Source organism: Streptomyces diversicolor (assembly GCF_057537855.1).
The window spans coordinates 115,343-167,040 of the sequence record NZ_BAAJXA010000023.1 but is presented as its reverse complement, the minus strand read 5'-3'; the positions used below and the strand labels follow the sequence as shown (position 1 = coordinate 167,040).

Annotated in this window: 51 protein-coding genes, 5 pseudogenes and 3 riboswitches; of the genes and pseudogenes, 26 read left to right on the top strand and 30 right to left on the bottom strand. The window is 69.4% G+C overall.

Translation table 11 applies throughout. The annotated features are described in order from the left end of the window. The 3 genes from AC27LF_RS26600 to AC27LF_RS26590 all read right to left on the bottom strand — a co-directional run. Positions 1-627, bottom strand: a 627-nt coding sequence (locus AC27LF_RS26600) for a DUF4303 domain-containing protein (RefSeq protein ID WP_479658749.1), incomplete at its 3' end; no start/stop codon positions are given. After that, the gene (locus AC27LF_RS26595; protein WP_479658748.1) at positions 624-1,067 is read right to left on the bottom strand and encodes a tetratricopeptide repeat protein; all 444 of its coding nucleotides are present in this window, start codon (positions 1,065-1,067) and stop codon (positions 624-626) included. The genes AC27LF_RS26595 and AC27LF_RS26600, both read right to left, overlap by 4 nt. Positions 1,068-1,104: 37 nt before the next feature. Next, on the bottom strand, positions 1,105-1,305 hold the full coding sequence (locus AC27LF_RS26590) for a hypothetical protein (protein WP_479658747.1): 201 nt from the start codon (positions 1,303-1,305) through the stop codon (positions 1,105-1,107). A 678-nt stretch (positions 1,306-1,983) separates the two neighbouring features. On the opposite strand from AC27LF_RS26590, the gene AC27LF_RS26585 reads away from it, so the two are divergent. From AC27LF_RS26585 to AC27LF_RS26570, 4 genes are all read left to right on the top strand, one after another. After that, complete coding sequence (locus AC27LF_RS26585; protein WP_479658746.1) at positions 1,984-2,394, top strand: hypothetical protein; 411 nt, start codon at positions 1,984-1,986, stop codon at positions 2,392-2,394. Positions 2,395-2,799: 405 nt separating this feature from the next. Continuing rightward, positions 2,800-2,922 carry a hypothetical protein gene (locus tag AC27LF_RS26580; RefSeq protein WP_479658745.1) on the top strand — a complete coding sequence of 41 codons (123 nt, stop codon included), beginning with the start codon at positions 2,800-2,802 and terminating at the stop codon, positions 2,920-2,922. After that, the gene (locus AC27LF_RS26575) at positions 2,919-3,371 is read left to right on the top strand and encodes a hypothetical protein (RefSeq protein ID WP_479658744.1); all 453 of its coding nucleotides are present in this window, start codon (positions 2,919-2,921) and stop codon (positions 3,369-3,371) included. Before AC27LF_RS26580 ends, AC27LF_RS26575 begins: the two co-directional genes overlap by 4 nt. Beyond that, positions 3,368-4,444 carry a hypothetical protein gene (locus AC27LF_RS26570; protein WP_479658743.1) on the top strand — a complete coding sequence of 359 codons (1,077 nt, stop codon included), beginning with the start codon at positions 3,368-3,370 and terminating at the stop codon, positions 4,442-4,444. Before AC27LF_RS26575 ends, AC27LF_RS26570 begins: the two co-directional genes overlap by 4 nt. A gap of 550 nt (positions 4,445-4,994) precedes the next feature. Here AC27LF_RS26570 and AC27LF_RS26565 read toward each other — a convergent pair. Continuing rightward, positions 4,995-5,615 carry a TetR/AcrR family transcriptional regulator gene (locus tag AC27LF_RS26565; protein ID WP_479658742.1) on the bottom strand — a complete coding sequence of 207 codons (621 nt, stop codon included), beginning with the start codon at positions 5,613-5,615 and terminating at the stop codon, positions 4,995-4,997. Positions 5,616-6,305: 690 nt separating this feature from the next. Between AC27LF_RS26565 and AC27LF_RS26560 the strand changes: the two genes are divergently transcribed. After that, positions 6,306-6,749, top strand: coding sequence for a hypothetical protein (locus tag AC27LF_RS26560; protein ID WP_479658741.1), 444 nt, complete (start codon positions 6,306-6,308; stop codon positions 6,747-6,749). 54 nt (positions 6,750-6,803) lie between these two features. On the opposite strand, the gene AC27LF_RS26555 is transcribed toward AC27LF_RS26560, so the two are convergent. Further along, positions 6,804-7,766: a zinc-binding dehydrogenase gene (locus tag AC27LF_RS26555; RefSeq protein WP_479658740.1), complete on the bottom strand. Its 963-nt coding sequence runs from the start codon at positions 7,764-7,766 to the stop codon at positions 6,804-6,806. A 94-nt stretch (positions 7,767-7,860) separates the two neighbouring features. On the opposite strand from AC27LF_RS26555, the gene AC27LF_RS26550 reads away from it, so the two are divergent. The 8 genes from AC27LF_RS26550 (at position 7,861) to AC27LF_RS26515 (ending at position 14,324) form a co-directional block, all read left to right on the top strand. Next, positions 7,861-8,472: a TetR/AcrR family transcriptional regulator gene (locus tag AC27LF_RS26550; RefSeq protein ID WP_479658739.1), complete on the top strand. Its 612-nt coding sequence runs from the start codon at positions 7,861-7,863 to the stop codon at positions 8,470-8,472. A gap of 303 nt (positions 8,473-8,775) precedes the next feature. Continuing rightward, positions 8,776-9,099 (top strand): FCD domain-containing protein, encoded by a 324-nt coding sequence (locus tag AC27LF_RS26545; protein ID WP_479658757.1) that lies wholly within the window; start codon positions 8,776-8,778, stop codon positions 9,097-9,099. A gap of 547 nt (positions 9,100-9,646) precedes the next feature. Further along, a complete protein-coding gene (locus AC27LF_RS26540) occupies positions 9,647-9,778 on the top strand; it encodes a hypothetical protein (RefSeq protein WP_479658738.1) in 132 nt (43 codons plus the stop codon). A 169-nt stretch (positions 9,779-9,947) separates the two neighbouring features. Then, positions 9,948-10,137, top strand: a riboswitch (cobalamin riboswitch). Positions 10,138-10,175: 38 nt separating this feature from the next. Beyond that, entirely contained in the window at positions 10,176-10,595 is a 420-nt protein-coding gene (locus tag AC27LF_RS26535) for a (2Fe-2S) ferredoxin domain-containing protein (protein ID WP_479658737.1), read from the top strand. Positions 10,596-10,652: 57 nt separating this feature from the next. Then, positions 10,653-11,642, top strand: coding sequence for an ABC transporter substrate-binding protein (locus AC27LF_RS26530; protein WP_479658736.1), 990 nt, complete (start codon positions 10,653-10,655; stop codon positions 11,640-11,642). 119 nt (positions 11,643-11,761) lie between these two features. Next, a complete protein-coding gene (locus AC27LF_RS26525; RefSeq protein WP_479658756.1) occupies positions 11,762-12,793 on the top strand; it encodes a FecCD family ABC transporter permease in 1,032 nt (343 codons plus the stop codon). Continuing rightward, entirely contained in the window at positions 12,790-13,632 is an 843-nt protein-coding gene (locus tag AC27LF_RS26520; protein WP_479658735.1) for an ABC transporter ATP-binding protein, read from the top strand. The genes AC27LF_RS26525 and AC27LF_RS26520 overlap by 4 nt, the downstream gene beginning before the upstream one ends. Further along, a complete protein-coding gene (locus tag AC27LF_RS26515) occupies positions 13,629-14,324 on the top strand; it encodes a (2Fe-2S)-binding protein (protein ID WP_479658734.1) in 696 nt (231 codons plus the stop codon). Before AC27LF_RS26520 ends, AC27LF_RS26515 begins: the two co-directional genes overlap by 4 nt. Position 14,325: 1 nt before the next feature. On the opposite strand, the gene AC27LF_RS26510 is transcribed toward AC27LF_RS26515, so the two are convergent. From AC27LF_RS26510 to AC27LF_RS26490, 5 genes and pseudogenes are all read right to left on the bottom strand, one after another. Further along, positions 14,326-14,646, bottom strand: a complete 321-nt coding sequence (locus AC27LF_RS26510) for an ABC transporter substrate-binding protein (RefSeq protein WP_479658733.1) — start codon at positions 14,644-14,646, stop codon at positions 14,326-14,328. A gap of 37 nt (positions 14,647-14,683) precedes the next feature. Then, a complete protein-coding gene (locus AC27LF_RS26505) occupies positions 14,684-15,274 on the bottom strand; it encodes a TroA family protein (protein WP_479658732.1) in 591 nt (196 codons plus the stop codon). 124 nt (positions 15,275-15,398) lie between these two features. Next, positions 15,399-16,045 (bottom strand): annotated as a pseudogene (locus tag AC27LF_RS26500) (5-methyltetrahydropteroyltriglutamate--homocysteine S-methyltransferase); the annotation flags it as partial. 100 nt (positions 16,046-16,145) lie between these two features. Beyond that, complete coding sequence (gene ltrA, locus AC27LF_RS26495; protein WP_479658755.1) at positions 16,146-17,348, bottom strand: group II intron reverse transcriptase/maturase; 1,203 nt, start codon at positions 17,346-17,348, stop codon at positions 16,146-16,148. Between the two features lie 385 nt (positions 17,349-17,733). Next, the gene (locus tag AC27LF_RS26490; protein ID WP_479658731.1) at positions 17,734-18,657 is read right to left on the bottom strand and encodes an AraC family transcriptional regulator; all 924 of its coding nucleotides are present in this window, start codon (positions 18,655-18,657) and stop codon (positions 17,734-17,736) included. Between AC27LF_RS26490 and AC27LF_RS26485 the strand changes: the two genes are divergently transcribed. Then, entirely contained in the window at positions 18,644-19,636 is a 993-nt protein-coding gene (locus AC27LF_RS26485) for an NmrA family NAD(P)-binding protein (protein ID WP_487227757.1), read from the top strand. The genes AC27LF_RS26490 and AC27LF_RS26485 overlap by 14 nt on opposite strands. 188 nt (positions 19,637-19,824) lie before the next feature. Then, positions 19,825-21,105, top strand: coding sequence for an ISAs1 family transposase (locus AC27LF_RS26480; protein WP_479658729.1), 1,281 nt, complete (start codon positions 19,825-19,827; stop codon positions 21,103-21,105). Positions 21,106-22,206: 1,101 nt separating this feature from the next. Here AC27LF_RS26480 and AC27LF_RS26475 read toward each other — a convergent pair. Continuing rightward, on the bottom strand, positions 22,207-23,052 hold the full coding sequence (locus AC27LF_RS26475; protein ID WP_479658728.1) for a LysR family transcriptional regulator: 846 nt from the start codon (positions 23,050-23,052) through the stop codon (positions 22,207-22,209). 69 nt (positions 23,053-23,121) lie between these two features. Between AC27LF_RS26475 and AC27LF_RS26470 the strand changes: the two genes are divergently transcribed. Together AC27LF_RS26470 and AC27LF_RS26465 are read left to right on the top strand one after the other, a co-directional pair. Beyond that, on the top strand, positions 23,122-23,868 hold the full coding sequence (locus tag AC27LF_RS26470; RefSeq protein WP_479658727.1) for an SDR family oxidoreductase: 747 nt from the start codon (positions 23,122-23,124) through the stop codon (positions 23,866-23,868). Next, positions 23,820-24,236 carry an SDR family NAD(P)-dependent oxidoreductase gene (locus AC27LF_RS26465; RefSeq protein WP_479658726.1) on the top strand — a complete coding sequence of 139 codons (417 nt, stop codon included), beginning with the start codon at positions 23,820-23,822 and terminating at the stop codon, positions 24,234-24,236. Before AC27LF_RS26470 ends, AC27LF_RS26465 begins: the two co-directional genes overlap by 49 nt. Before the next feature lie 14 nt (positions 24,237-24,250). On the opposite strand, the gene AC27LF_RS26460 is transcribed toward AC27LF_RS26465, so the two are convergent. Further along, on the bottom strand, positions 24,251-24,574 hold the full coding sequence (locus AC27LF_RS26460; RefSeq protein WP_479658725.1) for a hypothetical protein: 324 nt from the start codon (positions 24,572-24,574) through the stop codon (positions 24,251-24,253). 48 nt (positions 24,575-24,622) lie between these two features. Beyond that, positions 24,623-24,826, bottom strand: coding sequence for a hypothetical protein (locus AC27LF_RS26455; protein ID WP_479664454.1), 204 nt, complete (start codon positions 24,824-24,826; stop codon positions 24,623-24,625). Here AC27LF_RS26455 and AC27LF_RS26450 point away from each other — a divergent pair. After that, positions 24,759-25,229, top strand: coding sequence for a helix-turn-helix domain-containing protein (locus AC27LF_RS26450; RefSeq protein ID WP_479664453.1), 471 nt, complete (start codon positions 24,759-24,761; stop codon positions 25,227-25,229). The genes AC27LF_RS26455 and AC27LF_RS26450 overlap by 68 nt on opposite strands. Further along, a complete protein-coding gene (locus tag AC27LF_RS26445; protein WP_479664455.1) occupies positions 25,124-25,588 on the top strand; it encodes a hypothetical protein in 465 nt (154 codons plus the stop codon). The genes AC27LF_RS26450 and AC27LF_RS26445 overlap by 106 nt, the downstream gene beginning before the upstream one ends. Positions 25,589-25,838: 250 nt before the next feature. On the opposite strand, the pseudogene AC27LF_RS26440 reads toward AC27LF_RS26445, so the two are convergent. Next, positions 25,839-26,010, bottom strand: a pseudogene (locus AC27LF_RS26440) (IS701 family transposase); the annotation flags it as partial. Positions 26,011-26,193: 183 nt separating this feature from the next. On the opposite strand from AC27LF_RS26440, the gene AC27LF_RS26435 reads away from it, so the two are divergent. Together AC27LF_RS26435 and AC27LF_RS26430 are read left to right on the top strand one after the other, a co-directional pair. Next, positions 26,194-26,601, top strand: a complete 408-nt coding sequence (locus AC27LF_RS26435) for a type II toxin-antitoxin system PemK/MazF family toxin (RefSeq protein WP_479658722.1) — start codon at positions 26,194-26,196, stop codon at positions 26,599-26,601. A 604-nt stretch (positions 26,602-27,205) separates the two neighbouring features. After that, positions 27,206-27,465 (top strand): annotated as a pseudogene (locus AC27LF_RS26430) (LD-carboxypeptidase); the annotation flags it as partial. 114 nt (positions 27,466-27,579) lie between these two features. Here the strand turns inward: AC27LF_RS26430 and AC27LF_RS26425 are convergent. Continuing rightward, the gene (locus AC27LF_RS26425; RefSeq protein ID WP_479658721.1) at positions 27,580-28,032 is read right to left on the bottom strand and encodes a MarR family winged helix-turn-helix transcriptional regulator; all 453 of its coding nucleotides are present in this window, start codon (positions 28,030-28,032) and stop codon (positions 27,580-27,582) included. A gap of 177 nt (positions 28,033-28,209) precedes the next feature. On the opposite strand from AC27LF_RS26425, the gene AC27LF_RS26420 reads away from it, so the two are divergent. Beyond that, complete coding sequence (locus AC27LF_RS26420; protein ID WP_479658720.1) at positions 28,210-29,196, top strand: NAD-dependent epimerase/dehydratase family protein; 987 nt, start codon at positions 28,210-28,212, stop codon at positions 29,194-29,196. 198 nt (positions 29,197-29,394) lie between these two features. After that, positions 29,395-29,574 carry a hypothetical protein gene (locus AC27LF_RS26415; protein WP_479658719.1) on the top strand — a complete coding sequence of 60 codons (180 nt, stop codon included), beginning with the start codon at positions 29,395-29,397 and terminating at the stop codon, positions 29,572-29,574. 165 nt (positions 29,575-29,739) lie between these two features. Here AC27LF_RS26415 and AC27LF_RS26410 read toward each other — a convergent pair whose 3' ends face one another. The 5 genes from AC27LF_RS26410 to AC27LF_RS26390 all read right to left on the bottom strand — a co-directional run bounded on the left by AC27LF_RS26410 (position 29,740) and on the right by AC27LF_RS26390 (position 35,858). Then, complete coding sequence (locus AC27LF_RS26410) at positions 29,740-31,356, bottom strand: purple acid phosphatase family protein (protein WP_479658718.1); 1,617 nt, start codon at positions 31,354-31,356, stop codon at positions 29,740-29,742. A gap of 560 nt (positions 31,357-31,916) precedes the next feature. Next, positions 31,917-32,837 (bottom strand): SDR family NAD(P)-dependent oxidoreductase, encoded by a 921-nt coding sequence (locus tag AC27LF_RS26405; protein ID WP_479658716.1) that lies wholly within the window; start codon positions 32,835-32,837, stop codon positions 31,917-31,919. 67 nt (positions 32,838-32,904) lie between these two features. Then, entirely contained in the window at positions 32,905-33,477 is a 573-nt protein-coding gene (locus AC27LF_RS26400; RefSeq protein ID WP_479658715.1) for a TetR/AcrR family transcriptional regulator, read from the bottom strand. A 480-nt stretch (positions 33,478-33,957) separates the two neighbouring features. Continuing rightward, positions 33,958-34,293: an EthD domain-containing protein gene (locus AC27LF_RS26395; protein ID WP_479658754.1), complete on the bottom strand. Its 336-nt coding sequence runs from the start codon at positions 34,291-34,293 to the stop codon at positions 33,958-33,960. 137 nt (positions 34,294-34,430) lie between these two features. Next, entirely contained in the window at positions 34,431-35,858 is a 1,428-nt protein-coding gene (locus AC27LF_RS26390; RefSeq protein WP_479658714.1) for an MFS transporter, read from the bottom strand. A gap of 101 nt (positions 35,859-35,959) precedes the next feature. Here AC27LF_RS26390 and AC27LF_RS26385 point away from each other — a divergent pair, with 101 nt between their 5' ends. Beyond that, entirely contained in the window at positions 35,960-36,841 is an 882-nt protein-coding gene (locus AC27LF_RS26385) for a helix-turn-helix transcriptional regulator (RefSeq protein WP_479658713.1), read from the top strand. A 223-nt stretch (positions 36,842-37,064) separates the two neighbouring features. On the opposite strand, the pseudogene AC27LF_RS26380 reads toward AC27LF_RS26385, so the two are convergent. The 6 genes and pseudogenes from AC27LF_RS26380 to tsaD form a co-directional block, all read right to left on the bottom strand. After that, a pseudogene (locus tag AC27LF_RS26380) lies at positions 37,065-37,244 on the bottom strand (ATP-binding protein); the annotation flags it as partial. Between the two features lie 1,167 nt (positions 37,245-38,411). Then, positions 38,412-38,651 (bottom strand): hypothetical protein, encoded by a 240-nt coding sequence (locus tag AC27LF_RS26375; protein WP_479658712.1) that lies wholly within the window; start codon positions 38,649-38,651, stop codon positions 38,412-38,414. A 432-nt stretch (positions 38,652-39,083) separates the two neighbouring features. Next, the gene (locus AC27LF_RS26370) at positions 39,084-40,418 is read right to left on the bottom strand and encodes an NADH-quinone oxidoreductase subunit D (protein WP_479658711.1); all 1,335 of its coding nucleotides are present in this window, start codon (positions 40,416-40,418) and stop codon (positions 39,084-39,086) included. A gap of 264 nt (positions 40,419-40,682) precedes the next feature. Continuing rightward, a riboswitch (cobalamin riboswitch) is annotated at positions 40,683-40,887 on the top strand. 67 nt (positions 40,888-40,954) lie between these two features. Beyond that, a riboswitch (cobalamin riboswitch) is annotated at positions 40,955-41,077 on the bottom strand. A gap of 62 nt (positions 41,078-41,139) precedes the next feature. Then, a pseudogene (gene alaS, locus AC27LF_RS26365) lies at positions 41,140-42,605 on the bottom strand (alanine--tRNA ligase); the annotation flags it as partial. 5 nt (positions 42,606-42,610) lie between these two features. Further along, positions 42,611-43,027 (bottom strand): hypothetical protein, encoded by a 417-nt coding sequence (locus AC27LF_RS26360; protein WP_479658710.1) that lies wholly within the window; start codon positions 43,025-43,027, stop codon positions 42,611-42,613. Further along, positions 43,027-44,097, bottom strand: coding sequence for a tRNA (adenosine(37)-N6)-threonylcarbamoyltransferase complex transferase subunit TsaD (gene tsaD, locus AC27LF_RS26355; protein ID WP_479658709.1), 1,071 nt, complete (start codon positions 44,095-44,097; stop codon positions 43,027-43,029). The genes AC27LF_RS26360 and tsaD overlap by 1 nt, the downstream gene beginning before the upstream one ends. A gap of 350 nt (positions 44,098-44,447) precedes the next feature. Between tsaD and AC27LF_RS26350 the strand changes: the two genes are divergently transcribed. Next, the gene (locus AC27LF_RS26350; RefSeq protein WP_479658708.1) at positions 44,448-44,735 is read left to right on the top strand and encodes a hypothetical protein; all 288 of its coding nucleotides are present in this window, start codon (positions 44,448-44,450) and stop codon (positions 44,733-44,735) included. 225 nt (positions 44,736-44,960) lie between these two features. Here AC27LF_RS26350 and AC27LF_RS26345 read toward each other — a convergent pair whose 3' ends face one another. From AC27LF_RS26345 to AC27LF_RS26335, 3 genes are read right to left on the bottom strand one after another with little or no spacing between them, the layout of a single operon-like run. Next, complete coding sequence (locus tag AC27LF_RS26345) at positions 44,961-45,554, bottom strand: hypothetical protein (RefSeq protein ID WP_479658707.1); 594 nt, start codon at positions 45,552-45,554, stop codon at positions 44,961-44,963. Positions 45,555-45,597: 43 nt separating this feature from the next. Next, entirely contained in the window at positions 45,598-46,665 is a 1,068-nt protein-coding gene (locus AC27LF_RS26340) for a sigma-70 family RNA polymerase sigma factor (RefSeq protein WP_479658706.1), read from the bottom strand. Positions 46,666-46,675: 10 nt separating this feature from the next. Beyond that, a complete protein-coding gene (locus AC27LF_RS26335) occupies positions 46,676-47,866 on the bottom strand; it encodes an NAD(P)/FAD-dependent oxidoreductase (RefSeq protein ID WP_479658705.1) in 1,191 nt (396 codons plus the stop codon). Between the two features lie 548 nt (positions 47,867-48,414). On the opposite strand from AC27LF_RS26335, the gene AC27LF_RS26330 reads away from it, so the two are divergent. After that, complete coding sequence (locus AC27LF_RS26330; RefSeq protein ID WP_479658753.1) at positions 48,415-50,235, top strand: acetolactate synthase large subunit; 1,821 nt, start codon at positions 48,415-48,417, stop codon at positions 50,233-50,235. Between the two features lie 46 nt (positions 50,236-50,281). On the opposite strand, the gene AC27LF_RS26325 is transcribed toward AC27LF_RS26330, so the two are convergent. Beyond that, positions 50,282-51,382, bottom strand: a complete 1,101-nt coding sequence (locus AC27LF_RS26325) for an alpha/beta hydrolase family protein (RefSeq protein WP_479658704.1) — start codon at positions 51,380-51,382, stop codon at positions 50,282-50,284. Positions 51,383-51,698: the final 316 nt, after the last annotated feature.

Below are 51,698 nucleotides of genomic sequence, written 5' to 3'. Positions count from 1 at the left end.
AGCAGAAATCAGCGAATCACGTACGGTTGAGATACGGCTTCTTACGCCGGCCGGGCTCCCGACGGCGCGGAGCCAGCGGGTGAAACGCTGGGTCTGGTGTGGCGGGTTGAGACGGCGGAACCAGCCCGCCTCCCGTTCCGCGTCCGTGTGGTCGGAGACGGCGAATACCACGACGGCGTCGCCGTCCCGCTCAAGGATGTTCTCCGCCACCAGTGTCTCCAACGTCACCACGCACGCCTCGTACACACTCTCGCGCCACTGGCACAGCTCCAGGCCGCCGAGGGTCATGGAGTGTGTGAGCAGGTGCCGGTTCACCTCGGTGAAGTACTCATGGCCCGCCCCCTCGTGCGCCCATTCGGCCGGGCTCCACTGGTAGTACTCCGCGTCGTCCGGATCGGCGGCCTGGCTGCGGGCCAGATGATCCCGGGTGTTGACCGCGCAGCAGACCGTCATCGCCGCCGCATCGGAGTACAGCGCGTATCCGCAGCACTCCATGCCGCCCCATCTCTCCGCGAGGCAGGTGAAGGCCACACGTGCGGCAGGCAGCAGCATGGTCAGCAGCGTTTCGCTCCCGGGCGCGGCGGGTGTTTCCCCGGGACGGTACTCCCGGGCTCGCCCGGCGCTCATCGTGAACTCCGGTCATGATCGAGGTCGGCGCGGGTCCGCAGGAAGGCGAGGTACCTGGGGTCGTCCTCGTCGAAGATCTCAGGACCGCCGCCCATGTAGGCCCGCATCAACTCGTCCGCCGCGCGGGTGTGGTCGCCGAGTTCCAAGGCGTTCTGGCCCAGGCGGAGATGGATGAAGGGGTTGCCCAGTCCGCCGGGGCACCGGACGGCGTTGTGGAAGCACCGGTACGCCCTGTCGAAGACACCCTGCCGAAAATGCACCTCACCGATCGCCACGTAGATCCAGGTCGACGCCGCCCAGTCACTCGGATCATCCGGCAGCAGCCGCAGGGCCTCCACGTACAGCGCCTTGGCTTCGTCGAGTCGCCCCGCCTCGGCCAGGGTGTCGCCGCGACGGCACAAGCCATCGATCTCGGCGGAGAGGCGGTCGGGCAGGGGCACGGCTGTTCCTTCGATCTCTAGTGTACGGGCAGCGTTTTCAGGCCGGTTCCACTGAGGACGTTCCAGCCGGGTCCGCGTGTGTCGGTGTCCGTTCGGCCGCTGCCACCACGGCGGCACAGGTCCGCTCGGCCTGGACGACGATGATCGCCACCCTGATCAGAGCGTTCCGCTCCACCTGTGCGCAGCATCCCGCGAGGTTGCGGGCGACGTCCTCCTCCCTCGCCGCCTCGGCGGTCACCGCCCGGCTCTGACGACGGCTGCGCTCTGGTCTGCGGGGCGGCGACACACCAGGTGCGGATGCCTGTCCAATCGAGAGCTCCTTCTGCGCAGTCGACACCGACGTGCAGGGTAATGGATGGCAGACCAACCTTGGAAGGCATTCCATTATTGGGAAGTACTCAAGTAGAATCCTGTCTTCGTGAGAGAGCCGAACCTGTCGCGAGTTGGCCGAGAACGAGAGGCCACCCGCGCAACCAGCATGAAGGTGTGATGGACGCAGCCGCGGCCAGGCGGAACGGCGCCCTCCGGAGAGGCACGCCCGAGAGTGGAGCGAAGTTTGCCTGTCAGCCCTACGGCGACCAGCGTGACCTCGCTCCGCCGGTCACGCTCCTCGTTGGGGTTCCTGGATGCGCATGGCCGCGCGGCGGGAGCAGGTCCTGGAATGGATTCGCCGCGCATCCTCGGATTCCATCACACAATTCCAACGGTTCGGGGCAGTAGCGACGAGCGGTTTCAACGAAGGCACTGCCAGATCCCTCCGTACCCGATCCAGCCGCCTGCGGTCGCGTGGCCGGCCGCCGTTCGTCACTGTCTTCGGCGCACAAGGTCTGGTGGCGCAGTACACCAAGCAGTGCGGTGCCTGATCGAACTCGTGCCGACCCTGATGCCCCCGCTCTCGGATGATTGAACAGCGACAATGACTTTTGCACTCCACGGCTTCCTCGGTCCCGACTCCCCAGAGATGTCGAATGAGTCACTGGCCGCTGACCTGCGCGAGCTCTTCGAAGACGAAGCGGGCTTCACGCTGCAGTGGGAGCGGCTTCCCTTCTCCAAGGGCCCTACGCTCGCCCTCAGATGGGGAGCATGGCTGACGCGCGTCGCTTACGAAGAGAGCGAGACTGTCGCTGAGGATGCGCGCTTCGTGCACACAACGACCGGAGGATCGGTACCGTTTGATCTCTCGGCTGCCACAAGACGGGTCCGGGTCGTTTTCGGGGACGACGATGCCCGCGAGTACACGGACCAGATCATCTCGCTCATGGACTACCTTCGTGAGATAAAGGGTGCGATTGTCTTCGATCCTCAGCAAGCCGATGTCCTGCAGTGATTCCCGCTCGAAGCCCCTCGAAGACGAGGAGAGCCGAGCGACGATCACCGTGGCTCGGCGCACGACCACGCCCGAGGACGTGCTCGCCGCCGTGGTCCGCAAAGCCGGTCCACGAGCTGAACGCGGTGATGGCCAACCGGTACGTCCCGCCCGAGGAGTTGGCCGACGACGCCCCCAGAGTCGACCCGGGACTGGTCCCCAGCCATGTGGAGGAACCTGGCGCCCCCCGTCGCCGCAAGGGATCCAGCTGGCCCGGCCGCTTGCGGAGACCGCGACCACGAGCTCTCGCCAACCCCGGAACTCCCCGACATCGTTCTCGCCGTCATCGCCGCCCGTCCCGGGTCGGGCCGCCGAGGCCCGGCAGATACTAGGGAGACGAGCACACCGCGCCGCAGAGGAGACCCCGTGCTGACCCTGTCCACCTGGCGGGCCCGTTTCGACCCCGACCGGCTGAGGGCGCTGCACACCGGGCAGCCCCTGTTCAGGGACGGCTCTGACGTACCGCCGCGCGGCAATCTCGCCTCATGACGGTGGGCGAGGCATGGCGGAAGATACAGCCGCTGCGCGTCCCCGTTGGCTGGAAGATGGGCTGGAACGGCCTCTACGAAGTGGACCCCGGGCCCGACACCATCGACTGGCTGTACGGGTCCGTGCTGATCAGCGCTGACCACGCGGGTACGGGACTGTCCTTCGACACCCGGTGGGAGCCGGAAGGCGATCCTCAGGGGTGTTACGTCGTGGACTTCCTGCGCCTGGATCGACGTAGGGACGGCGGGGTGGGTGCTGGGGTACTGCTCGGCACCTGGACGACGCGGAGTCGCCCCGCACTCGTGGCGGCCTTGGAGGAGTTCATGTTCACACGCAAGGTACCGGGCGCGACGTACGGGACGTGCGGTGCCAACGGGCCTGGCAGACTTCCGGCGGGGCAGGAGCCTGCGGCAGTGGACGAGTCGTTGCAGCGGAAGACCCACACGTGATCGAACAGTTGGACATAGTGGGCGAGGAGGCTGCGTGCTCACTCGCCGGAATCCATGCGCGTTCATCGATGGCGGGCGGCGCCCGGGTGGTGATCGGCGCCGACGCGTCGGTGATTCTCTCCGACGCCGTGGACGAGCCGGGGCTGAGCGGGGTGTGGAGCGGTGAGCTGTTCCGGCTGATGGGCCCGGCGTTGGCCGTGGTGCGAGCACGGCTGGTGGAGGAGTCGGACGGTCCCCTCCCCGTACATCTTTTCGTGCGTGTCTTCGGGGGCTGCCGCTATCTGGGCGTGGGCCGGCCGGTTTATTCGTCCTGTGCCGACGGTGAACTGCTCCAGTGCGACCTGAGGATCGAGCCCCCGCTTGCGCCCGAGGTCCTGGACGAGGTGCGGCCGACCGGTCCGTCACCGCAAACGCCGAGCCTGGACTGGCTCACGCGGCTGGGGGAGGATCGTGTCAGGGCGTTGGGACACTTCGCCACGGGCTGGTACCCGCGGCCGGGTCTCGCCCCGGCCGCACCCGGTGCGGTACCCGCCGGCCTGCCGCGCGCCCTGCGGGAGTTCTACCAGCTCGCCTACCAGCGGCCCGAGATGCTGGGCAGGCAGAACCGGATCCTGCCGGCCACCGAGCTGCGCTCGGGCGTGGATCCGCGACGGGTCGTCTTCGGCGAGGAGAACCAACTCTGCTTCCACTGGGAGCTGGACCCGGCCGAGACCGACCCGGTCGTCTGGCTGACAGCGGCGGAGGACTGCGCCGAACGCGAGCCGCTCAGCGGCTTCCTGATGCAGTTCTCGTTGTTCGAGGCGATGACCGGAGCACCGTACCAAGCCCAAGCCTGGTACACCCCGGTGCCGGAGCCGCTCGTGCAGGACCTCACCGACCGGTTGCGCCCCGTGCCGCTCCGGCCGTGGCAGTGGCCGGCCGACCCTACGACGTTCCACGTCGCTCCCGGCCTCATCGCATGCGTCAGTGACCTGGGCGACGGCATGTTCGAGATCACGATCGGCGCGCGGCACCGCGGTGCACTGCGGCCGTTCGGTGAGTTGGGCATCGACTGGTCGTCCTTCGACGGATGAACCCACATCCTGGGCTCCCTCACCCGGCTGCGCCGCGCCCTCGACGGCGAATGGCACGTGCACCTGGACGACGTGGACCTCCCGTGGGACGAATCCGAGGGCTATGTGTTGCGCGACACGGACGACACAGGCCGTGCGGCTGCCGAGCCGACCAGGACTGACGCGGTTCAAGGCGAGGAGAGCGCGTAGTGCGGAACACTGCCAGAACTCTCCAGCACGGTTGGGGCAGTCGAGGCAGCCGCACGAGACGACGGGGCCACCAAGCGGTAGACCCGAGGGACGCCGTACTCCGCCTGCAGCTTCTCCCCCGACAACCTGCCGACCTGTCCCGTCCACGAAAGTCTGCACAGCAGCGCGAGGGCGAGCGCACCACAACCAGGACCTTTACGGCGGTCGACGACTGAACCGTCATCGGATGCCGTCCGATGCCCTCCAAAGGCAGTCCTCGGCCGACGAGGCGCTGGTGGAGTCGTCCCCGTACCTCGCATTCAACGCCGGAGTCTTCGCGAAGGTACGCACCCCGGAACACCTGACTGGTGCATGGGCAGGGTCAGGGCCTGGTGTCAAGACCACGGGTGAACACAGCGATGACGGTGTCGAGCACGGGGCCCATGTCCTGCGGGTCGACATGGAGGCGGTCCGCGCGCCAGCTCAGGGCGAGGATGCCGTTCATGGCGGCCCACAGGGCGTAGGCCGTGGTTCTGGGGTCCAGGTCGGCGTTGAAGGAGCCGTCAGCGATACCGTCGCGCAGTGCGGCGGTGAGTTTGGCGTTCTGTTCGTCGACGAGGTCGGCGATGCCCTTCAGTGACCCGGCGTCGGCGGGGGGTTCGGCCAACAGCCGGAAGTGGTGCGGGCGTTCCAGGGCGAATCGCGCGTAGGCGTCGGCGGCCAGCAGGATGCGCTCGCGCGGGGTACCGGGGGTGGCATACGCGGCGTCCATGTACTCCCGGTTCTCCCGGAAGGCCCGCTCGGCCACCGCGACGAGGACCGCGGATCTCCCGCCCACCCGGTTGTAGACCGTCTGCACGGCCACGTCGGCGCGTTCGGCGACGGCCTCCAGGGTCAGGGCCGTGGGCCCGCCCGCGACGAGGATCTCCTCCGCCGCTTCGATGATCGACTGCCGCGTCGCGGCGGCCCGGCGGGCCGTTCGGGAGGTCTCGTTCGCTGCCACAGGGCGACTTTACAGAACCTCAAGATTTTATACCCTTCCACAGTTGGAATCTACTCCAATACTGTGTCTGTCGGTGTGGCCGGAACGGATGGGTTGTGGTGGCGGTGGCGGACCGCGGATTTTGAACGGCGTGGAGTCGGGTTCCCGCCTGGTGGCGTCCCGAGCGGCCGGTCGTCCGGGCCGACCGGACGGCGGATGATTCCGATGGGGTGTCCCGGAGGATCCCTGTTGCGGCGGCCGATTCTCTCCGCCTCGCTGCTGCGGCGCCTGCGGGGCCCATGGAGGCCATCGGAGGGGTTCTCGACCGTGATCTCAGTCGAGCAAGTGGTCAACCGCGCTGGTGACGATGGCGTGATGCCGTTGCTCACGTGCTGGACGACTCCGGCGCCTGCATCGCGACGGTCTGCGCCACCTGGACGAGTTCTTCGACGGCAACGACAACGAGGGATGCATCGCGCCGAACCAGTGGGGCTATGGGAGGCCTGTTCTTGCGGCACTGGCCGAACGCCTTCGCGCTGTCGAGAGACACGAGGGCGGTCGCACAGGCCATCACCCGCGCAGCCGGGCACTGAGCAACAGACCGCCCCAGAGCATGAAGCACATAGCACGTTCAAAGAAGCCCCAGACACACCCCGACCGTTCACGAGATAGTGGTGACCGCATGCGGAAACGACGCGCCAGGGGGAAGACGTGATCACAGGTGCCGAAGCCGCGACGGTCGCGAAAGCCGGAGCAAGCATCGCCCAGGGCATCAAGACCACGCTCGCTCAGCCCGATACCAAGTGGCCCAACGCGCGCGAGGCCCTGATGGAGCTCTTCATCATCCTCGACGATTGGTGCGAGAGCGCTGAGGAGAGCAACAGGTTCGCGCGGGAAGAGCTCGGTGCGCGGCTGCGGGCTCTTGAACACCCCATCCCTGTCACACCCACTCCAGCTCCACACACGGCGCCCAGGCCGAACCCCCGCACACCGCCGGTGCCCTCGCAGATGGCGACCAGCAACATCTTCCCCGGATACATCGAACGCACCACCCGGGACATTGACGGCGTGCTCAGCCCTTCAGGTCCTTGGTTCAAACAAGTGAACCTGCGCCCGTGCAGCACCGCGAGAGGGCCGCGCCGGCGTCTCTCATGACGGGACCCGACCCGTGGATGCCCCAGGCGCCCCACGGAGGAGAGAGCGCGGGGACTATGGTGTCAGCACGATCCTGCCGACGACTTCACCCGCGTCCATCTTCTGGTGCGCCAGCACAGCTTCATCCAGCGGCAGCAGTTCGTGCACCACCGCTTCGATCTCGCCACGGCTGGCTGCGGCAAACTGCTCGCTGCGTACGGCACTCAGGTCGGCTGGGGTGACGGTAGCTGCGCTGAAAGCGGCGAAGGACATCGACTTCTGGAACGCCGCCATGATCCTCGTGCCGAAGTCTGCGGGCGGCTGACCTGCGACAGCGCCCACGGCCACCATGCGGCCGTTCGGGTTGAGCCTGTCGAAGAACGACGGCATGTCCTCACCGGCCACAACATCGATGATGACGTCATAGCCCGCGGGAGCCTCTTCCCCTCCGTCGCCGGAGCGGTCCAGCACATGGGTCGCGCCGAGGCGGCGCAGCCGCTCGCCGCGCTCGGATGACGATGTCGTAACCGCCACCGCGGCGGCACCACCGCGAGCCGCGAGCTGCACTGTCATGATCCCGATACTGCCGGCTGCGCCGCGCACCAAGACCGTCTCCCCGGGAGTGAAACGGGCGTGGCGAAGCCCGAAGTGGGCCACCGCACCGGAACTGCCGAGCGTCACCGCGGCAGCGGCGGACAGGCTGCTGGGCAGGGGGAGGATCTGCTCGACTGGCGCGACGGCCTGTTCGACGTAGCCTCCGCCGGTGCCGGTGAAGCCCCACACCCGCTGGCCGAGCCACGACGCGTCGACGCCGTCACCGACCGCGGTCACAGTGCCCGCCACTTCGCCACCCGGGATGTGGCCCTCCTTGAAGCCGTAGGCGGCCAGAGCCCCGCTTCGGATCACGGTGTCGACACCACCGACGCCCACCGCCTCGGTGGCTATCAGTACCTGTCCGGCAGCAGGTGCGGGTACCGGCAGGTCGACAGCGGCCAGGCCGTCAGGACTTCCGAACGTCTGGATCGAGATTGCCTTCAATGTGGTCTCCAGGTTCTCGGACCGCTCAAGCGCGAGGGCTTCTACGTCTCGGACGGTAACGGACGCCCTCGTCCGCTTGGGTAATGTGAGAGTGGTGACGGACCGTTTGCCTCATATGTTGCGCTCCGACGCGCTGGACAACCGCGAACGCATCCTCGATGCGGCCCGAGCGCTGTTCTCCGCCGACGGCCTGGACGTGCCGATGCGGGAGGTCGCGCGGCGCGCCGGGGTGGGACCTGCCACCTTGTACCGTCGCTTCCCGACCAAGCAGATGCTGGTCGCCGAGGCCTTCGCGGACCAGTTCCATGCATGTCGCGCCATTGTCGACGAGGGGTGCGCCGATCCTGATCCGTGGCGTGGCCTGTGCCTGGTGATCGAGAGGATCTGTGAGCTGCACGCACGCGATCGGGGCTTCACCGAAGCCTTCCTGTCCGCCTACCCGGGGGTGAGGGATGTCGCCGCAGGCCGTGAGTGCACGGTGAAAGCAGTCGCCGGACTGGCACAGCGAGCCAAGGAAGCGGGGCACCTGCGGTCCGACTTCGTCCTGGACGACCTGATTCTCGTACTCATGGCCAACAAGGGGATCCACGTCGCCTCGGCTGGCAGCCAGGTCAGGGCCTCCCGACGCTTCGCAGGGCTGGTGATCCAGGCGTTCGAAGCCTGCCCTCGGCATGCACCACTACCACCAGCGGCACGACTGACATGACATCCGCACCAGCCCACGACCTGTCGCGGTCAATGCCGGATTTACTGTGGCAGAGCCGGAAGGGCGGGACTGACATGACGATCGAAACGGTGACCGAGTCCGTGAGTGAGGGCGCGCTCTGGCTGCCGCGCGCCCGGGTCGTACCCCTGTCCGCCCCGCCCTCGTCGTACACCGCGGCGGTCGAGCGGTACCTCATCGGCGCGGGCATCGCGAAGTCCTCCGCGCGCATCTACCGGATCTCGCTGACGACGTGGGGATGGATACTCGCCGGCGAACCCGCGCCGACAGCACGCGGCCGAAACCCTGCGCAAGGCCCTGACAAAGCTCCACGACGCGTTCGGGTCAGGAGCGGGTCTGGCGGCGAAGGTCGAGGCCGATCTCGGTTTCCACCTGATGTTGTGCCAGCTCTCCGGCAACTCGGTTCTCGTCAAGACCTGGCGGCAGCTTGAGGGACCGATGGGCGTGGTGATCATGAGCGCGGCCGGCGAACGCCGCGACGTGGCCACGTCGGTGGCCTCGCACACGCCCATCGTCGACGCGATCGCACGTGGAGACGCAGCAGCGGCCCAGGAGATCCTGCGCGCACACATGACCACGGCGATCGAGCGACTGGGCATCGAACACTGACGCACAACGCCCCGGCGGATGAGCGCACGGGTACTCACCGCGGCCGGGGGCGACGATCCTTCCGATTCCCCAGACCTCTGCCGTCGGGGCTACAGCCAGTATCGGCCGTGGTTCCCGCGACGCCGGAGCACCTACCGGAGTGATGATCCGATGCCAGTAGCTGACACCGTGCCTCTATAGGCACCGTTTCCTTTGGCGCTGATGGGTCGTTGATGGAGCATGGCGGACTTGGTTGGGCGATTGGTGCCGGACGAACCATGGATGCTGTTCCGGCGGGTGGTCCCGGTCAAGCACCCTCACGTGTGAACGATCACGTAATTCGGCTCAGTCGCTGATCTTGTGATCGAGCGGTGCTGTCAGTGGTCCCTGCCCTCGTGTCCCGGGTGTACTTAGCGGAGTTTCGAGGCGCTTCTTCCTCATCCGCCGCCTCGTCCTCGTCGAGGCCGTCTCCGACCTCGACGCCGAGAGCGAGGCCGAAGCCGACCGCGCCCTGCGCGCCACCCCCATCGGACATACCACCCTGATCGTCGCCCACCGCCCCTCCAACTTGAGCACCGCCGACACCGTCGTCCTCCTCGAAGGCGGCCGGATCGTCGACATGGGACCGCACCAGGCCCTGCTCGACCGCTGCCCGGCCTACGGCGGGTTGCTCAACCGGAAACCGCAGGAAGCCGAGTAGCCGACAGCCCTCCCAGCCAGAATGAGCGGTATCCCGTCCTCAGCCGCCTCGACGCCGAACCAGCAGCGGCGCGGCGGTGCCCGGAAACGGCTGCGGAAGGCGCGTCGGCTTCGTTTGCCGGGCAGGAGGCGGCGTCACCACCCTCGGGTTGGGGCCCTGATGACGCGCCGTGTCCCAGATGCGATGATGCTCGGCGACAAGGCGACGGCGGAACGAGGAAGCCGGTGTGAATCCGGCGCGGTCCCGCCACTGTGATCGGCGAGCGGATCCCGAACAGGCCACCTCCCGAAGGCGGGTGGGAAGGCCGGGACGAGCTTCGACCCGAGAGCCAGGAGACTCACGCGGTCGCCTCCTCGACGAACCCGGGGCGGATTTCCCCGGAGGAGGGTGGTTCGGCATGCCCGTGAGGCCGGCCGAGGGAGCGCACGAGAGCCCGGTGGGCACAGGACCGGTCGGCACAGGAGCGGTCGATCCGGTGCCGTGCCGGGTCGTCGTGTGCCAGGACTGCTGCTGCGGCAGTCCCAAAGTGACCGGGGTCGATCACACGGCGCAGACCGCGCGCCTGCGCGAGGCCGCTCCCGTACGCGTCTCCGCCTGCCTGGACGTGTGCGATCAGGCCAACGTGATCGTCGTGCAGCCCTCCGTCGCCGGACGGGCCGCCGGGGCACGGCCGGTCTGGCTGGGCCTGGTCAACGACCCGGCCGCGACCGAGGACATCGCCGCCTGGGTGCGGGCGGGCGGCCCCGGGATCGCTGCCCGGCCCGAGATCCTCGACCTCTACGCCTTCACCCCGCCTCGGCGCCGCGCGGCCACCTGAGCCCGCGCGGCCTGCGCACCGACCCCTCCATACCACCCTTGCGAGAGGAACCTTTCCATGACGGGCAGACGTCCGCTGTCCCCCCTGCTGGCCATGACCACAGCTCTGCTGATCTCCGGTTGCGGCACAAACGCCCAGGACAACGCCGGTGGCGCCGAAAGGCCCGCCGCGAAGGGCTTCCCGGTCACCGTGTCCAACTGCGGAGTGAAGACGACGTTTCAGCACCCGCCGCGGCGCGCGGTGTCACTGAACCAGCACGCTACCGAGGTGATGCTGGCGCTCGGGCTGGAGAAGTCGATGGTCGGCACGGGCTACCTCGATGACGAGATCCTCCCCGAGTACCGGGCCGCCTACGACAAGGTGAAGGTGCTGTCGAAGGAGTATCCGTCGTACGAGACGCTGCTGGCCGCCGAGCCCGACTTCGTCTACGGCGGCTGGGCCTCCACCTTCGACGAGAAGGAGGGCCGCTCCCGTGACGCCTTCACCAAGGCCGGCATCAACACCCGCCTCAACATCGAGGAGTGCCCGTCCGGGCCGGTGACGATGACCCTGATGGACCGGGAGATCCGCGAGGTCGCCAAGGTCTTCGGCGTCCCCGAGCGGGCCGAGCGGCAGATCGAGCGGCTGCACACCACCCTGGAGGAGGTGGACGAGCAACTCGACGGCGTCGAGCCGGTGAAGCTGTTCGTCTACGACAGCGGCGACAAGACCGCCTTCACCGCGGGCGGCGCGGGCATCGGCAACGACATGATCGAGCGGGCCGGAGGGGTCAACCTCTTCGCCGACCTCGACAAACCGTTCGGTGACGTGTCGTTCGAGCAGGTGGCCGAGCGGGCGCCCGAGGCCATCGTCATCTACGACTACGGCGACCAGACTGTGGCGCAGAAGAAGGAGTTCCTGCTCGCGAACCCGGCGCTGAAGGACGTGCCCGCCATCAGGAACCAGCGGTTCGCGGTGCTGCCGCTGTCCTCCACCGTCGTGGGCGTACGGGTACCCGCGGCCGTCTCGTCGCTGGCCCGTCAGCTCCACCCGGACCGCTTCCGGTGACCGGCGTGACAGAGCCGGCCGCCGCCGGCCGAGACGCTGTCACGGGGAAGGCGGGCGGGGTGCCGGCTCCTGTAGAGGCGGTCGGCAAGAGCTCCCCCGGGGCCGGGGCCGCGCAGGCCGTGACCGGAGGCCGCAGGCTTCCCTACGCCCTGGTGCTGGCCGGGCTCGCCGCCCTGGTGGCGGTGGCGGCGACGTTCGGGATCGCGGCCGGTTCGGTCACGATCCCGGCCACAGAGGTGTGGGGCATTCTGCTCCACCACCTGCACCCCGCCCTGGCCGATGCGACGTGGCCCCCCGTGCGGGAGACGATCGTCGCCGATGTCCGGCTGCCCCGGGTACTGCTGTGCGCGGTGGTGGGAGCCGGACTGTCGGTGGCGGGGATGGCGTTGCAGGCCCTGGTCCGCAATCCGCTCGCCGATCCGATGCTGCTGGGGGTGTCGTCGGGCGCGAGCGTCGGCGCGGTGCTGGTCCTCGTCTTCAACGTGACGCTGTTCGGAGCCTTCTCGCTGCCGCTGGCGGCGTTCTGCGGTGCTCTGGCGGCCCTGGTCGCGGTGTACTTCCTGGCCCGCTCCGGCGGACGGATGACCACCGTGCGGCTGGTCCTGGCGGGCGTGGCGATGGCCGAGGTGCTGTCGGCGGTGGCGAGTTTCCTCGTGGTCACCTCCAACGACCCCCACAAGACTCAGTCGGCGATGCGCTGGATGCTGGGCGGGCTGGCGGGCACCACCTGGACGATGGTGTGGATCCCGGCTGCGGCTGTCCTGCTCGGCACGGCCGTCCTGCTCGGCGTGACCCGTCCGCTGAACCTGCTGCTCGCAGGGGAAGAGGCCGCAGCCGCCCTCGGCCTGGACGTCCACCGCTTCCGTGCTGCGCTGTTCATACTGGTCGCGCTGATGATCGGCACGATCGTCGCGGTCAGCGGACAGATCGGCTTCGTCGGCCTGATCCTGCCGCACGTCGTACGGCTCCTGGTCGGGGCCGACCACCGCCGTGCACTGCCTGCCGCAGCCCTGCTCGGCGCGGCCTTCCTGATCGCCGCCGATCTGGCCGCGCGCACCCTCATGAGCCCCGAGGAGATCCCCGTCGGCATCCTCACCGCCCTGGTCGGCGGCCCGTTCTTCCTCTGGCTGATGCGCAGGAGGGCACGATGACCGGACGGCCGCAAACGGCACCCGGGGCCCTGGACATCGACGACGTGTCGGTGCTCGTCGACGGCAGGCCGCTGGTGGACCAGGTCTCCTTGACGGTGTCCGCGGGAGAGGTGGTCGGGCTCGTCGGCCCGAACGGCGCCGGCAAGTCCACCCTGCTGCGTACCGTCTACCGGGCACTGCGCCCCACGTCGGGCCGCGTGCTGCTGGACGGGACGGACGTCTGGCGGATGCCCGGCAAGCGCCTGGCACGGCACCTGGCGGCCGTCCTGCAGGAGCACGCCGGGGACTTCGAGCTCACCGTGTACGAGGTGGTGGCCATGGGCCGTACCCCGCACAAGCGCCCCTTCGCGGGCGACGACGCCGACGACCGCGCCATCGTCACGGCGGCCCTGACGGAACTGGATGCCGCCGACCTGGCCGACGCACCCTTCGACCGGCTGTCGGGCGGGGAGAAGCAGCGCGTCCTGATCGCCCGCGCACTCGCCCAGCGGGCCGGGACGATGGTGCTGGACGAGCCCACCAACCACCTCGATCTGCGCCACCAGCTCGACGCGCTGCGGCTCGTCCGCCGCCTCGGAGTCACCGCCGTGGTCGCGTTGCACGACCTCAACCTCGCCGCTTCGTTCTGCGACCGCCTCTGCGTGATGCAGGCCGGACGTGTGGTCGCCCACGGCGCACCACGGGACGTCCTCACCCCCGCCCTGCTCGCTGACGTCTACCGCGTCGAGGCGGACGTCACCGAGCATCCCCGCACCGGCCTGCCCCAGGTGACACTGCTCACCGGCGAGGACCTGACCAGTGACCGGCCCGGACAGCGTCAGGGGGTCACGCCGGCATGACCGCATCCGCACCCGCTCGTGCGCCTGCCGGGGCTGTCGCCGCCGCGCTGGACGATGTGGCGGGGCTCGGAGGATTCTTCACCCTGGCCGTAGGCGGACCGGACCAGGGCTGGCATCCGGTCACCGACGCCTACGCCCGGGGCTTCGCCGACCTCGCGGAGGCGATCGCCGACCGGTACGACACCCGCGAGAGGCGCATCGGCGTCTCCATAGCCCAGCTCGGACACGCCGCACGCCTGTGGTCCCCGGTCCTGGCCTGCACACTCCTGCACGGCATCGTCCCCGACCTGGCGGGGCTGCACCGCGCTGACGATGGTCCCGTCCTGCGGCTGCCCACCCCCACCGGCTGGTACGCCGATCGGATCCCGCATCTCACCGAGGCGCTGTACGAGTTGGTGGTCGAGCAGCACCTGGGACCGCTGGCCGCCGGGCTCCGCGTCAAGATCTCCCCCCGTCTCCTGGACGGAAACGCTGCCTCCGCACTGGCCGGGACGGCCCAGGTGCTCCTGACGGCACGGCCGGACCTGCGCGGCCCCCTCACCGAGCTCACCGCCGACCTGCTCACCACCGGACGCCTGGCCGGCACCGGCCGCTTCACCGGGCCCGGCCTGACCTTCCGCCGCCGCAGCTGCTGCCTCTTCTACCGCACTCCGGCGGGCACGAAGTGCGGGGACTGCTGCCTGGCTCGATGAATCAGCCGACGGACGGAGTACCAGGGGGACGCGGCCGGCCAAGGCGCCGCGCCTTGCTCTCGCCCACCGGACCCTCGGCCGCCACGCCGTGCAGCACGTGGGCGAGGACCTCGGCACCGCGCACGACACGCGGCCCGGGACGGTTGAAATGGGCAGGACCGTCCAGGTTCCAGACCTGCCCAGCCCGCACGGCGGGCAGTTCGTCCCAGCCCGGCAGCGAGGTGAGCAACTCGTGCTCGCTCAGGGTGCGCACGGGGCTGAAGCCGCACGGCAGCACGAGGACGACGTCCGGCCGGGCGGCGCGTACGGCCGCCCGTTCCATGGGCCTGGTGTGCTCGCCGGGTGCCGCGAGCAGCGGCTCACCGCCCGTGCAGGCGATCTGTTCGGGCGCCCGGTGTCCGGCCGGCCACAGCGGATCGAGCCATTCGATGGCCACCACACGGGGGCGTGGACGCCCCGACGTCAGCCGGCGTACGGCCGCGAGCCGGGCCGCAGCAGGGCCCTGCGCTGCTCGGCGACGTCCCGAACACCCAGCAGTCCTCCACCCGCACGGGGCAGTCCAGCACGTCATCCAGGGCGCGGGGCTCCAGGCTCAGCACCTTCGGCCCGCCGCCGTCCAGGACACGTACCGCCGCCGACACCCCGCTGTAGGTGACCGCGCACACCTCGCACAGGTCCTGGGTGAGCACCACGTCCGGGGCGAGCGCGGCCGGTGCCGCGGAGTCGAGGGTGTAGAGGGAGGATCCGCTGTGCGCGGCGTCGCCGACCGCGGCCGAGATCTCCCGGCTGCTGAGCGCGTCCGCGTGGAACTCGGCGCCGGTGACCACCGGCACGTCCTCGATGCGTCCGAGCGGCCAGTCGCACTCGTGGGTACGGCCCACCAGGTCGTCGACCAGTCCGAGTTCGGCCACGATGTCGGTGGCCGCCGGGAGCAGGGAGACGATGCGCATGACTCGACCGCACGGGTCCCGATCCGCCCTTCGGCCGCCCGGCATCTCCCCGTGACTGCCGGCGGCCCGGGCCGCGGACGGCCGAGAGGGTGCAGGGCCGTGCCCTCTCGGCCGGCCGCCCGGGTCAGGACGTGGACAACTCGGTGCGGACCGTGCGGGCCGCGGCGACCAGGTTCTCCAAAGACGCGCGGGTCTCGGACCAGGTGCGGGTCTTCAGGCCGCAGTCGGGGTTGACCCACAGCCGCTCGGCGGGGATGGCCGCAAGTCCCTTGCGTAGCAGGGCCGCGGCCTCGTCCGCGCTGGGCACGCGTGGGGAGTGGATGTCGTACACGCCCGGTCCGGCCTCGCGGGGGTAGCCGTGCGCGGCCAGTTCGCGTGCGACCTGCATGTGGGAGCGGGCGGCCTCCAGAGTGATGACGTCGGCGTCGAGGTCGTCGATGGCCTGGATGATGTCGCCGAATTCGGCGTAGCACAGGTGGGTGTGGATCTGCGTGTCCGGCCGTGCCTCGCCTGGGTGATCCGGAACGCCTCGGTCGCCCAGGCGAGGTACGCGGCGCGGTCGGCCGCGCGCAGCGGCAGGGTCTCGCGCAGGGCGGGCTCGTCCACCTTGATGACCGAGGTCCCGGCCGCCTCAAGGTCGTTCACTTCGTCGCGCAGGGCGAGGGCGACCTGGCGGGCGGTGTCGGCGAGGGGCTGGTCGTCGCGGACGAAGGACCAGGCAAGCATGGTGACGGGGCCGGTGAGCATGCCCTTGACCGGACGGTCGGTGAGTAGGGTCGGGGACTGGCGCGGTGGCGTGATGCTCCGTTTCCAGTCCCCGCCGCTTCAAACCGTGCATGCAGTTCTCCCGCACACGGCTTTCCGACATCGTTCACCGACTGGCATGCGCCGTCGCCCTGTGCACGTTTCCGGTGAGACGGTAGACACCGAGCCGGGTGATCCACCCGTAGGTAAACCGGGTGGCCCAGTTCCTGCCCGCGAGTCTGTGTTTCCCGCTGGCGAGAATCGCCAGCCGTTCGTGGACGTAGCCGTCAATCACGTTAAACTTCCGTCCGGAGTTCCCGTTGCGGAAGTATGCAGCCCAGCCCCGCAGCACGGGGTTGAGATCGGCTACCACGGCGGATACCGACCGCTCCGTCTTCGAGCGAGCGGTTGCCGCGCGGACTTTATCCCGCAGTACCCGCATCGCTCTGGCCGAGGGCCAGCGTTGCAAGTAGTACTTGCCCCGCCATTTCCACGATTCCATCTTCCGGTGGTGGAAGCCGAGGAAATCGAAGCCCTGCCCGCCTCGGATGAGGCAGACAATGCCGGTCTTCTCGGGGTGCAATTGCATCCCGAGCTGTTCCAGCACTCGTGCCGCTAACTCCCGGGCCTGTTCAGCCCGTTGTTCGGTCGGCGACATGACTACGAAATCATCACAGTACCTCACCAGCGTCCCCAGTCGGCGTCCCTCGTTCTGCCACGCCTCATCGAGAACGTGCAGCGCGATATTCGCCAGCAACGGGGAAATCGGTGAGCCCTGAGGAGTTCCCGCCCCGGTCGGGGACGTCACCCCGCCCTCCAAGACGCCCATCCGAAGCCAGGCCCGGATCAGCTTCAGCATCGACCGGTCCACCACACGCCGTGCCACCTGAGCCATCAGCGCCTCGTGATCGATCGTGCCGAAGCAGTCCCGGATATCGGCCTCGAACACCCACTCCCGCCCCTGGTTGGCGGCCACGCGCACGGCTTCGCACGCGTCGATCGCGGACCGTTTCGGCCGGAAACCGTAGCTCGCCTCGGTGAACTGGGCCTCGAAGACCGGTTCAAGGACCAGTTTCGCAGCCGTCATCACCACCCGGTCCGCCACGGTGGGGATCGACAGCGGCCGGAACTCTCCCGGCCGCCCCGGTTTGGGAATCTGGACCTGCCGCAGCGCTGACGGACGATACGTATGCGCCCGTATTTTCTGCGAAAGGTCCTGGAGGAATGCATCCACCCCCGAGGATTCCACCGCGTCGACGGTCATGCCGTCCACGCCGGGGGCACCCCGGTTTGCACACACAACGGCCCACGCCCGCCTGAGAACGTCCATGCGGTGGACATGGCTGTACACGGCGTGAAACCGTCGTTCGGGTTCTTGCTTGGCACAGCGGTAAAGCGTCCGCTGCAGGGCTCGGACCTTGTCCAAAGGACGGCGGCCCGGTCCTGCGGCGCCTTCCTCCCGGCGGATGGAACTAGCCGAATCGGCACTCACCCGGGTCCCTCCCTGTTCGCAATTCGCATCGATGAAGCAGGGGCCCTTCCAGGGCCCCGGGGAGAGTCCCGATCGCCCGTTTTGATCATGGGATGCCGTGGAGACGGTAGGTCGGGACTCTCCCTTCCTGCCGCGACGAGTGTCCGACCGTCACTGACGAACGCTGCTCCTGCGTTGACTCCCGTCACGGTGGCTGGGCGAGGAGTCATCGGGCCGCGGGGCGTCAGTGCTCCGGTCGATGGGTGGAGCGGTAGCGGCCGGGGGCCTGGCCGACGACGCGTTTGAACGCGCGGGCGAAGGCGAACTCCGAGTCGTAGCCCACCTCGCGTGCGATGCGGCGCAGAGGCGCCCGCCCTTCGCGTAGCAGCCGGGCGGCGAGTGTCATCCGCCACGCGGTGACGTAGGCCATGGGGGTCTGGCCGGTCAGTGTCGTGAAGCGGCGGCTCAACCCTGTTCGCGGGACGCCGGCAGCGCGTGCGAGCGCTTCCACGGTCCAGGGTCGCCCGGGGTCGCCATGTACAAGGGCGAGAGCGGTGCCGACTGCCGGGTCGCGCAGCGCCTGTGCCCAGCCGTCGGTCTCGGCGGCCGGGGCGAGGAGCCAGGACCGCAGGGCGTAGACCAGCAGCAGGTCCAGGATGGATGCCACGACCGCGGGCGCGCCTGGTTGGGCGCTGTCGACCTCGGCCGCGAGCAGGTCGACGGCTGCGGCCAGGCTGGTGCCGCGCGCCTGGCTGGCGGGGATGTGCACCACGGTGGGCAGCGACGCGGTGAACGGGTGGCGCGGCGCGGGCTCCAGCAGGTAGGCCCCGCAGAGCAGGGCTGTTATCGGGCCGTCCCCCTCGATGACCAGATCGGCGGCGGACATCCGTTCGAGCGTTGCGCCGAACATCTCTTCGAAGCGCCGTGCCGGGCGCCCGACGATGTCGGAGACAACGTGCCCGACGCCAGAGGGTAGGAGGGCGACGTCGCCCTGGGCAATGAGGATCGGTTCGCCGCTGTCGGGAGTGAGGTAGTAGGCGCCGGTGGTGACCACGTGGACGGTGACGATCGAACGCGGGGGGAACGCAATGCTCCAGGGTGCGCTCAGGCGTGTGCGGCCGTAGGAGACGCTGCCGGTGCGGGTGGTGGCGACGATGTCGGCCACCACGTCGGCAATGAAGTCGCGAGGTGGAGTTTCGGATATGAATCTGTCGAGAACTGTCATGGATCGTGCTTCGGGATCTCTCTTACGGTGTGAGTCGTTCACAGTCAACTTACTCGCTGGGAGGCGAAGCGTGGGCACCACTGTTCTCGTTCTGGGGGCGACCGGCCGGACTGGCCGACGCGTTGTTGCGGACCTGCTGCGGCGGGGGGCGGCTGTCCGTGCGGCCAGCCGCAACCCTGGTCGGCCGGCGCCGGGCGTTGAGCCGGTCCACTTCGACTGGTCCGACCCGCGCACCTACGGACCGGCTCTGGACGGGGCCGATGGGGTCTACCAGGTGCTGCAGCCGGCGGCCGTTGACCCGTCCGCGGATGTCGCGGTTCTGCTGGACGCAGCCGCCGAGGCGGGGGTGCGCCGCCTGGTCCATCTCTCCAACGCGACCGCGCACCTGCTCGGCGAGGACTTCCCGATGCGACGGGTGGAGCAGCTCGTCGAGGCGTCGCCGGTGCCCAGTACGATCCTGCGGCCGAACGTGTTCGCCGAGATCTTCACCGAGCATCCGGCGATCGCGCGGGGCGTGCGCGACGGCGTCGTGGCACTCCCGGCGGGCGACGGGCGTGTGGCGCCGGTCTCCGTGGCGGATGTGGCCACGGTCGCCGCAGTGGCGCTGACCGAGGACGGGCACGAGGGCAAGGCGTATGTGCCGACTGGCCCCGACGCGCACTCGTTTGCCGAGCTGACCAGCATCGTGTCCAATGTGGTTGGAAAGTCGGTGCGCTACCGCCCCCTAGAGCCGGACGAGTTCCGCTCCGCCGTGCTCGGCACCGGTGCCCCGGCCCACGTCGTCGACTTCTACATTGCGATGTACGACGGCATCCGCCGAGGCTGGGCGGCAGAGCCGACCGGCGACGTGCTCCAGGTCACCGGACGGGCGCCGATCAGCTTCGCATACTACGCCCGCGGCGCGGCGGAGGCGTGGCGTTGAGGGCCAGGACGGACATCTCCGTTCTGGGCGAGGAGCGAGGCGGAGGGTTGGGGCGAGCGGCAGGTTCCGGGGGCATGCGGCGGTCTCCGATGCCGGCCCTGATACGCCATCCCAATTCGCGGTCGCATCGTCGTGGGGCTTGTTGACGACGAGCATGTTTTCTAGTTTTTGAGATTTGCAAGGTTGCCGTGCTCGTTGCGTCATCATCTCCTACGTTTGTCGGGCCCGGTGCAGCGCCCTCGCTCGCGCCTGTCGAGAAGGTGGTAGTGCCGCCCGGGCTGCTCGACTCGCTTACGCGGGTTCCCGATCCGCGTGATCGGCGTGGAGTGCGCTTCCAGCTGTCGACGCTGCTTGCGGTAGGCGTGTGCGCAATGACCAGCGCGGGCCACAACTCTCTGACGGCGATCGCCGAGTGGGTACGCCGCTGCGATCAGACCGTGCTGGCCCGTCTGGGCTGTCCCTTCGATCCCTTCTCCGGCCGCTTCAGGGCCCCTGGCGAGCGGACCTTGCGCGACGTCTTCGCACGGGTAGACGCTGCCGCGCTAACCGCAGCCGGCTTCGCCCGGCTCGCCGCGCTGGCGCCGCCGGTCCCCGGGGCGCTGTGTCCCGATGGCGGGTCCGAGCGCGAACAGCGCCGTTCCAATCGGGCAGCCGCCGTCCGTCAGGAAGGGCGACCACGCCGTCGTGCGCTCGCCGTGGACGGCAAGTGCCTGCGCGGAGCGGTCCGGCCAGACGGCAGTCGCGTCTTCGTCATCACCGCCGTCCGCCACGACGACGCCCTAACCCTCGCTCTGAGCGAGATCGGCGCCAAGACCAACGAAATCCCCGAGTTCGCCCCGCTCCTGGACACCGTCGACGACGCGGACCTGACCGATGCCGTCGTCACGGCGGACGCCCTGCATGCCCAGACTGACCACGCCCGCTACCTCGTCGAAGACCGCCGAGCGCACTACCTGCTGTCCGTGAAGGACAACCAGCCCACCCTGGCACGACAGTTGAGGAAGCTCCCCTGGACGCGGGTGCCCGTCCTGGACCGCTCGCACGATCGCGGTCACGGCCGGGAGGAGATCCGCGAGGTCAAGGTCGTCACCGTGAACGGACTGCTGTTCCCGCACGCCCGTCAGGTGGTGCGCATCCACCGCAAGCGCCGCCGCCTCGGCGCGACGAAGTGGCAGGCCGAGACGGTCTACGCCGTCACCGACCTGACCGCCGAGCAGGCCACTGCACAGGAAATCGCGGCTTGGGCCCGCGGACACTGGATCATCGAAAACACCGTGCACTGGACCAAGGACGTCACCTTCGCCGAAGATGCCAGCCACGTCCGTCGCCATCACACCCCTGCTGCCATGAGTGCGCTGCGCGACCTCGCCAGAGCCTCCCTCCACCGAGCAGGCTGGGCCAACATCGCCAGCGGCCGACGCGCCCACACTCACCCCGCAGCCGTCCTCGACCTCCACGGCATCCCGTGATTAACAAACGGACGAATCCGACTCTCCCCGGGGCCCTGGGGGCCCTTCGCTCCCAGCGGGTTGTGTTGTCCCGCCGATCGGCACTACTACGGCCCCCTCCGACTGCCTCTCGACAGCCTGCCATTTCCCGGTTCTGCCGGTTATAGGCAGGCCACGCTTCCCGGGCCGCATACCCGGGGCCGAGGAGGCTCTCTCCAGTTCCCAGGACAACCTTCCGACCATTCCACGCCCCTTACGCCGGGAGGTTCTTCGGCAACCGCTCCAGGTCCGAGATCGCCTTCCGTGGCCTTCGCCAAACAAGCACAGGCTCGGCTCCTCCTTGGCCCGCCCGCGGGCGGGGGTTAAATGACGACGCTGCAGGCTTCACTTCATGTTGCGGACTGGTCGGTTGCACGCCCCCGAAGGGTGCTTGTCACTCCACTTCGACGCCACCATTTCGAGCGACGCCGGGAGTCAGCTACCGGGGACCCTGGCGTCTCCCCGGACCGGACTCGCACCGGCTGGCCGCCCTGAGCTTGTCGCCCGGTTACATCCCCTCCACCTCCTCTGAACTGGGACGATGCCCGAACTGCTGGACGTACGCTTGATCTTTAACCTCGGACTGAAGGGCCACGAAGTTTCCGGACAGGTTCCTCCCATCTCTGGTTGATCGCCGATCGACACCCAACAACACGTGCCCTTCGCTCCGCCTCCATTACGGAGGTTTCATCACTACTACGGGACATTCCGCCCTCCCGACGCGCGACCGGTACTCCGGCTCTCACGACTCCTCGCCACTTGCCTCTTCCTCCCGCAATCCACGTCAAACCCGTGAATCGCCGCTTCGCGTCAAGGAGTTCTCCTGCTCCGCTGTGAAGCCCGGACTGAGCTCGCGCCACCTTCATGCCGAACACCGCCAGACCAATAGACAGGCACCCGTCTGGCTAATCCCAGGACAGCATTGAGGCCCTGGTTTCGATGTCATCTAAGTGGTCCGATTCGGAAGTTCTTCGGGGGGCGTAATGACTTGAAGCGGAGGAGGCAATTGGGAAACTCTACGAGTGGCCCGTTTCCGGACCCCGCCCGTGAACCCGGCCTGTGTGTACTTCCGGCCGTACCCTGTCAGACCTGTTCCAGCTCGGTCTTGACGGAGGTCGCGGCGCGGACGAAGGCGGCGACCTGGCGAGAGGTGGACTCCCGGTGCCAGGCGATCACGAGGGTGGCCGGCTCGGCGTCGAGGACAGGACGGCTGACCGTACCGGGTGGCAGACGATCACGGATCGATTCCGGGAGCACCGCAACCATCCGCCCGAGCCGGACAAGTTGCAGCAGTTGCCCGGTGTCGGTGACGAGGTGGCCGGTCACCTCGGGGCGAGACTCTGGCCAGCGGGGCTGGGTTCCGCCGCGCAGGTCGGCCATGTACACCGTGGTGCGGGCGGTCAGGGGGTGGTCGTCCGGGAGCACCACGACCTGGCCTTCGACGTGGAGGTCGTCGCTGTCCAGGCCGCTCAGGTCGTTCTGCGGCCGGTGCAGCAGTGCGAGGTCGGCGCGGCCGTCGCGGACCATCGCGGCGCGTTCGCCGACGCTGAAGGCGAGGTCGACCGGAACGGCGTCGGGGGTGGCAGCGTAGCGGTCCAGGATCGGCTGCAACAGGTCGGCGTCGCTGCCGGGTTTGAGCGCCAGGACCAGCCGCGGGGTGGTTGCCGCCGCCCTTCGCGCACGGCGCACCGCAGCGGCCACCGCATCCAGTGCGACGCGTCCCTCGGCCAGGAACACCTCCCCGGCCGCCGTGAGGCGGATCCCGCGACTGGTGCGGTCCAGCAGGGTGAGGCCCATCCGCTGTTCGAGCAGGCGGATCGCCCGGGACAGGGGTGGCTGGGCGATGCCCAGCCGCTGCGCGGCCCGCCCGAAGTGCAGTTCCTCGGCGACCGCGACGAAGTAGCGCAGTTCCCGGGTCTGGACGTCCATACCCCGAGGGTATCGAGCGAGACCAGTCCGGTCCTGGCCTGGGGGAACGACAGGTGGTTCGCTGACCACATGAGTGATGACGCAACGATCGCCCTGGTGACGGGGGCGAACAAGGGCATCGGACGAGCCGTCGCGGGCCAGCTCGCGAGGCTCGGCATGACGGTGGTGGTCGGCGCCCGAGATCCGGAGAAGGGCGCCGGGGCAGTGGCCGAGATCAACGCGGCGGGTGGTACCGCGCACCCGATCGGCCTCGACGTGACCGACCAACGCGGGGTGAGCGCGGCGGCCGAGCAGATCGCCGAGCGGTTCGGCCGCCTTGACGTCCTGGTCAACAACGCCGGCATCTCCGGCGACCTCGGGGCGCAGGCGCCGGGCTCCGCGCACCTCGACGAGCTGCGGGCGGTGTTCGAGACGAACCTGTTCGGTGTCGTCACCGTGACCGAGGCGATGCTCCCGCTGCTGCGCCGTTCGCCGACGGCGCGGATCGTGAACGTCTCCAGCGGAACCTCCTCGATGACCTGGACGACCGATGCCACCCACTACCTGAGCCGGCTGCCGGGGGCGCTGGCCTACCCGGTGTCGAAAGCCGCGCTGAACATGCTCACCGTGCAGTACGCCAAGGCCCTGTCGGGCGATGGGATCCTGGTGAACGCGATCGCACCCGGCGCCTGTGACACCGACTTCACCAAGAGTGTGCCTGGCCAGCTGTCCCGGACAGCGGAGGACGGCGCCACGATCGTGGTGCGGCTGGCCACCCTCGGCCGCGAGTGCCCGACTGGTGGCTTCTTCGACGACAACGGCAGGCTGCCCTGGTGAGCGGGTCGGAAGGCAGGACGACGGGTGCCCTGAGGGGCAGGGCAGCGCTGGTCACCGGTGGCTCACGCGGAATCGGCGCGGCGGTCGTGCGGCGTCTCGCCGCCGACGGGGCAGCGGTGGCCATCAACTACCGGATCCAGGCCGACGCGGCCGAACGGCTCGCCGCCGAGATCAATACCGCTGGCGGCCACGCCATCACCGTGCAGGGTGATGTGGCCGTGGCTGCCAGGCCGCCGAAGTGCTCGATCCCGGCGTTGCTGACGAGGATGTCGAGCCCGCCGAGTCCCCCAGCGGCCGTCTCGACGACCTGGTGGATCTCCTCGGCCACGGCCACATCATGCCTGCCCATACATCCGGACCCAGGATGAAAATGACTCACTGGTCAGAAAGGGTTGTCCAAGTAGAGGCGACAAGCGCAGTCCAGTGCTTCCTCGGGACTGCCATGGGGGAACCCTGAGGGCAGGATCTGGTTCTCGTAGCGGTCGCTGCTGGCCAGATACAGCCCGAAGCCCCAGTGCCGGGCCGAGCCGTTATACCGCAGCCGGATCAATGGTTGGACCGTCCCGTCGGGCAGGTGTGCCTCGACGTAGACAAACGCGCCCCGGTAGCGGAACTCCAGCTCACCGGCCTGCGGCCAGTGTGCGGCGGCGTGGGCACGCAGCCGCTGCCCGACAGAGATCTTGGTGGACTCCGGTGGGGTAGCCATGACGGCCATCGTGCCCCACCGGCATGATCACCGTCGCCTCGTGGTTGATCATGACATGAGGTCGATGACGATGCCCGTGGTGGCGGCCTGCCCGGTGCGGGTGACCGGTGCGATCCGGCGGGTGCTGACCCGACGTGCCCGAGGCCACACGACCCCGTATCGGGACAAGGTCCACGCCCGGATCGTGCTGCTGGCCGCTGATCGGCGCTCGAACGCGGCGATCGCCAGGGCGGTCGGTGTCAGCTTGGACACGGTGCGCACCTGGCGGGGCCGCTTCGCCTCGCAGGGGTTGGCGGGGTTGCAGGGGTTGGCGGGGTTGCGCGACCGTGCCCGCTCAGGTCGGCCGCCGCGGTTTAGCTCGGTGCAGGTCGCGCAGGTCAAGTCGCTGGCCTGTCAGTTACCCGCCACCGCCGGGGCGCCGTTGCCGCGGTGGTCGTGCCCGGAACTGGCCCGCGAGGTGGTGACCCAGGGCGTGGCCGAGGCGATCTCGGCGGCGACGGTGCGCCGATGGCTGGCGCGGGAGGCGATCAAGCCCTGGCAGTACCGGTCGTGGTTGTTTCCCGGGACCCGGAGTTCGCGGCCAAGGCCGGGCGGGTGCTGGATCTGTACGAGGGTCGCTGGGAGGGTCGGAGGCTGGGGCCGCGGGAGTTCGTGATTTCCAGTGACGAGAAGACCTCGATTCAGGCTCGGCGTCGCTGTCATCCCAGCTTGGCACCGGGGCAGGCGCGGATGATGCGGGTCAACCACGAGTACGAGCGGGGTGGCGCGCCGGCGTATCTGGCCGCCTACGACGTGGGGCGGGCGCGAGTGTTCGGCCGCTGTGCGCCCTCGACGGGGATCGTGCCGTTCATGGCGTTGGTCGAGCAACGCCTTGCCGACTTCGAGTCGCGCTACAACACGACCGCGCGACCGTTCCCGTGGAAGTTCACCCGCGATGACCTGCGTGACCTGCTCGCGCGCGTCGATCAACACGAACAACGGGAGGCTGCCATCGACCTTCCGTCTGCCGCGTGATCAACCCCCGAAGAACTTGCAGTGGTTCACTCGCGTTCGCCTTCTCAGCCCCCGCCTGCCGCATCCAGTGCGGCTTTTCCATGACGCTCACCACCACGGCCCATTCACCGCAGCAGCTCATGGCGGTTTGGCACCTGCACCTGCATACCGATGCCGAAGGACCTGGGTGCGTAGGCGGGCAGCTGGAAAACGGACTGAAGCGGCGGCCGCCGCCGGCGCCGCCGATCCGCAGGCTTTGACGTCTCCAGATCTCGTCGACCACCAGCACCACATCTTCGCCGTGCAGATGTTCCAGCACGTACTCCCGCACGTCATCGCCCACCATGTCGGCACCCCACTTGGCTCGACCGCAACGCCAGCACCAGTTCCCGTACCCGACGCCGGGGTTCAACCCGCGCGAACCGGCCCGCTATCCGAGACATCAGGCCCTCGAACACCTCCTGCCAGCGAGCAGGGTCTACGCTGTGCCCCGCGGCTACCCTGTGATCGTTTGTCTTCAGATACCGATGATCACCGGTGGTCGCGCCCGTCTTCACGACTGCTCGGTCACCGCGTCTCGCTCGGGGCGCGCAGCGGTCGCCCGCCAGCTGATGCCAGGAGGACACATGCAACGCGGTGAAGTCTGGTGGGTCGACTTCGACGAGCGACGTCCGGTCGTGCTGCTATCGGACGAGGAGTCATCCGGGTTCCAGGCGATGCAGGTCGTCGCGCCGGCGGGCGTCGACATCAGCGGTCTGGCCGTCGAGGTGCGAGTTGGCGCCATGGAAGGGCTGCCCTTTGAGGGCGTGCTGCGGTTCGCGTTACCGCGTCCAGGCTTTACTCCTTGCACATGGCTGACCACCGTGGCCCGGGACGACCTGATCGAGCGGGCAGGCGTGTTGTCCTCCGCGAAGCTCAGCGAGGTTGGAGAGGCCCTCCGTACCGCTGGACAGAGGAGGGAGTGGACCCCGGTGACGGCTGCCGGACTCCACGAGATCAAAGATGCCCGCCGTTTCGGAGGACTCGACGAGTAGTGGACGCCTCTACAGCCCAACCGAGCTCGACGATGACCGGCGGCGGCCCCTCCCCGCCCCGCTCCAACAACAAGATCACGATCTACGGCTGGAGTACTGGTGCTCCAGCAAGATTTCGGTGCCTGACCTGCGGAGTTCGCTGGGCGGCTGGAGTGTAGCGGGCCGCAAGGTGGTCAGGTGTGGCCTTCGGTAGGCCGTCCCTCGATCGTGCGACTGCGCCGCAGGTAGCGACAGTGGCGGGCGACCGCTTGGCGTCGCCGGCGCCAGTTCGACCAGCTCAGCGCGTGGTGCCGTCCTCGGCAGCCATGAAGGTGCGGGGGCCGGGGACGACAAGCTGCCAGGAGTCGCCGAACCTCCGCCACTGTGAACTCGATTGCCCCGGCCGTCTCACCGGTGCCGCCCTTTTTCCCGGACCCGGTGGGCCGTTGCGGCCAGGAAGGCGTGCCTGCGCGTGCACTGCCGATCCTTCACCATCACGGCCGAGCTGGGATATCAGGCCCATACCGGCTCTGTCGGGCCGACTGCGAGGACGACGGAGCCCTGGGCCAGGGTATGCCGGTGGGCTTGCCGCGTTCGGAGCCGAAGGGGCTTGTGTAGCGCCGACGATGCCTTCACCGTCTGCCGGAACCTGCACGGCATTCGGCTGGCCGGCTTCTTCGACGCTGCGAACGCCGTGCTGGTCGGACGGCCCTCCGCGCCGGGCGCCCCCTCCCAGCGCAAGGCCGTACTGGACGCGCGCTCGACTCGCTGAACGTGCCGTTCATCGCCGATGTGGAGTGCGGTCACATCCCGCCGCACATGCCGATCGTCAACGGGGTGCGCGGCCCTGTGGTGTACCCCTCGACGCGCAACGAACTCACCCAGCCTGAACCGACCCCGGCCCCGGGTGCCCTCAGCGAGGAACAGGCGGGACCGTCAGGCCACGAAACGATGGCAGGGGAACTGCACGGCAGCCGCCGTGCGGCCCCGCCCGGTGCGTCAGCCGCCGTCGGTGGGCGGCGGGTCGGCGGCGCTGAGGATGCGCAGGATCTCGACCAGTGTCGAAAGTTGCTGACCGGTGAGCGGTTCGAACAGTTCCTCCGCCGCCGCTTCGTAACCGGCCGTCCACTCCTCGGCCAGTGCCGCCCCCTCCGCTGTCACCCGGAGAAGGACGGAACGGCGGTCGTCCGCGCTGGCATGCCGCTCAAGCAGGCCGTCGCGGACGAGCGCCTCGACCAGGCTGGACGCGGTCCCCTGGGCGATGCCGACCGCGAGCGCCAGCTCGGTGAGACGGATGGGCTGCGACCGTGCCACCTCCACCACCAGGCGGGACCTCGGTGTGGACACCCCGTGCTCGCCGAGACGCTCGTTGAAGTGACGCACGAGAACCTTCGCCGTGCGGCTGAACTCGTCGGCGACCTGTGCTGCCGTGAGCTTCCCGCCCTGGGGCACCGCGCACCTCCTCCTTGACGCGTCCATCATACGGAAGGTTTCATAGACGTAGATACATCGGTGCCGAACTATTCGATGCCTATGTATTAGGAGAGGTGGTCATGCTCGCGCGCACCCGGCGTGGCGACCGACATCGCGCGTACGGAGAGTGCGCGCTCAACCGTGCGGAGTGGAACCATGAAGATCTTCGTGACCGGCGGCAGCGGTTTCGTCGGCAACGCTCTCGTCCATCGCCTTGTCGCCGAAGGGCACGACGTCACGGCACTCGCCAGGTCGGGAGCCAGCGTTCAGCGCGTACGTGCGGCAGGCGCCCAGCCCATTCCCGGGGATCTCGCCGGCCTCCGCCAGGACGCCTCTCCGGCACCGAGCTGGCTCGCCGAGCTACAGGGGGCCGACGCGGTCGTGCACGTCGCGGCTCACATGGAGTTCTGGGGGCCCGACACGCTCTTCGAACAGGCCAACCAGATCCCGACCGTCGCCCTGCACGCCGCGAGCGTCGCGGCCGGGGTGCGACGCTTCGTACTCGTCAGTGCCGCATCCGTCTCCACAGGCAGCCAGCGCCGTCCCGTCGTCGACGAGTCGACACCGGAGGGCCGCCCGAACATCGCCTACAGCCGCGTCAAGCTGGCCACCGAGCGCGCCCTTCGGGACGCGCACAGCGGGAGCACCGAACTGGTGATACTCCGCCCGCCGTTCATCTGGGGCCGCGGGATGACGACGATCGACGAGATGGCCGAGGTCGCCAGGGCCGGACGGTTCGCCTGGATCGACCACGGCAAGCACATCGTCGACTTCGTGCACGTCGAGAACCTGGTCGGCGCCGTGCTCCTCGGGCTCACACACGGCCGCCACGGAGCCGCCTACTACGTGACCGACGGCACCCCGATGCCCATCCGCGACTTCCTGACCCCCTTGCTGGCCACCCGCGGCGTGGACCTGTCCAACAGCCGCAGCGTCCCCCTGGCGATAGCGGCGCCCACGGCGGCAATGATGGACCGCACGGCGCGCCTGCTTCGCCGGAAGTCCGCTCCCCCGCTGACGAACTGGCTCGTGAGCTTCACCGGCCGGGACCGTTCCTACGACATCACCGCCGCGCGGACCGAACTGGGCTACTCACCCGATGTGACACTGGAGAAGGGCTTGGTGGAGATGAGCCTCTCCTGAGACGTCCTGAGACGCCCGGGGCGGTCACCCAGAGTGTGGAAGCCTCGCCAGTGGCCAGGGCTCCGTCGTTCTCGCGGTCGGCCCGACAGAGCCGGTATGGGCCCGAGCCTGATGGCTCACCAGACGACAGCCGCTGACCTGGCGGAACGCGTACGCGGACACTGGGCAATCGAGAATCGTGAGAACCACGTCAGGGACGTGACGTTCGGGGAGGACGCCTCCCGGGTGCGGACCGGCAGCGCGCCGCGGGCGATGGCCTCCCTGCGGAATCCGGCCATCGGCACGCTCCGCTTGGCCGGACGGGACAACATCGCCGAGAGCCTGCGCCATCACGGGCGCGACATGGCTCGGCCGCCGACGACCCTCGGACTGACGTGATCATTTCCGGCCGATCGCGAGAACGACGGAGCCCTGGGTGAGCATGTCGCGTCTCGGTTTGGTGTTCGAGACCCACACGCCAAGGGCTCCTGGCCGTCAACGCCTGGGGCCGGGACGACGTCCCGGCCCCAGGCGTTGACGACTACTGCTGCTAGTCGCGGTGGGTCAGTGCTGGCCGTGGCCGCCGTCACTACGACGGCGTTGGAGCGTGAACTTCTCGAAGACCGACAGCTCACCTGTGGGCGTGATGATGTTGTAGTAGGTGACGTGGATGCGGGTCATGTCACCGGGGTGACGGCCCGGGTCGACGGCGAACTCGGCGAAGCCGTACGGATGCTCCGCGTCGCGGACGCCGATCCAGACCGCCGTCTCCTTCTCCTTGACCGAGTTGAACTTGCCGACGTGCTCCATCTGCACGTATGCCGAGTGATGCCCGTGACCGTCGGCGTCGTCGGTGGTGAAGCTGTTGTTGGTGATGCCGGACACGCCGCCACCGCCGAGGACCATGTGCGTCGTGCCGTGCGCACTGTCGATCACGTCGAGTGCGGTCTGACTCGGGTTGGGTGTGAGAGTGACGCTGCCGGAGACGACGCCACGCACCGCCAACGAGCGCTCGTAGTCGTGCTCGTGGCCGCAGACCACCAGGTCGACGCCGTACTTGTCGAACAGGGGACCGTACGCCGCGCGCAGCGCGACATCGGGTCCGTTCGCGGCGGTCGCCGAGCTGATCATCACCTGGTGCATGCAGACCACGATCCAGTCGATGGCCTTCGAAGCCCGTGCCGACTTGAGCTCCTGCTCCAGCCAGGCGAGCTGCCGACCACCGGAGTAGCCGTTGATGTAGAGGTCGCCGCCCTCCTGCAGGGCGATGTCGTCGTTCTGCAGGGAGATCACCTTCACCGAGCCGACCGTGAAGGAGTACCAGAGGTTGTCGAGCTCGGGCTGGGTCTCGGTCGAGGGCAGCTCGAAGTAGGTCTGGTACGCGTCGAGACCGAGCTTTCCGTTGCCCAGCTCGATCTCATGGTTGCCCGCGCACGGCATCCACGGACGGAATCGCGCTGAGCGGCTGTTGTTGGTAAGGAAGTCGTGCCAGACGCGAATGCGGTCGGGCCCGGTGTTGGCGTAGCAGAGGTCGCCGTTGAGGAGGTGGAACAGCGGGCCGACCTTCTCAACGCCGGTGACGATGTCGGCAGCGGCGGGCGTGGCGTTGGGCTCGAAGTCCCGGCCCGAGGCGTCGGCCGGGTTCGCTCCGGTCTTCCACGTCACACTGGGCGCACCCTGGTCGCCGAAGCTGGTGAAGGTGAACGGAGCTCGGCCGGACGGCGCCGTGTGGAAGGTGCCGGCGTCGGGGGTGGCGCCGTCGTGCTGGGCCGCGTACAGGTAGTCGGTGTCGGCCTTGAGCTTGCTGATCAGCGCGTGATGGACCCAGACGGTCCGCCCGGAGGTGCCGTCCACGTAGGTCTTCGTCGTCGCGTGCACTGTGGAGCCGAAGCCGCCGCTCAGCGTGCCGTAGACGACCCGGGGGTTCTTGACGGCCGCGTCGGTGACCCACGAGACGACCATCTGGCTGCGTGGGTCGGCGCCGAAGGTCAGGTGCAGGCCCTGGACGGGGGTGGTGGCCGAGCCGGTGGTGAGACCGGTGACCTCCGACTTCGCCGGGACCGCCTCGGCGGTTCCGGCGCCGAGGACCAGTGGGCCGGCGGCGGCGCCGGACACTGTCGCGCCGAACAGGCCGAGCGTGTTGCGACGAGAGATTCTGGTCTGCTTGGGTTCTTCGGACATTCCAGGGGCCTTTCGCGTCGTCGGGTGCAGTCGCACACCGACCGGACAGCAGCGCTCGTAACTTGACAGTGGGCTGCGGCAGGTCAGCGGTGCGCGCACCCACGGACGCTAGGAAGCACGGTCGACCGGAGCGGTGAGACAGGTATGGACGCCAGATGGCGGTCACCGCAACGGACGGCAATTCCCGGGGGCCTGGCCCTGTCCGGGCTGATGCCTTGGAGCGGTTGGGGCGTTGGGGCGCGCTCCCGTCAATCGTGATGAAGTCGACGCCGCGAGGCCCGCGCGCCATCTCGTCGGCACAGGGACTCCGCGACTTGCTGGTGTGGCTGAACCAGATCGAGATCTGGTTCGGGATCATCACCGGCAGTCGATCCGCTGTGGCACGTTCTCCGGCGTCAACGTCCTGGTCAAACAGATCCGCGACTACGTCAACTCCTGGAACGAGAACGCGAAGCGAACGGGGCTCGGCGCCGAGTACGCGGGCGGCCAAGTGGGGTTTGAGGCACCGGCCGCGCTCCTGCGTGTGCAGGGAGTTGGGGCACGGGCTTCGTGTGGTCCAGTCAGCTTGTGATGCTGGGAACTTGGGCCAGGAGAGCACGGGTTTCCGCGACAACGCGGTCGCTGAAGGCGGCGTCGCGTACCTGGGCGGAGCCGAGCATGGGCTTGCCGTTCTCGTCCAGGTACACACCAGATTGATATGACTGACCTGTCAGCGCGTCGACGAGCAGCCGGGCGGCGCGCTTCGGGGTGCTCCAGTACTTCACGAGCGGCGCCAGCGGCGCAAGCACGTACGTCGCCAGGAAGCGCAGGGTGGCGTTCGCGTCACGGCCGAGTCCGGTGCCGGGGTTGAAGCCGGGTTCGACCGCGATGAAGCGGAGCCTTGGAGTCTCGCGTGCGAGGGACAGGACGGTGGCGAGGTTGCCCTGTTTGGAGGTGGCGTAGGCGTCGAAGCCGGGCTTGGAGGATCCGCCGGGCTGCCATTCGCCGCGTGCGCCGGCTTCGGCGGAGATGTAGCGCGCGCCGCGGAATCCGGCGGTGACTGCGGGCTTGCGCTCCGGGTCCTCGACGCCCGAGCAGGTGAAGACGACGTTCGCATGATCGGGCAGGTGAGGGACGAGTGCCTCGGTCAGGGTGAACGGTCCGAGGTGGTTGGTCGTGAACACCAGGTCCCAGCCCTGGGGGGTTCGGTCGGTGCGGGACGTCATGATGCCGGCGTTGTTCAGCAGGCCGGCGAGGGGGAGGCCGAGCGCGACGATCTGTGCGGCGGCTCGGCGCACGCTCGGGATGTCGGAGAAGTCGCAGACGACCGATGTCGCGTGGCCCCCGGCCTTCGCGTTGATCTCGGTCTCCACCTCGTTGAGCTTGTCGGGGTCTCGGCCCACCAGCACGACGGTGCCGTGCCCGGCGAGTTCCAGCGCGGTGCGTCGGCCGATGCCGGACGTGGGCCCCGTGATGATCCAGGCTTGTCTCAGAGCTGGCATGGCGAATTCCTCAGTTCTTTCACGGTGGCGGTCTTGCCGGCGGCCGGCCCCCGGATGTGGGGAGAGGTCAGGCGCCTGACACAACCCGCCAGATGGCGTCGAAGGCCATGTCGATGAGAGGTTCGGCATCGGCGGGTTCGCGGATCACCGCGTCGATGGTGGTTTCGGCGATGGCGTTGGTGAGCATCAGGACGAAGCTGAGGGGAGCGTCCTGCATCGGGCCGCCTGCCCTGCACGTCTCCAGCAGGTCCGCGATGGCGCCGGAGGCGGCATGCACGGCTTGGTGGCTGGCGGCGGTGATGTCGTCGGACACCTGAAGCTGGGCAAGCGCGCGCCGCTTCTCCGGACTGTTCGTTGCCCAGCGCAGCCATTGAGTCCACATCCGGAGCATCCGCTCGCGCGGTTCGCCCTCGGTGGGGACGCCGGCGAGTGCCGTCGCTGCCATCTCGCTCTTCAGAGCGACGTAGAGCTCGTTGACGAGCGCCGCCTTCGTGTCGAAGTAGACGAAGAGCGATCCGTTGGAGACACCGGCCTCCTTGGCGATCGCCGCTGTCGGCGCCCCGAGCCCCTGGGAGGCGACGATGCGGGTCGCCGCCGACAGAATGGCGTTACGCCGGTCTTCGTTCCGTGGTCTGGCCATGACGTGAGACTATAAGAGAGTGACTGGTCAGTCAACTATTCTGACCATCCTGGCCGACAAGAAGATACGACGCGGAGTCCACAAGAACCTCCAGGCCCTCGATGGCACACCTGGTGCCGCGGTCCGGGCGGTGATCGCGATGGCCAGGGAGTTCGTCTGCCGTTCACGGCAGGCCGTCGCTGATCGCGCATGTCCGTGTCTTCGCGCTACAGCTCTGAGACACGTTCGAGGAGCACATACCAGGCCCCTTTGCAGCATCCGTAACCGCTGCCGCCTCCTGAAGAGAAGGGACGAAAGGGCGCGGCCTCGTCGCCGGCCGTGATGACGACCGGACGTCGCAGCGCACTGACCGGACCTGCCCGCCGCGCGGCCAACGGCTCGCGCGGCGGCCGACCTCCACCTCCGGCTCTGCGATCTGCACATGGCGCCGGCCGCGTATCGGTGGTCAACCGGCTCGCACACCGATGCGCCGGTGCGCCCCTATCGGCCGTCGATGACTACGTCCTCCTCGGTGATGACGCGCCCGAACGTCGACAGATCGATGAAGTTCTCGTGATCCGGGTCGACGGTCTTCAGGAAGTTGTCGCTGAAGAACAAGGCTTCGAGGTCGGCCATGGTGTCGAACCACGCTTCGACCACCGAGTCGTACTCCGGTTCCGGGTAGCGCGGTGCCGGAATGGGATACGACACGACGAACCGGCGGATGTACCGGTCTGCTTCCGGAATCGACATGAGCAGCGGGCGATGGATGTTCTGCTGGTAGTGCTTGAACTCGTCGTGGGTCATGCCTTCACGACGCTTGAGCGTAATGATCATCTTGATCACGGCGGGATGTCTCCTTCTGCTGGCTGAAGTTCTGCTGGCCCGGACAGTGCGCAGGCACTTCGTGGACAGGTGAGCGGGACGTGACAGGTCCGGCTCTGATCGACCTGCGCCCGCGGGCGGGGACGTGGTCAATCGAGTGCCTCCGTCCTGTGCTGTACGCCCGGAGCAAGGACGGTGCCGGAGGCACGTGGTCGGCTGCGGAGGCGTCGTGCGAGGACCCAGAAGAGCACGGTGGTGATCAGCTGGACGCCGAGCGCCACCGCGAAGGCGTGCTCCCAGCCGAGCCTGGGGGCCAGAGCGCCGAAGACTCCACCGATGGTGGCGATGCCGAGTCCCAGCGATGCCTGTTGCGCCGTCGTGAACAGACCGCCGGCCAGGCCCGCGACACGATGGGGCACCGCTGCCATGACCGTCCCGACGAGGGGGCCGTACTGGCTCGCCTGCGCCGCGCCGAGGAGCACGCCGAGCACTTCGAAGCAGCCGACCCAGATCTCGGCGCCCTTGCCCTGAGCGAACCACGAGGCCACGCCGAGCAGTATCAGGCCGGCACTCAGCAGGCCCGCGGCCAGCTCCATTGTGCGCTCGCCGAACCGCGCCATGATGCCCGGCATGCGAAGCCCGGCGAGTACGAAGGTCCCCGCGAACGCGGTCAGCGCGAGACCGGACTGGACCGGCGTCAACCCGAGGCCGACCTGGGTGAGCATCGAGTACTCGTAGCTGAACGCGCCGTAGCCGGCGAAAAGCAGCACAGCCATCAGTAGGCCGAGCCGAACCGAGGGCAGCCGCAGGCTGGAGGGCGCGACGAGAACCGGACGTCCCACACGCTCGCGCCGCCCCTGGTCGAGCCAGAAGCCGTACAACCCAAGGAACCCCAGTGCCACCAGCGCCGGCGCCCACCAGGCCCAGCCCGTTGCCGGGCCGAGCGACAGCCCGGCAACCAGAGCCAGGAGCGAAGTGCCCAGCCGAAGCGCGCCGCCGAGGTCGGGCCGTTCGGTGCTGTTCGGCGGATGAACCAGGAGCCGGCGCACACCGAGCAGCGCCAGGACACTGGGGATCGCGGAGGTCAGGACCGCCCCTCGCCATCCCGCGAAGGGCAGGCCGAGCCCCATGACGAGGCCGCCGACGACTTGACCCGCCACTGTTCCTACGCCGGAACTCGCGGTGAACGCCGCGAGCCCACGTGCCCGGGCGGGCTCGCTGCCCAAGGTCTGGACGATCGCCAGGGTCTGGGGCATCACGATCGCGGAGGACGCGCCTTGCAGGACGCGGGCGGCGACCAGCAGCCACAGACCGGGTGCCGCCGCGGCCAGCGCCGACGTCAGTGCGAGCGCAAGGAGCCCGATGCCCAGCAGCCGCCTGCGGCCATACCGGTCGCCGAGGCGGCCGGCGAGGATCAGCCCAGCCGCGAACGACACCGCGAACGCGGCGAGCACGAGGGCGACTTCGCCACGACTGGCGCCCAGTTCCGGTCCGAGGCGCGGGGCGGTGACATTGCCGATACTGAACGTGTACGTCGCGCCGAATGCCGCGACGTAAACCGACCAGGTCCGTTGCATGCACTCACCCTGCGCGTCCAGCGGGCCACGACCCAGAGTGCGGTGATGCTGGTGCTCGGACCACCAGTCTGGCCTGGTCTCACCGTGCGATGATCGAAGCCATGGCGGATGTACGATCTCGCGAACTCGGCGCGTACCTGCGGGCACGGCGTGACCGGCTCTCGCCCGCGGACGTGGGTCTGCCCGGCGGTGGCGGCCGACGCCGGGTGAAGGGACTGCGCCGGGAGGAGGTCGCGGTTCTCGCGAACGTCGGGTCGAGCTGGTACACCTGGCTCGAACAGGGACGTGACGTACGGCCCAGCGTCGAGGTGCTGGCCGCGATCGCGGACGCGTTGCGCCTGTCGAGCAGCGAGCGCCGGCACCTGTTCCTCCTCGGCGGACACCCGGACGCAGAACCACCCTCGAACTGCGAAGGGACAAGTGGCCGGGTGCAGACACTGCTGGACAGCCTCTCTCCGCACCCGGCGGTGGTGATGAACCCCTGGTTCGAGCCGCTGGCCTACAACGCGCCGTTCCGTTTCATGATCGACGACCTGGAGGCACTGCCGCCGGCCGATCGCAACTGCGCCTACCTGCATTTCACGCACCCCGACTGGATCGCCGGACACTCCGGCCACGAACGGGAATGCGCGGCCGTCGTGGCCAAACTGCGCGCGTACCACGGCGAGTCGGTCACCGATCCGGCGTGGGCGCCGTTGCTGGCACGACTCCGCGAGGAGTCACCGCTGTTCGTGCGCCTGTGGGAGCAGGCGGACGTGTCCACCGATCCCGGACGTGTGAAGCGCGTCCGGTCACGGCACGTCGGCAGCCTGTCCGTGCGCGCCATCACCCTGCTGCTTGAGGAGAACCCCCGCACCCGCGTCGTCGTGTACCAACCGGCGGATCGCACGACCCAGGAACGGCTCGAAGAGCTGGCCCACCGCATCGCCCGCGGCACCATCGACGGCCCGGCGCGTGTGCGGCACCTGCGTGCGGCAACCTGAGGGGACCGGTCGGGGCCCGGGGGACGCGCGGGCATGGCGAATGGTGGCTGCCCGGGGGCCGTACCGTTTCAGCTCGGCGTAGTCCGAGACGACGGCCCACAGTTCGCGGACCCCGGCACGGCCGACGCCCGCCCGGCCTCCACGGCCACCGTCCTCGCCCGCTCTGCAAGTACTCCAGGCACGGCGCAGGCAGGCGCTGCGCCTCATCGACTACCAGCACCCGCGCCTCGCTCAGTGCCCCCGCGACCGCGGCGTCGGCCGGCGCAGAGGTGTGTGGGAAGCGGCCCGGCAGCGCCAGAACATCGAACACCGCCCGCCTCATGCCGGCCACCGACGGGCGAACCGGTACCGGCACCGGCATCCACGTCACCTTCCAGCCTGGAGGCACTTCGTGAAGCGCCATCCGCCCGGCGACGGTCTTGCCCCGGCCCGGGTCGCCAAACACACACCGCGCCCTGCACCGCCATCGCCTGCCTCGTCTGCTGCTCTTCCCGCTCCGGCCGGACCACCGCACGGTCCGGCAAAACCCTGACAGCCTCCGAGTCCCGGCGCACCACGCGGTACAACGACGCCGGCGAACGCACCTGACCTCCGGCCTGCTTCAGATACCGGTGCAGCACCGCCACGTTCCCACCCTCCTGTGCCAGCACCTCCCACGCCTGGTCGGACAACTCCAGCCGGGCCCGGCGCCTGCGCTCCACACGGCCCTCAGTCCGCGCCGCCTCTCACCACCGCCACACCGTCCGCGCAGTCACCCCACCAACCTGGGCGCCCGCACGCACATGCGCCGTGGTCAACACCCCGGCCGCATCGAACTCCAGCAGCCGCGCCACCAGCACCGGCCGGGACACCCTCAGCCCTGTCGTGACCTCACCTCACACGCCCGGCTCGCCCACCGAAAAACCCTCCGCCGTGGACACCGACCCCACCACGGTGCGGCCGCGCAGACCTCCAAAGGATCAGAAGTGCCGTTCTCAAGACAGTGGAGCGGAGCGGGGTGTACCGCCCTATGACAGCCGCGTCGACTGCGGATACCACCCCACGACAGTGACCCTGCCCGTCCTCAGCACCCCACCAGCGGAAACACCCTGGCCTGACATGCCGTCACCGACACCCACCTACCGACACCGAACCGGCACATCGCACTCAGCGTGCTGCACTGCGAGAACTGGGAGTTGAGTGGGTGGAAAGGCAGCGTATTGGTAGCAGGCGGTACGCCGCCCTCGTCAACGCCGACACCGACGAGGCCCTTGTACGCCGGCGCGCTGCCACGCGTGAGGACTTCAGCGCCACAATCGAGGCGCAGGCCACCGACGGGGCCGCCCACTTGTCTGATCAGCGGTGCCTTGGGATCCCTTCGGGCGGATCCGCTCCACCGCCTGCGTGCCTGACCCGTGGGGTGCTCGGTGTTCCCGGCAGGATGTCAGGCATGGGCCACTGGGTGTACGAGTTCTCGGGCCCCGACTCGGGGGGCTAGCAGCCGGCGAGTGCGTTTGAGGGGTGTCCCGAGCCTGCTTTTCGCTACTGCCGTCGTGGCTGTGCGCGATGGTCGTCGCGCACAGCCGTTTTCCTACTCCTCCGTGACGGGTTCTTCAGCCCCGGTCTCCCCGGCCGCGGTGGGGGCCGGTTCCTCGGTCCCGGTCTCCTCGGCCGCGGGGGTCGCGGGTTCTTCTGCTTCCGTCTCCGCCGCCTCGGGGGTCGGCTCTTCGCCCTCCGCAGGGCCGGCCTCAGTCGTGGCCGGTGACTCCTCGGGGGTGGTCTCCGCCTCTGTTCCTTCGGCCGCAGTGGGCTCCTGCTCGGCGTCGCTCACGTGCTCACCGCCTTCCCGTGCTGACAGGCAGGAAGAGGCTCAGGGGTCGCCCGGTCGGACGACCGTCATGTTGCGGAATCCATTACTCATGATGTCACCGAACGGCATGACGTGCGGCTTGTCGCGAGGCCGCCTGGAACTCAGGAATCGTGCCGTAGGCCGCTGTGATCAGCCCCGACGGCGGGCGGCAGGGCCAGACGCGACGACGTGCGTGGCGACCGCGTCGACGCCGGGGCGGGCGTAGCGTTCCACGTCGTGCGGCTCGGGGGGCGCCGCGGCTGAAACTGCCGAAGACCCAAACCGCGTAGGGGCGTAGGAAGGGGCCCGGGGGCCACAGGGGCGGTGATGCTGGTCGGGCGCCGAAGGGTCGCCGCAGCCGTCGCCGGAGTCGGGGAGCGGGCGGACGAGTCAACCACGGTCACGCGATGCCTATCACCGGTCCACGCCTCCCATCACCGGGTCGATGCCGGCCACCGCGACGATCACGTCCGCGACCTGCCCGCCCTCGCACATCGCGGCCACCGTCTGAAGGTTGGTGAAGCTCGGGTCGCGGAAGTGCACCCGGTACGGACGCGTGCCGCCGTCGGAGACGACGTGCACGCCCAGCTCGCCCCTGGGGGACTCGACCGCTGTGTATGCCTGCCCCGGCGGGACGCGGAAGCCCTCCGTCACCAGCTTGAAGTGGTAGATCAGCGCCTCCATGGACTCGCCCATGATCTTGCGGATGTGGTCGAGCGAGTTGCCGAGCCCGTCCGCGCCGAGCGCCAGCCGGGCCGGCCACGCGATCTTCTTGTCCGCGACCATCACCTCGCCGCCGCCCATGAGCCGTTCCAGGCACTGCTCGACGATCCGCAGCGACTGCTCCATCTCGTGCAGCCGGATCAGGAACCGCCCGTAGGAGTCGCAGGTGTCCGCGGTCTCGACCTCGAAGTCATAGCCCTCGTACCCACAGTACGGCTGCGACTTGCGCAGGTCGTGCGGCAGGCCGGTGGCCCGCAGGATCGGGCCGGTCGCGCCCAGCGCCATGCAGCCCGCCAAGTTCAGATAGCCGACGTCCATCAGCCGGGCCTTGAAGACCGGGTTGTTGGTGGCGAGCTTGTCGTACTCGGGCAGCCGCGAGCGCAGCAGCCTCACGCCCTCACGGATCTTGTCCAGCGCGCCGGGCGGCAGGTCCTGCGCCAGCCCGCCGGGCCGCACGTAGCCGTGGTTCATGCGCAGGCCGGTGACCAGCTCGAAGATGTCGAGGATGACCTCACGGTCACGGAAGCCGTAGACCATCAGCGTGGTGGAGCCGATCTCCATCCCGCCCGCGGCCACCGCGACCAGGTGTGAGGAGATCCGGTTGAGCTCCATCATCAGCACCCTGATGACGCTCGCCCGCTCCGGGATGTCGTCCGTGATGCCCAGCAGCTTCTCCACCGCCAGGCAGTAGGCCGTCTCGTTGAACAGCGGCATCAGGTAGTCCATGCGGGTCACGAACGTCGTGCCCTGGACCCAGTTCCTGAACTCCATGTTCTTCTCGATGCCGGTGTGCAGATAGCCGACGCCGCAGCGGGCCTCCTTCACCGTCTCGCCGTCGATCTCCAGGATCAGCCGCAGCACACCGTGCGTGGACGGGTGCTGCGGACCCATGTTGACGATGATCCGCTCGTCGTCCGCCTTCGCGACCGCGGAGACGATCTCGTCCCAGCCGCCTCCGGTGATCGTGTAGACGTGACCCTCGGTGGTGTCGCGGGCGCCTGTCGGTCCATGCTCGGGGCTGCTCATCGGCTGTAGGACCTCCGGTGTGGTCGCCGATCGCGTCCGCGGGTATACGGGCTGCGCGCGACCAGGACACATCATCCAGAATTGCGCATTGTCGGCAGGAATGCCCACCCGTCCCGGCTCGGTGACGCACTGGGCGGTGGCTCGGGCGCCGGGTGGGGAGCCGGGCGGGGAAGCGCCGAGCTGGAACGTGGTCGGCCTTTGTGGTGCCGGCCGTGGCCGCGCAATCGGCGCGATAGGCGGCGCCGGCCGGGTTCGGGCCCGGCGGTGCTGGTGGTTCGCCGGGCACTGCTGTATTCGGCGACGCAAGAGGGAGCCCGGCGCAAGACCGGGACTGCCCCGCAGCGGAGAGCGGGAACGACCGCCGTCACACGCGCTGGATCCGACATACCGGGCCTGGGAAGCGACGGCCAGCAGGGGGTCTCGTACGACACGGGACACGCCCGCGAGTCCGAAGATCTGCCACCGGTGCGTACGCCGGACAGCGGTGTGCGTCGGGGCCCGGGTCCTGGCCCGGGTCCCGGGGCTGCGCGTGGACCTCGCACGGCCGGACGTCACCCTGGCCGTCCGCCTTCCCGACATCCAGCTCGTCAGTGGCGTCCTGCTCGACGGCGTACTCCCCAGTCACAGTGGCGGGACCGGGCCGGATTCACATCGGCTTCCCTGCACCGCGGGCCTTGTACTCGCGACTACATAGTTGGGCGCCCTAGTAAATCCAGCGCTGCGGGACGGTCCCGTGCGCGCCGAGGACGGCGAGGACGGTCGACTCGGTGGTGAGGGTGTCCCAGGCACGCCAGTCCGTCGGTCCGTGGGCGTCCAGGACACCGCGCAATGCCACAGTGTCGGCCGCTCCGCCGGACTTGCGGGCACGGGCGTCGGCGCGAGCGCGCTCGCGCTGCTCGTTCATCAGGGCGGTGAAACCCTCGCGGTCGACCTCGACGCCCTGTTCGGCGGCCATCTCCAGGGTGAGGTCGATGGGAAAGCCGTAGGTGTCATGGAGCAGGAACGCCTGGGCGCCGGGCAGCGAACGGCCGCCTGCTTCCTTGACCTTGGTGACGGCCGTGTCCAGCACGGTGGTGCCCTGCTTGAGGGTCGTACGGAAGGCATCCTCCTCCCCGTACGCCTGGTCGGCGATGCGGGCGAAGCCTTCGGTGACCTCCGGGTAGGAGGGGGCCATGCAGTCGCGAGCGACCGGCAGCAGCTCGGGCAGGGCGGGATCGTGGAAGCCGAGCCGGCGCATGGAGCGGACCGACCGGCGCAGGATGCGGCGCAGGACGTAGCCCCGGCCCTCGTTGCCGGGGGTGGTGCCGTCGGCGAGGAGCATGAGGACGGTACGCACGTGGTCCGCGACCACGCGGAGACGGACATCTGCCCGCGCGTCGGCACCGTAGCGGACGCCGGCCAGTTCGGCGGCCCGGTCGAGGACGGGTCGGGTCTCGTCGATCTCGTACAGGTTGTCCCTGCCCTGGAGGAGAGTGGCCATCCGTTCCAGACCCATGCCGGTGTCGATGCTGCGGCGGGGCAGTTCGCCGAGGATCGGAAGCCGGACTTGCCAGTGCCCTCACCGCGCTCGTACTGCATGAAGACGAGGTTCCAGAACTCCATGTACCGGTCCTCGTCGACCGCCGGTCCGCCCTCGCGGCCGAGGGCCGGACCCCGGTCGTAGTACAGCTCCGAGCACGGGCCGCAGGGCCCGGGCACGCCCATGGACCAGAAGTTGTCCTCGTCCCCGCGGGCGACGATCCGCTCGTCCGTGAGGCCGGCGACCTCGCGCCAGATGCCACGGGCGTCGGTGTCGGAGTGGTGGACGGTCACCCAGATCCTCCCCGGGTCGAGCCCGTAACCGCCCTCGGCCTGCGGCTTCGTCGACAGCTCCCAGGCGAACGCGATGGCCTCTTCCTTGAAGTAGTCACCGAAGGAGAAGGTGCCGTTCATCTGGAAGAACGAACCGTGCCGGGCGGTCCTGCCCACCTCTTCGATGTCCAGCGTGCGCAGGCACTTCTGGACACTTGTGGCCCGGGCGTACGGGGCGGCCTGCTCGCCGGTCAGGTACGGCTTGAACGGCACCATGCCCGCGTTGACGAACAGCAGCGTCGGATCGGGAGTGGGCAGCGGCGCGCTGGGCACCACGGTGTGGCCACGTGCGTCGAAGAAGTCGAGGAAGCGCTGGCGGATGTCGGCGGTACGCAAGGGTCTCACTGCTCCGGTCGATAGGTCATGAGGGGCGGGGGCGGCTGCGCGGGCCGGGTGGCGGGGGCCGAGGACAGCGGCATGGCCCATACCCCTGGGTACGGGATGCGTGACCTGGGTCCAGCCGACCCGCTCGTAGAAGCGGGGAAGGGCGCCGGGGTGGTCCAGGTCGTCGCCCAGCCCGGCACCGTGGGCCCGTCGAGCGCGAGGGCGGCGGTGAAGCCGGAGCGCCGCACGTCCTGGGCGGGTCGCTCCATGCAGGCATCGGCGCGTTCCGGCGCCCCCCACCACGGTGAGGCATCGGCGCGTTCGGGCGCCCCCCACCACGGTGAGGCACCGAGCGCGTCCGCGTATACGGCGCGCACCCCGTCCGCGTACGGCGGCAGACCCCGCCCGGAGACCTGCCGGACAACCGCAGACATCAGGCGGCCTGCGGTGAGGGGGCCGGACGCGGGGCCAGGGCGGCGTACTCCAGCGGCGCCGACGGATCGATGGACACCTCCAGTGGCGCGGGCTCGGCCCCGGAGCGGGCGAGGAGGTCGCCGACGGCCGCGATCATGGCGCCGTTGTCCGTGCACAGCGTCATCGGCGGCACCCGCAGCTCCACCCCGGCGGCGGCGCACCACTGCTCGGCCAGGCCGCGGACCCGGGAGTTCGCCGCGACGCCACCGACCACGATCAGCGTCTTCACGTCGTAGGCGCGGCAGGCTGCGAGCGCCTTACGGGTCAGCACGTCAGCGACGGCCTCCTGCAGGGCGGCGGCACCGTCGGCCACCGGCACCTCCGCACCGCGCAGCCGGTACCTCTCCACCCACCGGGCCGCGGCCGTCTTGAGGCCCGAGAAGGAGAATGCGTACGGGTCGTCGCCTGGGCGCGTGAGGGGCCGGGGGAAGTCGACCGCGCGCGGGTCGCCCGTCCGTGCCGCACGGTCGATCGCCGGCCCGCCCGGGTAGGGCAGGCCGAGGATGCGGGCGACCTTGTCGAAGCACTCGCCGGCCGCGTCGTCGCGGGTGTCCCCGAGGTGCAGGATCGGCTCGCGCACCAGATCCCGCACGAGCAGCAGCGAAGTGTGTCCGCCGGAAACGATCAGCACGACGCACGGAGCGGGCAGCGGCCCGTGCTCCAGCGTGTCCGCGGCCACGTGACCGGCCAGGTGATGCACCCCGTACAGCGGCACCCCCGCCGCGTAGGCGAGCGACTTGGCTCCGGCGAGGCCGACTTGCAGGGCGCCGGAGAGACCTGGGCCGGTGGTGACGGCGACGGCGTCGATCTGGCCCAGCCGCAGCCCTGCCTGGTCAAGTGCCTCACGCACGACCGGGTTGAACGCCTGGAGGTGCGCGCGGGCGGCGATCTCGGGCACGACCCCGCCGAAGCGGGCGTGTTCGTCCATGCTCGACGCCACGACATGGGCGAGGAACTTCCCGTCCCGCACGATCCCGGCGCCGGTCTCGTCACACGAGGACTCGATCCCGAGAACCACTGGTCCACCCATCGACCCAGCTCCTTCTGCGCGAAATCCGCACCTGCAATATATGTGCAATAAAGGCTAGGGGCACCTCCGGCCTCACACACAGGACGACGACGCCAGGGAGACGCCCGGCTTCCTCTGCGCGAACTTTCACGCCGGCCAGGACGGGCAGCACCCCAAGGCCGACCGCGAAAGGGGTATTTCCAGAACCGGGACGGAGTCTCGGGTCGCAGGCAGGGCCGGGGACGGTGCGGACGTGGACGCAGGCGGGTGCCGAGCCCAGTTCGTCGGGTTTGTCTGTGAGGTCCAGGACAACGAGGACGCATAAGCCCGGTGGCGGCCGCCTGCGGCGACTCACGTGAGATCATCCGTCCATGAGCAGCGATCTGGAAGTCAGTGCTCTGGCGATCAATGTCGCGATCCCGCAGGCGCTCCGCTGGACGGACACTCGACGCGGTCAAGCGTTCACGCTGACCACACTCAACGTCCGGCTTCTCCCGGACGGTCACCTCGCCGTGAAGGCCTATGGCCGACCAGTCGGTGGTGGCCGGGGCGCATACGTCTCGTTCCCCGTCCCCGATGACCCCGAACTGGCGGCCCTGGTCTCCGACGCCGCCAGCCGTGCCGGGGCGTTGTGGGCCGCCCACCGTGGTCTCGGCTGAGCTCAGGGCGCATATCGGACCGTGATCAATCTGCGGGAATCGCCCTCGCGGCGGGGCCCGGACCGGTAGGTCTTCTTGCGCGACGCGCGTGCAACTGACTGACGATGAACGGGCGTTCGTCGGACCATACCTGCCGATGCAGATCCCGAGGCTGCAGACCCTCCTCGCCCCCTGGACCGGCACCTATGGTTTGCCACCGACGTTTGACCGGTGGGACGGCTGTGGTCAGTGGCCGCCGCTCGGGGGCTCGCAGCCAGTGCCGTCGGGATAGCCGCCGAAGGCATCCGCCTTGGTGGCGTCATCGCTCATCGTGCCCTCCACACACCAGGGAGAGGCGCCGACGTCGATGAGGAAGCCCACCCCGGCGGACCCGTCCTGGTACGTCTGCATCTTTCCGGCGGAGTAGCCGAGGCGGGTGAGCGCGTCGCGGACGCTGTCCGGGGCGAAGTCGCCGCGCCGGCGCAGCGGTTCGAGCGCACTCTTGACACGTCCGACGGCGGTGAGCCCGTCGCAGCGGCTCTGGCCGTGGAGCGGGATGGGAACTCTGAAGCCGTGGTTCTCGGCGTAGTGGTCGGTCGGCGGCACGGCTGAGCCGGGGGTGGTGGCGGCCGTGGGAGCAGTCGGCTCGGGGTTCTCGCCGGGGCAGGGGAAGTCCGCCGGTGTACTCGGCGTCGATATGCCGGTCGGTGTGGGATGCGAACGTCGGTACGCGTCGGCGGTATCCCCTGCTCGCTGCGTTCCGCACCCCGCGGCCAGCAGGGCCATCGCCGTCAACGGGATCATCCCGAGCCGGGCTCTCGTCTTCCTCGACGTCGTCATCCCCCGATCCTCTCCCGAATTTCGGGGGGCGTCATGAGTCCCTTCAACTCGGTCGTTTCGGCTTCCCTGCCAGTGGACCTGGTCGTACGGGGCGAGGAAACGGGGATGCCGAGTGGCCGTACCGGCTGGGGTGCCGTCCTTGCTCTGACTCAGGTCGCTGGTTTCCCATGGCTCTGGTCACCATGCGGTGATGACAGGCGGGTTCGTGCTGCCGCCATGCCTCGTTGAGGCGCACGAGCCGGTCCGCGGCGGCGATGCCGCGCAGGGACGCGACCTTGCCGTCGCTGACTTCGAACGCCACGGCGCCCACGACCCGATCGGCGACCACGGCGAGGACGGCCGGGGAGCCGTTGACCAGCGCGATATGCATCGCGATCGAGCCGCCGGCCAGCCGCCGTTTCGCCGACGTGGGCTTGAAGCCGGCCCGCACGTAGGAGGCGACCCGCTCGCGCGTCTCGTACCGCAGCAGCCGCTTGCTCAGTCCGGCGCCGTCCGAGACCGCCGTCACGTCGTCGGTGAGCAGCGCCACCAGTCGTTCGGTGCGCCCCGACATCGCGGCGGCGAGAAACTCCTCGACGACCCGGCGCGCGGACGCCGGGTCGGTCTCGCCGCCGCGGCGGCGCCCGGCGGTGACCCGGATGCGGGCCCGGTGGACATGCTGCTGGCTCGCGGACTCGGTGATGTCGAGGATCCCCGCGATCTCGGCGTGGCTGTACGAGAATGCCTCACGCAGGACGTAAACGGCCCGTTCGACCGGCGAGAGGCGCTCCATCAGGGTCAGTACGGCCAAGGACACCGATTCGCGCTGCTCGAAGGTGTCGGCCGGGCCGAGCATCGGGTCGCCCTCCAGGAGCGGCTCGGGCAGCCAGGCACCGGCCGCTCGCTCGTGGCGCGCCTGCGCCGAGCGGAGCCGGTCGAGGCAGAGATGGGTGACGACCTTGGCCAGCCACGCTTCCGGCACCCCGACCCGTTCGCGGTCCGCGGCCTGCCAGCGCAGGAACGTGTCCTGTACGGCGTCCTCGGCGTCGGCGGCCGAGCCAAGCAGACGGTACGCGAGCGAGGCCAGCCGTCCCCGGCTGGCCTCGAAGCGATCGATGGCGGCGCTGTCCATGTGCAGCAGCCTATGCGGCGACCCTCACACCGGCCCGGTCGGGCGCGCTGGCCAGGCGGCGCCTGCGCTTCGGCATGCCGAAGGTCGGGTGGACGATGCCCCATCCCGCCCCTTTGAGCACGCCCGACTTGAGCCGCGCGGCGGTCCGGCCGCCCAGGTACCAGGACTTCGACCGGGCGTCCCCGTCCACCATCTGGAAGATCGCATCCCGCCGCCCGAGGCTGATGTGGTTGCCGTGGTACTTCAGCCCGGTGGTCGGGACCTCACTGCTTGTCAGGCGCGCGATGATCGCGGCGGTCGCCTGCATGGTGGTGAAGCCTGCCGAGGCGCAGGACATCGGCAGCGGCCGGCCGTTCTCGCCGATCGCGTAGGCACAGTCACCGGCGGCGTAGACGTCGGGGTGCGAGACCGAGCGCATGGTGCGGTCGACGACGATCTGGCCGGTCCCGGCGACCTCAAGGCCGCTGGCGGCCGCGATGGGGTGCACGGTGAACCCGGCCGACCACACGGTCACGTCGGCCGGGATGGACGTACCGTCAGCGGCGATCGCCCGTGTCGGCTCGACGACTTCGATGCCTCTGTGCTCGTGGACGGTGATGCCGAGTCGGTCGAACGCCTGGCGCAGGTGACGGCGGGCCTTCGGGGAGAGCCAGGCGCCCAGCTCGCCGCGAGCGGCGAGCGTGACGGAGAGGTCGGGCCGGGACTCGGCGAACTCGGTGGCGGTCTCGATGCCGGTCAGCCCCTCACCGACGACGAGCACGGTGCCGCCCTCGCTCAGGCCGGCCAGGCGCTCGCGCAGACGCAGCGCCGAGGACAGGCCGGTGACGTCGAAGGCGTACTCGGCCGCGCCGGGGACGCCATGGTGGGCGACGGAGCTGCCGAGCGTGTAGTGAAGCGTGTCGTACGCGAGCTCGGCGTCGCCGTCCTCGTCGGTCACGGCGACGCTCCTGCGCTCGGGGTCGACGCCGGTGACGCGCGCCAGGCGCAGCCGTACCCCGGTGCCCGCGAATACGTCGGCGAGCTTGCGAAACGCGAGGTCCTGACCGATCGCGAGCTGGTGGAGCCGCATCCGCTCGACGAAGTCGGGCACGGCGTTGACGACGGTGATCTCGGTGTCGGCGGGGGAGAGCCGGCGTGCCAGGTTCCCGGCGGCGAAGGCCCCGGCGTATCCGGCGCCGAGGACGACGATACGGTGCTTCATGGCGTTGCTCCTGTCTCGTTCGCGTGCCCCTTGAACGAGACGGCGCCCCGATTGCTGACAGGAGCCGCGTGTGACGTGGGTCACCGAACCAGGCGGCACGTCTGGGGGCGCCTTCGAACTCCGGGTCCATCGGCGGGCGTTCGGGGGCGGCGGTGAACTCGATCATCCGCTTCCCGTGGCGGGCTGCGGCTTGCCGCCCGGTCTCGTCCGGCGCGGACCCGGTCCGGCATCGAGACCGGCCGTCTGTTCCCCGCGCGCAACGACCGCTGCGCCGTGGGCGTTTCGGCCGGACGGGTGGACCGGCGAGCCGGATCGGGCGGCGTGCGCGGCGTGGGTGCGTAGCTCCTTGCCGGACAGGTGCCGCGGGCGGCTATAGTGCAGAAACGGAACCTGCGGAAACGTCGGCAGGCCCCTGTATCGCGGGGCACCGGCGGTTTCCGACGCCACTGCTGCGAGTCGACCCTCGTGCGGTTCCTTTCTCCGGCTCTCCGTCGCGTCGCCCGATCCGCACGCGATGCGTCTTTCTCGGCGCGGTGAGAGCCGTCCACATCGAGCGACGCGGCACCCGTGGGCCCACCGGGCCCTCGGCACGCGCGCGAACACCGCACACGTTTGGGGAAGATGACGTGACTGAGGCGATGACTGGTGCCCGGATTCTGGTCCGGGCCCTGGAAGAGGCGGGAGTTGAGATCCTGTTCGGGATGCCGGGCGGGAACATCCTGCCCGCCTATGACCCGTTGATGGACTCGACACGGCTGCGGCACATCCTGGTGCGGCACGAGCAGGACGCCGGGCACGCGGCCGCCGGATACGCGAGCGCGACGGGCCGGCCGGGGGTGTGCCTGGCGACGTCGGGGCCCGGCGCGACAAACCTGGTGACGGCCCTGGCCGACGCCGCGATGGACTCGGTGCCCGTGGTCGCGGTGACCGGTCAGGCGGCCCGCCATCTGCTGGGCACCGACTCCTTCCAGGAGGCCGACATCTGCGGCATCACCCGGAGCATCACCAAGCACAACTGGCTGGTGCGCGCGGCACGGGACATTCCGCGCACGATCGCGGAAGCCTTTCACGTCGCCACCACCGGACGGCCCGGTCCGGTCCTGGTGGACATCCCGAAGGACGTCCTTCAGGAGCGTGCGCCGTATGCGTGGCCCGAGCGTATCGACCTGCCGGGTCTGAAACCCACGCCGCGCCCCCACCCGCACAGCCTCCTCCAGGCGGCCGAGGCGCTGCGAACGGCTCAACGGCCGGTGCTGTACGCGGGCGGCGGTGTCGTCAAGGCCGACGCCGCCGCGGAACTGGCGCACTTCGTCGAGCTCACGGGTGTACCCGTGGTCACCACGCTCATGGCGCGCGGCGCCTTCCCGGCGAGCCATCGCCGGCATCTGGGGATGCCGGGCATGCACGGCACGGTTCCCGCGGTCGCCGCCCTGCAACATGCCGACCTGGTCCTCGCGGTGGGCGCCCGCTTCGACGACCGTGTCACCGGCGACCCCACGACGTTCGCCCGGCACGCGAAGATCGTGCACGCCGACATCGACCCGGCGGAGATCGGCAAGAACCGCCGGGTCGACATCCCCATCGTGGGTGACGCACGCGAGGTGCTCACCGGCCTCATCGACACGGTCGGCCGGCTCGCCGAGCGGACGCCCTGGGCGCCTGTCGCCCGCTGGTGGGACACCATCGAGGCATGGCGCGACGCCCATCCGATGACGTACGAGACACCCGGTGACGGCTCGCTCGCCCCACAGCAGGTCATCGAGCGGATCGGGCAACTGGCCGGCCCCGACGCCGTGTATGTCTCCGGGGTCGGTCAGCACCAGATGTGGGCCAGCCACTACCTTCCGCTGGAGCGTCCTCGCTCCTTCCTGAACTCGGGTGGTGCGGGCACCATGGGATACGCGCTGCCCGCCGCGATGGGCGCCAAACTGGCGCGGCCCGACACCACCGTGTGGGCCGTCGACGGTGACGGCTGCTTCCAGATGACCTGCCGCACCCTGGCCACCTGCGCCATCGAGGGCATTCCCATCAAGGTCGCGGTGATCAACAACGCCGGACTGGGCATGGTGCGCCAGTTGCAGTCCTTGTTCTTCGACGACCGCCACTTCGGCACCGACTGCGCCACCCGCCATCTCCCCGACTTCGCTGCCATGGGGGAGGCGTACGGCGGCGTCGGCCTGCGCTGCGACCGCGCCGCGGACCTCGACACCACCATCCACACGGCCATGGAGATCGACGACTCCCCCGTCGTCGTGGACTTCGTCGTGAACCAACAGGAGATGGTCTGGCCGATGATCGCGGCCGGAGCCTCAAACGACGCCATCCGCGTCGCCCGCAGCACCGCCCCGCTCTGGGACACGGCCGACTGAACAGCGGGCTGGTGTGTGCTGTTGCCCTCCGCTCGTGGTGCCGGTGTCAGCGGCCGGCTGCCGGTCGGACCACGCGCGTCGTGGAGACCACACCCGGCAGGGCACGCTCGCCCGTCAGAAGGGCCTCGCCCGTGGCGTCGCCTTTGAGGTGCTGGTCGAAGAAGGCGGTGGCGTAGGCGGTCAGCGCGTTCTGCTGGGTCGCGGGGCCGAGGCCGCGGCCGGGGCATGTGCTGTCGTCCTCGCCGAGCGCGGCGGGCGGGGTCCACCGCGTGTTGTAGAAGTTGTGGTTCCCGTCGCGCAGCGAGACCGAGTACGCGGGTTCGGTGGTGCGCCCCTCGACGTCGTCCAGGTACTCCTGGCCCGCCTCGTGTACGGCGCCGTCGCAGCCGGAGGTCACGACGGCGACGGGCGTGCGGGTGATCAGGGTGTCGCTGTTGTCCCCCTCCGGCCAGTCGAACTTCACGGGCGCCAGGGCGAGTACGGCGCCCATACGGACACCGTCGGGAACCTCGTCCTGGTGCTTGTCGGACGCCTGCCACATCACGCCCTTGCCGCCCCGGGAGTGCCCGACGGTCCCGACGCGCCGCATGTCCACGTGCCCGCGCAGCGCGGGCAGACTCCGGGCGAGAACGCCACCGCCGGCGGAGAGCTGCCGCCACAGCCGCAGATGCTCGTTGATGAGCCGGGCGCGGTCCCCGTAGTCGAAGGACGTCATGTTGATGCCGTCGGCGCTGAGCGAGACGACCACGAAACCGCGCTCGGCGAGGGCCCGACCGAGGTAGTCGTAGCCCCGGTAGCTGGGGTACGGCCGCCCTCGCTCGCAGGGCCAGGCCGTGGCGTCCGGGTCGGTACACGCGTACCAGGAGCCGTGGGAGAGCACCACCAGCGGCAGTCGGCCGCTCACCCGGCCGGGACGGTGCACCACCGCACGGATCTCGCTGACGGTGCCGCTGACGGGGTCGGCGAACGCCGTGTCGCCCAGGTCGTAGGACTCGGTCACGGTCGTGGTCCGGCCCGCGGGACCCGCGCCGGCTGCGGCAGCCACCCCGCTCGTGTCCGTGAGGCTCGCGCCCAGCAGCAGCGCGGCGATCAGCGCCCCGCCCACGGACCTCCGCGCCCTCGCGTGCACACGTATGCGTCGCTTCATCCTGGCTCTCCTGTCCTCGGCCCTCGCGGACGGCCGCCATGGCGCGGCGCACCGCGGCGAAACACATGTCCCGCCACCCGTACAGGACGACACAGCGCCTGACTTGGTTGGGCCCGATGCGGTCGGACGCCCGACTCCTCGCCGCCGACCGGGTTTCCGCTGTCGCTCATGGTGTCCCGGCCCAACTCGCGCGCCGCGGGTGCCCGGGGCTGCTGACCCGGTTGCCGAACGGGGCGATCGAATAGGCGTCCCGGAGCGTGAGGTCCGGTCCCGGCGCCTCGGCGCGCAGGGAAAACGCGATACACACACGGAAAGC

Excerpts from the sequence above, each read along its gene's own strand:
- AC27LF_RS26585 (WP_479658746.1), top strand. The coding sequence starts at position 1,984 with ATGACTTTTGCACTCCACGGCTTCCTCGGTCCCGACTCCCCAGAGATG.
- AC27LF_RS26575 (WP_479658744.1), top strand. The coding sequence starts at position 2,919 with ATGACGGTGGGCGAGGCATGGCGGAAGATACAGCCGCTGCGCGTCCCC.
- AC27LF_RS26535 (WP_479658737.1), top strand. The coding sequence starts at position 10,176 with ATGCCCGTGAGGCCGGCCGAGGGAGCGCACGAGAGCCCGGTGGGCACA.
- AC27LF_RS26530 (WP_479658736.1), top strand. The coding sequence starts at position 10,653 with ATGACGGGCAGACGTCCGCTGTCCCCCCTGCTGGCCATGACCACAGCT.
- AC27LF_RS26520 (WP_479658735.1), top strand. The coding sequence starts at position 12,790 with ATGACCGGACGGCCGCAAACGGCACCCGGGGCCCTGGACATCGACGAC.
- AC27LF_RS26515 (WP_479658734.1), top strand. The coding sequence starts at position 13,629 with ATGACCGCATCCGCACCCGCTCGTGCGCCTGCCGGGGCTGTCGCCGCC.
- AC27LF_RS26510 (WP_479658733.1), bottom strand. The coding sequence starts at position 14,646 with ATGGAACGGGCGGCCGTACGCGCCGCCCGGCCGGACGTCGTCCTCGTG.
- AC27LF_RS26505 (WP_479658732.1), bottom strand. The coding sequence starts at position 15,274 with ATGCGCATCGTCTCCCTGCTCCCGGCGGCCACCGACATCGTGGCCGAA.
- ltrA (WP_479658755.1), bottom strand. The coding sequence starts at position 17,348 with ATGGACGTTCTCAGGCGGGCGTGGGCCGTTGTGTGTGCAAACCGGGGT.
- AC27LF_RS26485 (WP_487227757.1), top strand. The coding sequence starts at position 18,644 with ATGTCGGCCACCACGTCGGCAATGAAGTCGCGAGGTGGAGTTTCGGAT.
- AC27LF_RS26475 (WP_479658728.1), bottom strand. The coding sequence starts at position 23,052 with ATGGACGTCCAGACCCGGGAACTGCGCTACTTCGTCGCGGTCGCCGAG.
- AC27LF_RS26470 (WP_479658727.1), top strand. The coding sequence starts at position 23,122 with ATGAGTGATGACGCAACGATCGCCCTGGTGACGGGGGCGAACAAGGGC.
- AC27LF_RS26460 (WP_479658725.1), bottom strand. The coding sequence starts at position 24,574 with ATGGCTACCCCACCGGAGTCCACCAAGATCTCTGTCGGGCAGCGGCTG.
- AC27LF_RS26435 (WP_479658722.1), top strand. The coding sequence starts at position 26,194 with ATGCAACGCGGTGAAGTCTGGTGGGTCGACTTCGACGAGCGACGTCCG.
- AC27LF_RS26420 (WP_479658720.1), top strand. The coding sequence starts at position 28,210 with ATGAAGATCTTCGTGACCGGCGGCAGCGGTTTCGTCGGCAACGCTCTC.
- AC27LF_RS26410 (WP_479658718.1), bottom strand. The coding sequence starts at position 31,356 with ATGTCCGAAGAACCCAAGCAGACCAGAATCTCTCGTCGCAACACGCTC.
- AC27LF_RS26405 (WP_479658716.1), bottom strand. The coding sequence starts at position 32,837 with ATGCCAGCTCTGAGACAAGCCTGGATCATCACGGGGCCCACGTCCGGC.
- AC27LF_RS26400 (WP_479658715.1), bottom strand. The coding sequence starts at position 33,477 with ATGGCCAGACCACGGAACGAAGACCGGCGTAACGCCATTCTGTCGGCG.
- AC27LF_RS26395 (WP_479658754.1), bottom strand. The coding sequence starts at position 34,293 with ATGATCATTACGCTCAAGCGTCGTGAAGGCATGACCCACGACGAGTTC.
- AC27LF_RS26390 (WP_479658714.1), bottom strand. The coding sequence starts at position 35,858 with ATGCAACGGACCTGGTCGGTTTACGTCGCGGCATTCGGCGCGACGTAC.
- AC27LF_RS26385 (WP_479658713.1), top strand. The coding sequence starts at position 35,960 with ATGGCGGATGTACGATCTCGCGAACTCGGCGCGTACCTGCGGGCACGG.
- AC27LF_RS26370 (WP_479658711.1), bottom strand. The coding sequence starts at position 40,418 with ATGAGCAGCCCCGAGCATGGACCGACAGGCGCCCGCGACACCACCGAG.
- AC27LF_RS26360 (WP_479658710.1), bottom strand. The coding sequence starts at position 43,027 with ATGTCTGCGGTTGTCCGGCAGGTCTCCGGGCGGGGTCTGCCGCCGTAC.
- tsaD (WP_479658709.1), bottom strand. The coding sequence starts at position 44,097 with ATGGGTGGACCAGTGGTTCTCGGGATCGAGTCCTCGTGTGACGAGACC.
- AC27LF_RS26350 (WP_479658708.1), top strand. The coding sequence starts at position 44,448 with ATGAGCAGCGATCTGGAAGTCAGTGCTCTGGCGATCAATGTCGCGATC.
- AC27LF_RS26345 (WP_479658707.1), bottom strand. The coding sequence starts at position 45,554 with ATGACGACGTCGAGGAAGACGAGAGCCCGGCTCGGGATGATCCCGTTG.
- AC27LF_RS26340 (WP_479658706.1), bottom strand. The coding sequence starts at position 46,665 with ATGGACAGCGCCGCCATCGATCGCTTCGAGGCCAGCCGGGGACGGCTG.
- AC27LF_RS26335 (WP_479658705.1), bottom strand. The coding sequence starts at position 47,866 with ATGAAGCACCGTATCGTCGTCCTCGGCGCCGGATACGCCGGGGCCTTC.
- AC27LF_RS26325 (WP_479658704.1), bottom strand. The coding sequence starts at position 51,382 with ATGAAGCGACGCATACGTGTGCACGCGAGGGCGCGGAGGTCCGTGGGC.